We start from the raw sequence: 57,671 nt of genomic DNA, 5'->3' as shown, positions 1-57,671 counted from the left end.
TCGAGATCCGTTATTCGGGAATGTCCCTTCATGTCCATTGTGTATTGTAACCAATACTATCCCGATTACGCAAATGAATCTTCGGCCCTTGCGCGAAAAACCCTCCCGGGGGTACTCTGAAGGGCGAAAAGAATTTCACAGACCGAAAGGATGTAATCGTCAGAACCATGACTGACCCGAATCACTCTCTCCAGGAAGAAGCCGCTCTCGAACCGATCCCGTCCTCCGCTCCCCAGCAGGAGTCGGCGGCCCCCCTGGCCGAGGAACTCCCCCGCTTCCAGTTCGAATCTCTGCGCGAGCCCCTGCGCCGGGCCATTTCCGAGATCGGCTGGCGCGAGCCGATGCCGGTCCAGGCGAAGATCATTCCCTATATGCTGCGCGACGACGACGTCATCGTCCAGTCGCATACCGGCAGCGGCAAGACCGGTGCGTTTCTCCTGCCGATCTGCGAAAAGCTCGACCCGGCCGTCGGCGGCTGCCAAGCCCTGATCATGGCCCCGACCCGCGAACTGGCTCTCCAAGTCAAGACCGAGCTCGACCGCATCAACGTCCATCTCGGCCTCCGGAGCGTCGCCGTCTACGGCGGCGTCGGATACGGTCCCCAGCTCGAAGCGTTCCGCCAGGGCGCCCACATCGTCGTGGGAACCCCCGGCCGCCTGCTCGACCATCTGGGCCGCGGCTCGCTGGTCCTCAAAGACCTGCGTTACCTCGTGATCGACGAGGCCGACGAACTGCTGTCGATGGGTTTTTACCCCGACATGACCCGCATCCGCCAGTATCTCCCGCGGAAACGCGTCTCCGCGATGTTCTCGGCGACCATGCCGGCGAGCGTGAAACGCCTCTCGAACGAGTTTCTTACCGAACCCCTGTTCATCGGTCTCTCCGGTGACTCGCAGCACGTTCCCGAAATGGATCATCTGTATTACGTCGTCGATCCGATGCAGAAAGATCGAGTGTTGATGCGGATCATCGAGATGGAGAACCCCGAGAGCGGCATTATTTTCTGCAATACGAAAAGCGAGGTGGAGTATCTGGCCGCCTTCATGCGCAGGTTCGGCTACGACGTCGACCAGATGAGCGGCGACCTCGGCCAGCGCGACCGCGAAACCGTCATGGCCAAGCTCAAGAACCATAAGCTCCGGTTTCTCGTCGCGACCGACATCGCCGCGCGCGGCATCGACGTGAGCCATCTCGAATACGTGTTCGTCTACGACTGGCACAAAGATTTCGAACAGTATATCCACCGCGCCGGCCGCACCGGCCGCGCCGGCAACCGCGGCGTGGCGGTCAGCCTCGTCTCCGTGATGGAGGAACCTGACCTGAAGCGCTACGCGAAGCGGTTCGGCATCCCCTTCATGTCGAAGCCGACCCCGACCGAGGAGGACGTCCAGCAGCGCATGACCGAGCGCCTGCTGGCCCGTCTGGAAGCGCGCCAGCGCGACATGAACTCCGCCCAGCGCGAACGGTCGCGCCGATTCGGCCGCCTGCTCGACCAGATGCTGGAGCACGAGCACGGAAGGGAGCTCCAGCTGATGCTGCTCGACGAGATCGGCGGGCGGATGCTGGCCGAGGGCCGGCCGAGTCCCGCCGACATCGATGCCGCGAATCTCTCCGCACCGGTCGCCGAAGACCGCCGTCCGGCGCAGAACGGCGGCGAGAAGCGGTCGATGCACCGGCATGGCGGCAGGCGCGGCGGCGGCAGGGGCCGCAGGTTCTGAGTCGCGGCCCGCGAGCCCCCGGAAACGGGTGGCGTGTGGGCTGCGCCGATGACTTCGGTCGGGGCCTTTTCGGGCCGATATTTCTGTTACAGAGATATCGGTTCGAAAGGACCCGCACATGGAACCCGGAGGCATCACCCTTCCCATTCCCGAACCATCCGTCCGTTTCGGAACCTTTCGTGATGGACAGCCTCTTCCCGCTCCGACGGAGATTCGCGATGCGGCGCGACTCGCGAATCTGCAACGACAGGACGCATATATCCGGCGATATGCCGGCGCCCGCGCGCTGGCGACCGGGAGCAGCGCGACCTATCAGACCGTCCTCGGCCCCGACGGAAAGCGGTATGTGGTGAACGGTACCGTCGACCTCGAGGTGACCAGGACTTCCGGCGATCCCCGTGCGGTCCAGCGCGAAGCCGCCTATGTCCGCCGGATCGTCGAAACCGGGCCGCTGCTTTCCCCCACCGACCGGGCCGTTGCCCTGGAGGCCCGCCTCATCGAGCGCGAAGCCGAACGCGAGCTGGCCGATGCCGCTCCCCCAAGTCGCGGCATGTACACCGCCGACGGCCGCCTCGCCGAACCCCCAGCCGACAACCCCGGTGTGATGCTCACCGCGTAGACCCTCGGTTCCCGATCGCGATATTGGGAATGTTTCACCGCTGAGACACTCCGTTGAAAAAATCTCGGTTTTCAGGACCGAATCCGCAGATGAAGGGCAGATGAAACCCTGATGAAGAGCAGATAAGAACGAACGTCTGATACGAGCTGTTTTCGTGAGGAATCGGAAACTCCAAGGGAATAAGGTTTTCAGAATTTCATCTGCGAAATCTGCTTCATCAGCGTCATCTGCGGATTGGCTCTCAACGTGAAACAGACATACCAGCCGCCGAGGCGCAGAGGGTTTTCTCGCGCGCCTCCGCAAAATGGGCCGCAGGGGCGGATCGTGACCCGCCCGATCCTCGCACACGGTCTGTAGGGGCTGATTTCAAACCCGTCCCTGCGTGGCGATGTCGAAAGATTCTTTCTCGCAACGATCTCCGGGATGCGTCAGCAAGAACGGCGTGGTAACATTTCTTGGGCGTGTGTGCGCCCGAAAGGTAGAAATCGAAACCGGGAGGAACCCATGGATTTTTTCGCTCTTGCCGCAAAACGGCGCACCGTTCGCCAGTTTACCGCCGACCCCGTTGCCAGAGGTGATATCGAGAAGATCATCCAGGCCGGCCTCATGGCGCCGTCGCCAAACAATTCTCAGCCCTGGAGGATCGCCGTCATCACTGACAGGAAGCTGCTCGAGCGCATGAAGGACGCCGTCGAGAGGAAACTCGCCGGAATGTTCCCGAACGTTTCGGCCGAAGCGAAAGCCCGCCTCGACAAGGTTCGCACGTTCTCGACGATGTTCGTCGACGCCCCGGTCGTGCTCGCCGTCATGGCGAAGCCCTACAAGGCCATGATCGACAAGGTGCTCGAGGAAACGACCGTCACCCACGAGGAGATGAACGTGCTGCGCATGCATCCGGACATCCAGTCCGTCGGCGCGCTCGTCGAGAATATGCTGCTCGCCGCGACCGAGATCGGCCTGGGCGGATGTTGGGTTTCCGGCGCGCTTGTGGCCTCCGAGGCAATCGACGAGATGCTGAAGGACAAAGAATACAAGGTCCAGACGCTCGTCGCGATCGGAAAACCAGCCGCGAAGCCGGCCCCCAAGGAACCCCTGCCTCTCGCCGACCACGTAACATGGATGGCGTGAAACGTCCATAATCTTTTTCAGGGGCGGGTTACAAACCCGCCCCTGCGTCGTCGATGGCAAATATAATATAAAATATTATATGTCGCGGCGGAGGACGACGAGGGTGACGTCGTCTCCCAGGGGGCCGGGTGCGCGGCGGATGTTGAGTTCCATCAGCAGGCCGTCGAGAATGCCGCGTGCGTCTTTTCCCGAGCCGGCGAGGGAATCGACGATGTCGCGCAGAGTGTCGTCGCCGAGTTGATTGCCGTTCGGGAGCAGACATTCGGTATACCCATCGGTATACATTACGAATGCATCCCCCGGCTCGAGGGAAATCTCGATCGTGTCGCGCTTCGTCTTCTGTCTTGCGCCGAGGGGAAAGCCCGTCATGGGCAGGAATTCGGTCTGTTTCGATGCGGCGCGGTAATGCAGGGGATAATTGTGGCCGGCGCTTTCGACGGTCAGGAGATGGGCCGATGCGACGAGACGCGCCGTCAGCATGGTCATGAACTTCCGCTGTCCGCGGAGTTCCTGGAAGAACACATCGTTGAGCGAGGTCATCAGGGGGCCGGGGCCGGTCTCCCCGTCGGCGAGCCGGTAGGCGACGGTTGCCTTGGCCATCGCCATTGCAAGGGCCGCCGATGCCCCGTGGCCCGTCACGTCGCCGATCACCATCAGGAATGAGCCGTCGGGACACCGCATCAGGTCGTAATAATCGCCGCTCAGGTCCGTGGCGGGGAGGTTGACGGCGGCCAGACTGAACCCCTCGATCAATGGAGTCGATGCCGGAAGCAGGCTCGTCTGCACGACCCGGGCGAGTTCGAGGTCCTTCAGATCACCGAGCGCGCGATTGAAGATCTTCGCCAGATGACCGAACTCGTCGTCACGCCGGCAGGGGATGACGATGTCAGACCGACGCCGTCGGATCGCGTCGATGCCGTCCTGAAGATCGGCGATGGGGATCAGCACGAGAGCGCTCAACAGGTGGCCGGCGGCGAATGAGGTCAGCAGGGATGCCAGCAGTCCGATCAGAAGAGCCAGCTTCATGCCGTTCAGGCTTGAAAGCTCCTGCTCGGCATCGAGGACGGCGGCCGTGACGTATTTTCCCAGAACGGCTTCCGGTGCGGCGACGACCCAGGCGGTGCCGGAGGCGAGCCGGAGTTCCCGCTCCATCACCTTATTCGTCAGGTGGCAGACCTGCATCATGTGCATCAATTTCTCCCGGTCGGGGGTTCCGGGCTGAGGCCACAGGCGGCTGCCGTCGAGAGAGGCCGTTTCAGACCGGGGCGGCGCGGCCGACAGCCTGGGGGTGCGCATGACGGCCGATAGGGTCGAGAAGTTCTGTATGCCGAGGACCGGCGGCATGTCCATGTGGGAGGCGTCGAGCAGGAGAAGACGTATGGCGTCGGCGCCGGTCAGAACGGCATAGGAAAGATGGAGGCGTATCTGGTCGTCTGAATCGGACATTCCCATCAGGAACGCCGGCCCCGTCGCGAGATCCGGGAAGACGTTCCAGATGACGTCGGCGGGCGAAAAGCCTGCCTGCAGCCGGTGAACCGCGTTGGGGGTCTCGATGAGGGTTGACCAGCCGAACTCGGGATTCGTTGTCACCTCCTCGACTAGCAGGTCCGTCGGCTGGATTTTGCTCCCGTCGCCCGTGCCGAGGCGTTCCGGAATGTATCGTCGGATGGCCGCGCGCGACAGCAGGGTGCTCATTTCGACGATATCGTTCCGGTCGGGGTCGACCCGTTGCAGAATGGCGCGGCTGTCCGCGTCGAACAGCATCAGCAGGCGGCACATGCGCGCTTCTTCAAGAGGCGCGAGCCTGCGGCTGAAGCCCTCGAGGTCGAACGGCGTCCTGTTCGCGAGCTTCCATAGTTCGAGAAATTTTTCCCGGAAGATCGCCATCGTGCGCGAAAAGCCCGCATTGACGGTGTGAAGTTTGGTGACGCCCTTCGCGAAGGCTGCGTTGCGGAGGCGCTCTTCCTGGTATCCCAGGCTCATCCAGCCGACGCCGAAAGTCGAAAGCATCGGCAGGAGGGTGGCGGCGACGAACAGCAGGCTCATTTGAGACCGCAGGGACGAGGACGACGGGTTGATGCCCTTCCTGTATCCCTGATACAGTAGCAGGGGAGCGATGATCGCGATCGAGAGAAGGGCGGTCCGGAAAAGCGCGAGATCGTGCGAGGCGGGGAGGGGGGCCGCGATGGCCGTGACGACGCCCATGCGGTCCCGGTCGAACATCCACAGCGTCCGGTTCCGCTCGACGACGTCCTTCTTCTCCGCGTTCGCCTTTTCCCATGCCATGCGGATCGAAGCTGCGGAGCGATTTCGTGGCGGGGCCCAGAAATCGATGTCGGGAATCGCCCGGCCGATGTTTCGAACGATCTTCCGATATCTCGCCCGATGCCGGAGAAAATCCTCCATGTGACGCGGGGGAACGTTCTCGATCAGCAGGACCGCCGCCAGACCGGAGCCGTGGAACGCGAAATACCCGACGCCCCGTCTGCCGGACGTGTCGAGGACAATATACTCACCGTTATTATATCTCAGGTTCTCGACGGTTGCCTCTCGCCCCCAGAGGGCGGTCGCCTTTTCGTCGACAGACGGGGCCAGCCGAGCCCGGCTGCGGGCGGGGGCCTGCATCGCCGAAAGCATCTCGGAGACGAGGGCCTTATGGGAGGCGTTCTCGGGGTAGATCAGGGTGCTGCGGCCGTTCTGGAACAGGAAAAGGCTGCATGTTTGGCCGAAATCCCGGTTCATCCGGTCGATGGCGTTCTTGAAGGTCAGGAACCTGCCGAAGCCCGAGCGAAGCGCTTCATGGATGGGCCAGGCCGCGTCGAGCAGGACGCAGCCGTTTCCCCGCCAGGCGATGGCCCGGTCGAGTTCGAGCCGCAGGTGCCGCTTCAGAGACTCCGTTCTTCGCATCTGCCATGCGTCGAATAGGTCGAACATCCCGAAAACCCCGTAGAGAAGAATGACGAGAGCCGCTCCGATGAGCAGAGTACGTCGGAGCCTCTTTCCGGGAGCGGTGTCGGGTGGGCGGTTCACGGCAGGGCCTCCCTTCGGGGGAGTCTCGAGAGAACCAGCATCGTCACGTCGTCGCTCCACTCGTCGGTGATGGCGGCGCGGCGTTCGAGCAGACTGTCGACAATGCTTCGGGCGCGTTCCGCGTCGGCGGATGCGGTGTCGCACGCCGCGCGGGCCATTGCCGTCATGCGCTCGTAACCGACGGGAGCGCCTGAGCGGTCGAGCGCTTCGACGAAGCCGTCGGTGTAGAAAAACAGGGTGTCGCCAGGTTCGAGCCTCAGCGTGCCGGCCGGGGAAGCCTGCCGCCGGCGCCGGATGCCCAGCGGATACCCGGGGGCGCCGACGAACCGTGCCTTCGCTTCGGGACGCACGAGGAGGGGATACGGGTGGCCGCCGGAAAGCCATTCGACCGTGTGCGTCACTGGGTCGAGCAGGCAGCCGAAGAAGGCGAGAAACCGCCTTGGGCCGGGGAAGGATCGCAGGAGAGCGTCGATGCGGTTCGCGAGCAGGGGCAGATCGGTTCGACCCGATCTGCTCCAGAGGGTCACCGTGGCTTTGATGAACGCCATGAGCAGGGCGGAGGCCGCGCCGTGGCCGCTCACATCGCCGATCAGCAACAGGATGCGGCCGTCGGCCAGAGGACGACAGTCGAGGCAGTCGCCTCCGAGGTTGCCGGCGAAGAGACATCTGCCGTGAATCGCGTAGCCCTCCGGAGCCGGATACGCGGCGGGAAGGAGGCTCCCCTGGACCGCCTTGGCCACGTCGAGGTCCTTCAGCTCGGCCATCATCTCGTTGAATGCGGCCGAGAGACGGGCGAGTTCGTCCTGGCCGTCGATCCGGACGGGCCTGTTGAACTCCTTCCGCTGCAGGTTGGAGACCCCCTCGGCCAGCGCCGAGACGGGGCGCGTCAGCCTTCGGGAGAGCAGGGCGCCGAGCCCGGCGGCGAGAAGGATCATGACGGCCATTCCCGCATACGCCTTCGCCCGAAGCTCGCCGAGGGCCTCTTCGATCCTGTCGTCGGGATACAGGGCGATAAAACCATAGCGATCGATATTCGTTCCGACGATGGCGGCGTACCACCAGTCGCGCCGGCCGAACCGTACCGTTCCGAAGACGGGTTTGTTCAGAACGCGACTGCGCTGGATGGCGGGGGTCAGTTTCCTCCAGGCCGCTGCGTTTCCGGGAAAGGCCTCGGGCCTGTCGATATGATGCGCGCCGATGCGGATTTTCGTGCCCCAGAGAGCGCCGGACTCGAGAATGCGTGAGGCCGTGTAGTCGCGCATCAGATTCTCGCGGTCGAACACGAAAACGGCGAACGACGCCTTTCTTCCGGTTGTTCGGGGGTAGTCCCAGTAGAACATCGGCCTACTCGTGCCTGTGTTCATCGGATTCAGGCGGCGAGGGCGGATCGCAAGGGCCGTGAACCCGAACTGGCCTTCGCGGATCATCCGGTTCGTCCCCGCATCGATACGGACGGAGGGCGCGGCGATGAGATTTGGGGCGAGAACCTCGAGAGCCATACGCTGGATGATCGGCAGGAGCGGCGTGAATGCGGTATCCGTGTCGGGAAACCTGGCGATGGCGCGGCTGTCCGGCGCCAGCAGGTCGAGGTGGCCGTTGAGTGGTGTGGCGGTGAAGGAGGCGGCGGTGCGGGTGGAGCCGAGGTCGTAAAAGGTGGGCTGTGAGGTCAGCGCGACCAGTCTGCGTCTGAAGCGGTCGAGGTGATCGTCGAATCGCTCGTCGAACAGTCGCAGGGCATCGACCTGCGCGCGCTGGACCTCGCTGCGGAGAACCTCCCGGCGGTCAGACAGGGCGCGGAATCCCGCGAGGGCGGCGCAGGCGGTCGGGACGGCCGCGGCGACGACGAACAGCAGCACCGACAATCGGGTGATCGGCCCAAGCAGATCTGGGCCGCAGACGAGCATCCGCGCCGAGGCGAAACACGCCGTTGCGATCAACCCCCACCAGAAGACCAGGGGCGGCCGGGCGGCGGAAGGCGAGGGAACGGCCAGGAAGAGCACGTTTCCCCCGCTCGTTAGGCGAAATTCCCAATGTCGCCGGTTCGTGTCGATCTCTTGGCGGCCCTGTTTTTCGAGACGATTCCAGAACCGGGTGGGAAGCTCGGGCCGCACGGGACCGAGAAAACGCCAGGTGTCCGAATCGCACGTTTTCCAGCCGAGCGCCGTCCCCGGTGCGGATTCATCGGTCCAGAGGGCGGCGAGGCGGCTTCCGACGTCGGGTTCCGAGGTGATGACGAGAAGAAAGCCGCCTGCGGGGCCGATGTCCCAGAAAACGGAAATGGGTTTCTTCATTCGCTGCATCCGCATGCGAAGCCCGCGGTTTTGCCGGAACGACTGAAGGCTTCTGCTGTTGCCGAACACCGCCTTCAGCCGGCGATCAAGATCGGCCGTTGCGGATGTGTCCGTCGGCCCCTCGGAGGCAAGTCCCGCGAGCAGTCGCCGCATCAGCCAGAGATTCGGGGGAGAGGCGGGGTCGGTTCCCGTGAGCGCGCCGCGCCGATCGAATGTGAAAAGCTCGAATCCGTATCCGGGAAGGGCGGTGCGAACCCGTTCCGCGAGACGCCGAGTTTCGGGGGCATTCGATGCGCGCTTCACGGGCCGGGCGAGCTCGGGGAGAACTTGGGCAAGCGCCAAATCCGGGTCCGAGCGTACGGCGATCCGCTCGATCCGATCGGACACCTCTCCTGCGAATGCCGCCCGCTTTTGGCCGGCATGACTCCGCATGGCTGCATCGCCCAGCACCCCGAGCGCCGCGAGCGGCACGAGCACCAGCAGCAGCCGCGCCCACCCGAGCCGAACGGCGGGAAGTGCAGTTGCCGCTCCCGTGACCGCGCTCGTGCCGGAACCTCTCATACGACGATTCTATCAGAGTCGGTCCCCGCCTGCATGAAGGACCAGGGCGAGCGCATCCGTTTACGCATCAGTTGTTGCAGAATCACGTATCCGCTCACCCTGAGCTTGTCGAAGGGCAAACGGAACTCGTGCTTCGACAGGCTCAGCACGAACGGAAAACAGTCGCGAAGAGAACCGGCCGATTCCTCCCGGTTGGAATTCGGGGCGGGAAGACGTATACTCGGGGGGAGTCAAGAGACCTGAAAAGGAAGGTTAAGTCGGCCTTCGCCGCGGCGATGGCGACCTGAGGAGCATACGGACCATGAGACTGTTATCACGCATCGCGATGCGACTCGTCGAGACCGGCTTCATGCCGGATTTCCTCATACGGCTCGGGCTGCGGGCCCTCAACTGGGCCAGGCTGTATTCCGAGCACCGGGGCGACCTGGAATCCCGCGGAGACGCGTTCCGAACGCTGCTGGCGCGACTCAGGCTCAGTCCGATCACCGTCGCCGAGGAGCAGGGCGCGCGCAGCCATTACGAGGTTCCGCAGGAGTTTTTCAGCCGCGTGCTGGGGCCGCGCCTCCGGTACACCTGCTGCTACTACCCCTTCGGCTCGGAAAGCCTCGAAGACGCCGAAGAGTCGATGCTGCGGCTGACGGCCGAGCGCGCGCGGCTCGAGAACGGCTTGAAGATCCTCGACCTCTCCTGCGGCTGGGGCGACCTGACGCTGTGGATGGCGGAGCGGTTTCCCGAGGCGCGCATCACGGCGGTCACCCGGTCCGTCGTCCAGTGCCAGCATGTGACGCGGCTCGCCCGCCAGCGCGACCTGAAAAACGTCGAGGTCGTCGTCTCGGACCTCGCCCATTTCTTCGCGGCAAAAAAGTACGATCGTATTATAGCGATAGAAACACTCGAACGGTGCCGCAACTACCAGGAGTTGATGCGGCGCATCGCCGGCTGGCTCGAGGACGGCGGCCTGTTCTTCGCGCACATGTTCATGCATCGCGAGCTCGCCTACGTCTACGAATCGATCAGCGACGACGACTGGATGGGAAAGCGGTTCTTCACAGGCGGCCTGATGCCCTCCGACGACCTGTTGCTGCATTTCCAGGACGAGATGTCGATCGTCGACCACTGGCGGCTCAGCGGCCTGCACTACGCGATGACCGCGGAGCATTGGCTGCAGCGGCTCGACGCCTCCCGCGCCGACCTCCTGCCGATTCTCGAGGAAATCTACGGCAAGACCCGGGGGACCCTCTGGTTCCACCGCTGGCGCGCCTTCTTTCTCTCCATCGCCGAGATGTTCGGCTGCTGGGGCGGGGAAGAGTGGGGCGTTTCGCACTACCTCTTCCGCAAGCGGCGACTCTGAGCTGAATCTCGCTCTTCATGGCGGATGCGGCGATGAACGGAAGGCCGGAGAGTCCGGGGGCGGGCTCCCTGCGATCCGGCCTCCTGCTCGTCGTGCTGACGTTCGTCGGCGTTCCCTGGCTTGCCGGTCTGTGGCTGATCGGCATGTGGCGGGAATCCTCCGTGCTCTCCGCCGCAGAAACCGATCTTTTGAACCGGCGCGACGTTCTCATGCGTCTGACGGTTCTCGGAAACCCGGAAAAGCGCTATAACGAGCTGATTTCTCAGCTTGCGCGCACGCCTCTGACGCCGAAGGCCCTTGCCCGCAGGGCGGCCGCTCTTGTGAAGAAGGAGCAGGGTGCGCTCGATCTGACCGTCTTCGACGCCGACAGACGCCTCGTGCCCCTCCCCGGCCGGACCCCGCCGCCGAGGCGCGCTTCCGAGCGGTTCATGGGGGCTCTGGTCTCGGGCGGGGAAGACGCGCAGCCGAAGTTGCTGGCCGCATTCGGCGGCGATCCCGAGTCGGCGCGCCTGATGGCCGAATCCCCGGGGGCGCTGGTGAAGCTCGAGAACGCGTTCGTCCGTTCGTGGGGCGGCTGGTGGACCGTGCGAACCCGTTCGGGCAGAGTGCTGGGACATCTGGTCGCGTTCGTGCACAGGGGTACGATAGAGCCCGATCGGCTGATGGACAGAGCCGTATCTGAAGCCCAAAAGCTCGTCGGAAGGGATATGACCGTCGGTTGGGTTCATCCGTACGAGCCGTCCCGCCTGAGACCCGGGTATGTTTCCTGGCCTGACGGTCTCGGGAAGCGCATCGCCTCCGCCCCGCCGGATGTGGCCGAGCTTCCCTGGAACGGTCATTCCGTCCTTCTCGCCGATGGAGCACGCGGGGAGCGGTTGTTCGCGCTGTCGAACGCCTTGCCGCCGGCAGGCTTCCGTGCGACGGAGGCGATTGTCCTGTATTCCGTTCTCTGCGCGATGCTTGCGCTGGCCGTTCTGATGTTCGGACCTGCGGTTTCGCGCCGGACGGGGCTGCGCGGCACGTTGACGATTCTGTTCGTGACCGGCGGCGGCCTGCTGCTGGGCGGTTTGATGATGACGGTTCTGTTCGACCGGGCCGACCGGGAACGTGTTTTCATCGAGGAGTGCAAAAAACGCCATCTCCGCCTTCTCGCGCGCATAGATCAGGATTTCCTGTCGGAACTGTTTCCCGCGTTGCGGGAGTATGACGTGGCGCTGAAGAAGGCGGGTGGGTTTCCGAAGGCCGATCCGGTCGATGTTCTCATTCGTCACGTCAAACCTCAGGTCGGGAAGGTCAAATCTATACTGAATGGTATAGTAATAGTCGATGGCGTTCCGAATGTCAGGTTTTTCGACAGCGGCATCAGTTCGCCTCGGCAACTCGAACAAAACAGGACCTTCATGATGGAGATTGGACTGGCCCTGATGCTCGAATACCTGGGCAAAGCCCGCCCGCTGTCGGGGGATCGGCAGGATGGAAAAATCATCACGGATGCGATCGCCAATACCCTGTATTTTGGCATTCGCTCCGGCAAGCATATACAATTCCAGAATCTGCTGAACAGGAGCACTATCATGTATGCCGGGGTCGCGAAAAAGGCTTCCGGCCGTCCCCGGGCCGTTTTACTGGCCATGCACGATTCGAGCCGGGCTCAGCAGAAATATCTCGGCCGGGTTGCCGCGCAGTGGCCGTGGAAGGAAGACGGTCCGCGTTTCGCGGCCGTTCCGCTCTCGCCCGATCCGTCCTGGCGGTCGTTTCCGAAACGATCGACCGGCGAGGATCTCGAATTGAGACGATGGCGTGACAGGGTCGCCGGCGGTCGGCTTCCGGTGCACGGAACAACGCGCATCCATGGGCGGGATTACCTGCTTACGGCGTTCCCCGGCATCCGGGTCGAAGGATACGTGCTGATGATCGCCGAGCCGATGAATCGCATCCGCGAATGGACGGGAATTCTCAACAGGCGGATGGCAGGCCTGTCGCTGGCGATTCTGGCCCTTGTTGTCGGAGTGACCGTCGCTGTCGCCACTCGGATCCTGCGGCCTCTGAAACAACTGGAAAACGGTCTCGAATCGATACGACAGCGCGTCTTTTCCTCCAATGTGAAATATGGTGGAGTATATGAACTCGACCGGCTCGGGGAACGAGTCAATCTGGTTGCGGAAAACCTCCGCGATCTGCAGATCGCTCGCTCCGTCCAGGAACAACTCTGGCCCGAAGAGGACCTCAACGGCCGCGACTGGCGGGTTTCCGGCCGATGCGTGCCGACGGCGGACCTGGGCGGCGATTATCACGACTGGGCGGCGCTGCCCGACGGCAAGATCATGATCGCCGTCGGCGACGTCGTCGGACACGGCATTCCGGCCGCCCTCGTCACGGCCGCGGCGAAGGTCGAACTGGGGATGCAGCTCAGGCGCCAATGCGGGCCGGCCGAAACCTTGCTGAAAATGAATGAAACGTTCGGCGAGCAGGCGGGCCGCCTTCGGCCGATGTCGCTCTGGCTGGGAATCTTCGATCCTTCCACCGGAGAACTCGCCGCCGCCGCCGCCGGCCACCCCTATGGGATCCTGGCGCATCCCGGGGGAGTGACGGAACTGATCGGGACGACTGGCTATCCCCTCGGCTCCCGCCGCACGGCCTCGTTTACCGAAACCCGGGTCGCAATTCCGCCCGGAGGCTGCCTGGTGCTGTATTCTGATGGACTTCCCGAGGCGCTCGACCGGACAGGCGCCCCCTTCGGCTATGATCGATTGCGCGCGGCCATTGCACGACTCAGGAACTTGCCGCCCGGCGAAATGGCGGAAGCACTGCTCGGATTGGTTGCTGAATGGTCCGGAAGAACGGTTCCGGCGGATGACCAGACTCTGTTGATCCTTTCACGCTCCTCTGGCGCAACGGAAGGGGGAGAGACCGCGTGAGGCTCGCTTGGGTGTGCCTGCTGCTGGCCCTGCACTTCGTCGGAGCGTATGCCATTGGCGTTCGCATGGCAGACGAGACGCAGGAGAGAAAACTGGCCGCCGCGCACGCTCTGCTGAGGCGCATCGGGCAGGCATCGAACGACGCGAAATACCTCGGACATCTCTGCGTAAGTCTCAAAAAGCGCATCATCGGTTCGAACGCCGCCACGGCGCCATTCGAACCGAGATATCGTCAGATCGTTTCCCGGCTGGCGGCGGTGAACGGGAAGATCTGGCTGTTCGACGGTTCCGGACGCCTGGTCAGCGGCGTTGCCTCCGATCCGGTCTTGATGGAGAGAATGTTCGCGGCCCTGCGCACTCCCTGGATGAAAAGTTACGACATGAACGAAAGCATGTTTCCAGGGGGCAGAAAGATGCTCGACGACGTTTCCTGGATCGATCTGACGGCTCGTCCCGACCGTATCGTCCAGCTCAACAAGCGATCGATGGCATGCTGGGGATACTGGTTTTGGCGTGATGCCGTCGCTCCCGCATCAATAGCCGGCATGCTTGCTATCGCTGAAATGAAATCGATCGAGAACGATGCCGTTCTCGGGTGGATCGACGCGGATCTGCGACGGGCGGGCATCCGCATCGGATGGTTCGATCGGTTGAAGCCGGAACGGAGCCGCCTCCTGAGCGGCCTCTCCGTAAAGACGGTGAAGCGGTTCGAGCGCGATTTCTTTTCCCGGGGCGAAGACGCGTTCCGTGCGAACGGGAGATACGTCGCCGTGGGTTCATTCCGTGAGCGGATGCTTCTTTTGCGGGTCGTTCCCGTGATCGTGCCGCGGTTGCCGCCCGTGTCGTGGGTGATCCTGATGCTGTGGATCGTGCCCTGCATCCGATGGCTTTGTTTCGCGACGGGAAGGGCTCCCGCTCTGTCGAGTCTGCTCCTGGTGGTCATCGGCGTTGCCGGGGTCCTTCCCTTCTGCCTGTCGGTCGTTTTCTGGCGGCATTTTTCCGAAAGCAGAACCCGCGCGGTCACGGCCTCGATACGCCAGGAACTGGAGCAGCGACTGGTGAGAATCGACCAGAAACTTCCCGCGCTGATGGAACGTCTCGCAACCAGATACAGGCTGTGGCGGGCCCGATTCGAGGCCGAGTTCGCCAGGGATGATCGTGGCCCGATGGTTCCCGTTTCGAGCAACCATGGCATCGAAATCCGCCGGTTTGCGACGGACACGCCGAAATTCAGGCTCCTGGAAGAAACGAAAGACTGGGAAGAAAACGGCACCGTGGATACCGTCTTTCTCGTCGACCGAAACGGTCTGTACTGGCGCGAAAACTCCGACAGCCGGATGCTGTTGCGAAGAATGGCCCGATGGCCGAAACAGCGCATGCTGCACACCCTCGAAAGCCTGTACCGACGGCACGGAGACAGTCCCCAGGGGGAATTCCACTGGCTTCTTTCGTTGCCCGAAACGGGATGTCCCCGCGAAAAATATCTCGGCGACTACATATTTGGGCGGGGAACGGCCGCCCGGCTCGCTTCACAGCTTATCCGGGCGGCGATTGGGCAGTATAATATCTGGAAAAATATACCGTCCGGTCCGGACGGCCGGGAGGACTTGACGACCCTCGTCACGACAGGTATGTCCGGTTCGACCTTCGGCGGCGGGGTCGTGTCGCTGATGTTGAGCAATCTTGGGAATTTCACCGTCACGTCGAACGAGGACGGCGCTCTCATCACCTACCTCGACGTCATCCGAGGCATTTCGGGGGCGGCCGTGGCGGGCTTCGGGGTGTATCATCATTCCTGCAGCCTTGCTGCGCAGTTTTTCGATGAACTCCTGTCGGCCTGGCCTGATCAGAAAGACGGAATGCGATTGTACGCCGTGTCGGATCGTTCGTTCACCCTCGCATATCCGGGCCTCGACGACGACCTGAAGTTTTCGAAGCTGTTTCGCCGCCTCGAGCCGCCGAATGTTCTTCGCAGCGACATCGTCAGATTCGAGGGAAAGCCCGCGATCATGGCGGCCCTCAACTGCCGGCAGGTATGGAGCTATTATCTGGTCGGCGTTCTTCCCTGGGATCTCGTGCAGGAACGGGTTCGCTCGCTTCACGTCCGACTGATTGCCGTGGCGGCCGGCATGAGTCTGATTCTCATCGTTCTTTGCCTTCGCGTCTGGCAGGGGGTCATCCGCCCGGTTTCGCTGCTGATGGCGGGCGTCGACGCCATGGAAGCTCGACGGCTCGATCACCGCATCTCGATCGCGACCGGCGACGAACTCGAGCACCTTGCCGACACGTTCAACGACACCCTCGCCGGCATGGAGGAGTTGGAAGTCGCAAAGATCGTCCAGCAGAAGCTGCTGCCTGCGGGCGAGGTGTCGACGGCGGCGTGGGCGTACCGAGGCGTCAGCGAGATGTCGAGCGAGGTCGGCGGCGATTATCACGACGCCCGGGTGTGCGCCGACGGAAGCGTCGTCTTCATGCTCGGGGACGTTTCCGGCCATGGGGTTTCCGCGGCGCTCGTCGTCGCGATGGCAAAGGCGGCGTTCGGAAATCTCGTCAGATCGGGCACGACCGAGCCGGGGGCCCTGCTGGAGCAGATGAACGCCGTTCTTCTCTCGACCACGCGGAAACTCAAAATGATGACCGCCCTCGCCGGCCTGATGAAGCCTGACGGAACGCTGCTGCTGGCCAACGCAGGCCACTGTTATCCGGCGATCCTCCGGCGAAAAGGCGGAGTCGAGTATATCCTGCGAGAGGGAAGCTTTCCCCTTGGCGTGAGAAAGCGCGGAATATGGCCCGCGATGAGCGTCGCGCTCGAGCCGGGCGACCGTCTTCTGCTGTATACGGACGGCATTCCCGAGGCCGTCGACCGGAACGGACAGCAGCTTGATTATGAACGGTGGCATCGTATCATGGACGAGGAGGCCGTTGAGGTGGATGCGATGGGACTGATCTCGCGTCTGCATCGCCGGCTCCGGGATTTCACACATCCGGTGAGGTGGGGGGACGATGTGACGATCGCGGTCATCACCCGCCTCGAACCGCAGAAGCAGAAAGGAAACACATGAACGACAGTGCATCTGGCGGAAGCGCCGTAGTTCGCCTCAGACTCGAGATTACCGGCCTCTCTCCATCCGTGTGGCGGCTTGTTGATATCCAGGGGAATATCCTGTTGCCTGAGCTTCACAAGGTGATCCAGGCCGCGATGGGATGGCGAAACGAGTATCCGGCGTGTTTCGTGACGCCGGCCGGAATCCACCCGATCGGCGAATGGCCCGAGGCCGCGAGCGGACCTGCTTCCCGGACTCTCGCCGAGTTGCTCGACAACCCGAAGCGAGAGTTCGCCTACGACTACGAGCCGGACGAGCCCTGGCGCGTGATATGCCGTCTGGAGTCGGAACGCCCGCGGGAGGCCGGCGACGGGCCATTCCCGTGCTGCGTCGACGGGGCCCGGTCCGCTCCGCCGGACGGTGTCGGCGGGCGTGAGGGGTATGCCGATTTCCTGCGCATGCTCGACGACCCCGATGCCGACGAGGACGAGCTCGACGACATGCTTGAGTGGGCCGGAGGGGATTTCGATCCCGCCGCGTTCGATTGCGCTGCGGTGAATCGCCGCCTGAAAAAGTTCGCCGTTTGAAGCCGCTTCCTTGCCCATGACGAGTTCCGGGGTCGCTCGAGATGCCGGCCGAAGGGTGCTCACCCCGGCCTTCCCCTCGGCCGCCCTGATTGCAGCGGCCTGGCTGTTCCTCCTGATATTTCCCCTCCTGTTTCTGCTCGTGAGGGTCGACGAGTGGCTCGACGGCGAGGAGCGCTGGCGCGAGCTGGCGGTCAGGCGCGAGATGCTGGATGTCATGCGCGAGCTGCAGCCCATGCTCACGCCGGCGAAACGGCTCGAGGAGGGGCTGAGCGAGATCGAGCGCCGGATCGGCTTTCCCGATACGGGCAGCGGCCGCACCTGGGTGGCGGCCGACGACCATCCCGGCCTCGATCCGGCGAAGCTGAGCGACCGACTCGACGCGGAGTGCCGCCGGACGATCGGATGCAAGCCGGTGTTCCTCCTCGCGGCGGGTGCGGACGGCTCTGCCCCCTGCCTTCGGATCGATCCCTCCCTGATGGAGGGCGCGCCTCCCCGTGCCGGAACGATGCAGCCCGTCTGGCTGTCGGCTGCAGGCTGGCTGGAGCGCAGGATCTGGCGGCATACCGCGGAAACCGACACGCTCAAACGCCGCTGGAGCGGCCCATCCGCAGCCAGGGAACTGCAGATCAGACGGACCGGCCTGCTCGAGCGCGTGTTCGGGAACGATCCATTCGATGGTCTGAGATGGGGCCTGGCCCAGCCGTTCATGCGCATGCGCCCCGGCGGAGGCCGGTATCTCGCCTATGCGAATTTTCTTGCTTCCGGACCGAAGCCCGACGCACCGTTGCTTGGCGGATACCTGGCCGTGTTCCGCATCAGCGACATCCCCCGACGGTTTCTCCTGGCTCCCGTGCTCTCGCGGCCGGACGGAGGAATCACGCCCCGCCTTGCCGTGATCCCTCGTGAAAGCCGCTCGGCCGACGCGCTGACCCTTGAATGCGCGCCTCCGAGAGAACTCCTGCAGGACTGGTGCCTTGGCAAACGCACCCAGCCGTTCAGCCTGATGCTCCGGTGGAAACGGGCCGCCGTCCGCCATCCGTTCCGATCCTGGCAGCCATGGCTCCTGGCCGGATTTTATCTGATCGTTTTCGGAACCGGCGCCTACGTTTTCCTCAGGATCGGCGGCTTCTTCCTGCCGTTACGGCTTCGCGGCCAGATCGCCGTTGCCGTGGGGGTCGCGACCGTACTCCCGCTCATCGCATACAGCGGGGTCATGGTTTCCTACCTCGATTATCGGAAGGATATCGACCGCGATAGACAGGGAAAGATGATCGCGGAGCGTCTCGAGATGCTCGAAAACGGGTTGCTGGGGTATTTCGAGTCCGTCAAACACCGCCTGTGGCAAATGAAGGAAGGCCTGTCGCAGCGGACCGAGGCCGGGCCGGCTTCGGTGACCCGGTATCTGGAACACCTGCGGCAGCGGATTCACGCCCCGGTCGTGTTCATGATCACGCAGAGAGGCGAGGAATTCTTCGTTGCCGGGTCCGGCATTTCGGACAAAACACGGATGATGGCCGATCGGCTTGGCGAAGTGGTGCGCGCGATGACCGTGCGCATGTTCCTGCTGAGCGGTTGTTTTGGGAAGGCCGATCTCGAACTGCCGCCGCGCTCGAACCTGTGGACGAGGCGCCGTCGTGCGATCGCCGAGAATCTCAGCCTCGTCGATGTCGGTTCGATGATGTATCTGGATGGGCGGGAAATCGACCCCAAATTTGCCGGAATCGGTGACAGCATCGTGCTTCAATATATGATCAAATATCCGAAAGAACAGGGAGGACGCCTGCACGGGCTGTTGTATGCCATGTTCAGGCGTTCCGACATCCTCGGCATGTATCTGCAGAGCCTCGAACGGCGCAGAGAACCGTTTTCGGACGTCGGGAACGGGACGTGCGTCGATTTCGCCATGTTCGCGACGTCCGGCATGGATCGCGCATCGCTCGATCCCGCGACGGTGTGGCCGCGGGCGGCGGCCGTCGACCGGCGCATGCACGAACTCGCCCGGCGGGCGCTCTCCGTGCCGGCCGGCGCGACGCAGAACATGCCCGAAGATTCCGGCGGCGTCTCGTTCGTGCGCGCGTTCCTGGAATTTCCCGGGGTCGCGGTCGGCAGCGTGCGGCCGGTTCTGCCTGCCCAGGACGCCTGGAATGACCGTCTGCTGATCGGCGGATGGAGCCTGTATGCGCTCTTTCTCGTCGCCTTCGTCACGTATGTTCTCACCAAAAATTTTGCGCTGCCGCTCGAATGCGTCGGCGCCGCGGGCCGGGAAGTCGCCGCGGGCCGTTTCGACGTGGCCCTGCGTCTGAAGACCGGCGACGAGTTCGAACGGCTGGCGGCCGAGTTCAACGTGATGACGGCCGGCCTCCGCGAGCGTGAGCGACTGGCCCGGTTCGTTTCCGACGAAGTTCTCACGACGGTCCGCGGAAACGATGCCGCGGGCCTGCATCCGGGCGGCGAACGGCGCTGCGTCGGCGTCCTGTTTGCGCACATCGTCGATTTCGAACGGATCACGGCGAACACGTCGGTCGAAGGGATCTTCACACTGCTGGATAATATACTGCCACGTATGGAATTGGCGATCCGCGGCAACGGAGGCAGTCTCGACAAGATCATCGGCGACGGCGTCATGGGCGTGTTCCATCCTTCGGAACTCCCGGCAGCCGTCCGGGCCGGGCATGCCGCGCTTGCGATGAAACGGATCATCGCCGAGGCGAATCGGGAAAGGACGGGCGGAGAGATGGAACCGTTGCGCGTTTCCATCGGCTTCGTCACAGGAACCGCCATCTGCGGGAAGATCGGTTCGCGCAGTGGACGTCTGGATTTCACGGTGATCGGCGATACCGTCAATCTTGCGGCGAGGCTCGAAGCCGAGAGCCGCCGGAGAAGCGGTTCGCCGATCCTGGTCGATGAGGAAACGATCGTGACGACGGGGACGGCGTTCCGATACGCCCTGCTCGGTACCGTTTTCGTGAAGGGACGTTCCAGGCCCGTCCAGATGTATGAGCTCGCAGCGCCGGAGGAGAACGCATGAGCCTGCGGCATTTCGAACCTGTCGAAAACCGCCGGTTGTGGGCGGGTGTGATCGCTCTCGTCTGGCTCCTGTTCGTGGCGCTGCCCGCGCTCGGCCTTCGAAGCGCCGTCAGGCTCTGGCTCGAAGACGAGGAAAAGGGAATGCGCACGGTTCTGAGACGACAACTGATCGATGAGATGCGGGAATTCAAGAATGAGATCGAAACCGGTCCTGCCCTCGAACGCGCGTTTCTGGCCGCGATCGATGATTTCGGGTTCAGGGAGAACCTTTCGCCTGCCTCGGCCGCCGCCCTGCGCGCCTGCGATGAGGCAGGCTTCAAACGGATCTGTGCCTCGGTCACCGCCCGGGTCGGCTCGAAGCCGGCGGTTGCCGCCATGCTCATTCCCTCGAGCCGGAACATGCTGATCGATGCCGATATGTCGTATTTTCCCGGGTATACCAGGAGCGAGGTTGAAAAGAACATCGCCCTGATCCTCGAACCGCTCATGTATTCTCGGGCGGATATTTCGAAGAAAATCGACACCAGGGATGCCGTCTATTATACGTCTAGAAATATATCTGAAAAGCTGTTCGGAGGGGACTTCCATTTCGCGGATCTGAAATATGGCGTCAATATCGATGTCGTGCATTTCGGCGGAACGGCGATCGGATACAAAGCTGCGGGATGGGCTTGCATCGGCCCCCGCGGCAATGCGTATTCCTCGACGGACTGCACCGCTCTGCTGGTGATGCTTTTCCATGGGAATGCGATTTCGCGAGGGGCTTTGCTCCGGGCTCCGCTCGGAACGTCCCTGAATCCGTCGATACGGCGGAGGATCGTGGGGGTAGGGCGATGCGATCTGCCGCGGTTCATCGACAGGCCCCGATGTCTCGCTCTGCTCCAGGCTCCGCCTCTGGAATGCCCTGACGAGGCGCTCTGGCAGGGAAGCCGCTCCGGCCCCCGCCCGGGTCTCCGCCCCGTGCCTGCCGTCGTCGCCGAACCTTCGGCGTTGTCCCATCCCTGGCGGAAGACATTGCCATGGTTCGATGTCGGGTTGCTGCTCGTTTCCGCCGGAACGAGCCTCGTCTGCCTGAGGCTGGCGTTGTTCGAATACGCCGTCGGAAAAAGCCTGCGAACCAGGGTCGGCTGGGGGTTCGCCTTCGGAGCGATGATCCCGTGCTGCGGATGCGCCATGATGGCGATGGCTTCGGCGAAGGCCGGCGAAGACCGTCTTCCGCGGATCGCTCTCACGCACATGTCCCGACAACTCGAACGTCTGGATGAAGGACTGCGGTCCGCTCAGACCATTCGCGCAAAAACCCTCCAGACCTGGAGTGAGCGGATCATCTCCGCGGCGGATCGCGAGGGGGGCGTCGAAACAGCCATGCAGGAGGTCCTTGCGCGCAGCCTCTCCAGAGCCATTCTCGTGTTTCTCGCCAACGGGAAGGACTGGGGAGCGTCGTCCTATGAAGATCAGTCGTCGGTAACCCCCATACAACGCCTCATGAAAGGATTCTCGCAGGATGCCCTCGTTCGTCTGGGGTCCTCCGACGGTGGGGGCGGGAGTGGGGCGGCGACGTCCATGCAGGTCACGATCGATCTGGCTCATGCCATCACATCCGAATATATCGACGAATCCTATATCAAAAAAATCATCACATGTTCCCCGCTTTCCGCCGGAAATCCCTTCGGAAATCCCGACCAGTTCATGAGCGTGCAGATCTCGCCTGTTCCATGTGCCGCGACGCGTCCGAAGGGGATAATCATGACCTACGGCGGGTTGCACATGGTCATCGGGCAGTATTTTCTTCGCCTTCTGAGGAAAAGCCCTCCCGAATTTACCGAGAGGGTCGCTTCGTGGAATATAAAGTATATGGTATATACTATCAACTCGTATAACCCGCCGCTCCTTTCGGACTTGAATATCGGGTTCGATGACAGGCTCTGGAAAAAATGGAGGTATCTCGCGGAATCCTGTCTGAATCAACGGATGGGGCGAAAGCACGACATGCTGCCGCGCCAACGGGATACGCTGGCCGTCACCCGGTATTTCTCGAATGGAAATCTGATCGGCGTTGCCGTCGCCGAAAAAAAACATCGGGAACCCGAGGCGGGCTGGGTTGGTGCGGCGCTCGCCATTGCCGTCGCCTGGTCGGCCGTCACGGTTGCCGCGGCGTTCTTCCTGACGCTGCCGTTCCCCATGTTTCTCGAGGCGACGCGGCTGACGACCGGGGGAGAATTCGGCTGGCGGATCGATCTCGACCGACCTGACGAGTTCGGCGATCTGGCCCGCGTTTTCAACGGCATGGCCCGCGGCCTGACGGAGCGGGCCGGGATGGCGCGGTTCGTTTCGGACGGCGTTCTGGCCGCCGTGCGAAACGCGGATTCCGGCGCTTCCAAGATGGCGGCGGGCGGTGAGAGAATCCCGGCGGCCATTCTGTTTTCGGATATCCGCGGCTTCACGACGCTGTCCGAAATCAACGATCCGGAGGACGTCGTCACCCTGTTGAACGACTACTTCACCCTGATGGAGGAGCCGATCAGAGCCGCGGGTGGGACGATCGAGACATACCTGGGCGACGCGATTCTCGCCGTTTTCCCCCCGGACTCCGCCGGGGAGGAGCCTGAACTCCGCGCGGTGAAAGCCGCTTTCGGCATGCGGGAGGCGCTCGCCCGGTTCAACGATATGCGGCGGCGCAACGGCCGTTTCACGATCGAGACGGGCATCGGCGTGGCGGCCGGAACGATCCTCTGGGGCCGACTCGGCGGCGAAGGCGGGCGACTGCTTCCCACCCTGATCGGCGCTCCCGCCGACCGGGCCGCCCGATGCGAGGCCGCCACGAAGGGACGAGGCGGCATCATCGTCGACGCGAACGTCTGGAACGGCCTCGCAGGCCGATTCCACGCCGAACCGCTGTCGGTCGACGGCGAGGAACTCTATTTGCTGTCCTGAGGACCCCGGAATTTCTCGAAAGAGCCTTCCGCGTCGTTCGTGCTGAGCCTGTCGAAGCATGAACGACCTCACGCCCCTTCGGCAGGCCCGGAACGACCGGCGAGGCTGAACTTCGCAACCATCGTTTTCCCCCGGTGCAAGAACGTGAAATTCTATTTCTGGCAAAATAAAACGCCCCGCTTTCGCGGGGCGTTTGCGTGGCGAGGGTCAGTAATTTTCGGTCCAGACCTGGAAGTATTCCTGTGGATGCTCGCAGACCGGACACTGCTTGGGGGCGCCCTCGCCTTCGTGGATGTGGCCGCAGTTGCGGCAGATCCAGGAGGTCTTGGCGTCCTTCTTGAACACCTTCTGGTTCTTCAGGTTCTCGAGGAGCTTGCGATACCGGGCCTCGTGGTGCTTTTCGACCTTGGCGACCATGCGGAACGCCGTCGCGACGTCCTTGTATCCTTCCTGCTCGGCGACATCGGCGAACGACTGATACAGCGACGTCCACTCTTCCTTCTCGCCGTCGGCGGCATACTGGAGGTTCTTGACCGTGTCGGCGAGGGCGACGGGGTAGCCGGCCTCGTGGATGGTCACGACCTGCTCGTTCATGCCGTGGTGCAGAAGCCGCTTCAGGAAAATCTTGGCATGCTCCTTCTCGTTCTCGGCCGTCTCGATGAAAAAGTCGGAAATCTGCAGAAGGCCTTCCTTGCGGGCGACCGACGCGTAGTAGGAGTATCTGTTCCTCGCCTGGGACTCGCCGGCGAACGCTTTCAGCAGGTTTTCACACGTCTTGGAGTTTTTGAAATCGGACATCGATGCTCTCCTTGCTCTTGAGGTGTCCGGGACTGCCCCGGAGTTTTCCTGAACGGAAACAAGGACACTCTACCCGAAGAAAATGGGGAAGGCAAGTCCCTTCGAAAAAACAATATCATATAATATATATGATGCTATCTTGAAGGTGCGGGGAGCACTCCGGCGTCGTTCAGAAACTGAAGGACGATCGGCTCGAAGGGCGCGGGCGGCGGCCGATGCGCCTGAACGTGGCCCGCGTCCGGCACGAGCATCTCCTTCGCCCCGGGAACGGCGGCCTTGAGCCTGTCGTGGTCCTCCCGCGTCGCCCGGGGATCGAGGCCGTCGTGAATCAGGAGCAAGGGGCGGCCGCCGACCCCCTTGATGCCCTCGACGGGACGGTTCGACGCGTAGTCGATGCCGCTTCTCATGCGCGCCAGGGAAAACAGCCAGTCGAGCAGAAAAACGTCGGGAATCCCGCTGACCCGCCGGACATCGCGACCTGCGATCTTCCGGAGCTCGGCGAAGCTGGACTCGAGGATGAACGCCCCGATCCGTCCGAGTCTGGCCGAACCGTTGGCGAGCGTGGCGGCCCCCATCGAGCGCCCGTAGGCCGCAAGCCGCATGGTCGGCGGCAGGAAGCCGTTCGCCTCCGCGGCCTCGAGCACCGCGGCGATGTCTTCCCATTCGTGAAGGCCGATCGTCGTGTAACGTCCTTCGCTGAGCCCGTGCGCCCGGAAATCGAGCGCCAGGATATTGTATCCTGCATCGTGAAGAAATCCGGCCATGTCGAGAATATGAAGATGGTTCACGCAGTGCCCGTGGCAGAGCAGAACGGCGCCTGCCGCCGGGTCGCCCGGATACCACCATGCCGCGATCTTCTGCCCCGCCGCGTTCCGGGCGACGAAAGGAGTTCCCGGGATGGCCGGCACCTTGTCGGGCAGACCGACGCGAACGGGAAACATCAGGATGTTCGACAGCGCGAACGCGAGAACCCCGCCGCCCGTGCCGAGCAGCGCAACGGCAAGAAACAGCCGGAAAAAGGGAGAGGGTTTCATGAGGTTTGCCGGGGTTCCGGGCGGACGCCGGATTCCTTTCGAAGTTTTGCCTGGAGGGCCTGAAGCTCCCTGACGAAGGAACGCAGCAGCGGGGCGAAGGCTGTCAGAGCCTCGGCGGCCTCGGCGGGGTTTCCCGAACGTGCCGCGGCTTCAACCGCGCCGATCGCTTTGAAAACCTTTTCCGAGGCGTACGTTCCGATTGCACCCTTCAACGAGTGCGCCCTGGCCGCCGTTTCGGTCATGTCACCGGCCGCCGATGCGCGTTCGAGGGCGGCGACCTGATCGGGGTATTTGGCGAGGAAGATGTCGATCATCTTGTGAAGCACGCCGGTATCCCCGCAGACGCGTTTCATCAGGTGCTCGACGTCGATGGTGGCGGAAACGCCGCCGCGAAGCCTGTCAAGCGTGTCGGCGATGACGTCGAACAACTGCTGCCTGGTGAAAGGCTTCTGCAGATACCCGTCGAAGCCGGCTTCGGCAAAGAGGCCGGCATTTTCGGACGCATCGTTCCCCGTCAGGGCGATCAACGGAAGATGGCCGCCCGTCCTCGCTTCCCGTGCCCGAACGGCCCGGGCGGCTTCCAGCCCGTTCATGTCGGGCATCTGGATATCGGCAAGAACGGCATCGAATGTCGAGGCGGCCGTCCGCTCGACGAGCTCGCGCCCCGTGGCGACCGACGCCACCCTCCAGCCGCCCGATTCCAGGAGCGCTTCGGCGAGTTTGCGGTTGATATCGTTGTCTTCGGCAACCAGGATCGTTCCGGAAACGCCCTTGCTCTCCGCTGTCACCGCGGGCGTCTCCTGCCCGGCCGACGCTTCAGAAGCCTCGGGAAGCCGGAACGTTGCGGTGAATCGGAAGGTCGAGCCCTTTCCCGGTTCGGATGTCACCGAGATCTCGCCTTTCATCAGGCGAACGAGTTGTCTGCAGATCGTCAGGCCGAGGCCTGTGCCTTCCTTGCGTGAGACGCCGTTTGAACGAATCTGGGAGAAGGATTCGAACAGCCTGGAGATCTGATCTGCCGGGATGCCGATGCCGGAGTCGCGGATTTCCACGGCGATGACGACGGCATCGGCATCCGTCGAGGGAAGCCGGACGGCCGAGAGCCGGACGCTGCCCTCGTCGGTGAACTTGATTGCGTTGTTGAGCAGGTTCAAAAGAACCTGTCGTAGCCTGAACTGGTCGCCGATGACCAGGCGGGGAAGCTGCGGGTCGATCTCTCCCGTCAGGTCGATCCGCTTTGCGGCCGCTTTGCCGGAAAGAAGATCGAGCGTGGCCTGGAGGAGCGCCGGCAGGTCAAAGCGCGATTCCTCGAGCTCCATCCGTCCCGCGCCGATTTTCGAAAAGTCGAGGATGTCGTTCAGAAGCGCCAGGAGCGACTCGCCTGCGCTTCTGATGAGGGAGAGGTAATGCTGCTGGCGCGGCGCCGTGACTTCGGCGTGAAGAACGTCGATGAGCCCGAGAAGCGCGTTCATGGGCGTGCGGATCTCGTGGCTCATATGAGCGATGAACCGGCCCTTCTCGAGACTCGCCGCCTCCGCGGCCTCTTTCGCCCGCGAAAGCGCCAACTCCATTTCCTTGCGCTGGCGGATGTCGATGAAATTTTCGAGCAGATGCGGAACGCCGCCCAGGTCGAGCTTGATCACCTGCTTGATGATGGGAACACGCTCCCCGTCGTGACCGATAAGAACGCGTTCCGAGTGGTCGATCGTCTGGTGCAGGTTCGATATCGGGCATTTCCCTTTCTCGACAGGGCAGATGAACTGGTGGCAGACCCGTCCGATCACTTCTTCGTACGGTCTGCCGAGCATCTCGAGAGCAGCCGAGTTCACCTCGACGATCGTGTGATCTTCTTCCCGGATGAGGATGAACCCGTTCGGAGCAGCGGCGAACAGCTTTTTGAACCGTTCCTCGCTCTCGTTCCGCATTTTTTCGAGGAGCCGGCGGCTGGTCAGGTCCCGGATGAAGAGCAGGAAGACGTTTCGTTCCCGGGTTTTCAGGAAGGAACCGGTGATCTCCCCCTGGAAGGCATGCCCGGATGAATACTGGAGGCGATGTTCGAACGCCGCCGGTTCGCCTTTCGCGAGTTGCTGGAAGAACGCCGCCGCATCGCCCGCTCCGTCCGGGCAGATGTCGTCGTATCGGAGCTGCTTCATCCGCTCTGGATCAGGGATGCCCAGCGCGCGATGCAGGAACGGATTGGCCGCCAGGATGGCGTGCGTGTCGGCATCGACGATCAGGATGCCTTCCGGGGCGTTCTCGAACACGCTCTTGAACTGCTGTTCGAACTGCACGGCCTGCTGGGCCTTCTCGGCGACACGCGCCGTGCCGATCTGGAAGGCCAGCGTCAGGATGACCATCGAGAGGCTCAGGGCAAGGGGAAGATGCCGGGAAAGCGCAACACGGCTCATGTCGTTCATGAGGAAAACATGCCAGTCCTGCGTGTTCAGCTGCGCCTGCGAACAGAGCATTTCCCGGTCGAAGGCCCGCACGAAACCGCTTTTCGGGAGAGGAAAGCCGAACAGCGACTCCGAGGCTATCGCCCCGAACTGGCCCGATCTTTCCAGTTCTGTCTTGCGCTCGAGCGGAAGCGGAAACAAGGGTTTGAGATCCCACTCCCGGCGACTGCCGAGAAAGATGATTCCCTCGGGGCTGAGGAGCATGGCGTGCGGATGGCGTCCGAACGACGCTGACAACGTGCTCATCGGTCGTTTGAGGACGATGGCGCCCGCGATGCGCCCGCTGGAGTCCCGCACGGGTTGGGACGTATAATGCCCGGTTGATTTCACGATTGCACCCAGGGCGAAATACCGTCCGGTCTTTCCCGAGAGGGCGTCGGAAAGATACGGGCGTCTGGAAACGACGTTGGCGGAAGCGGTGGCATACAATTCCCGGGCCGAAGCGGAAACGATGAGGCCCTGGCCATTGGTGACGAACCAATGGAAGCCGGGCGTCAACGAGGCGCACTCTTGAAGGAACGCATCGCACGCCTGAGCGGGGCTTCCGGACGCGGCGGAAGCGACCGCCGGGTGGCGGGAAGCCAGGAACGTGAGCCGCTCATCCTCGCGGAGATTGTCTTCCACCGATTCGGCGAGGTTCCTGGCCTGGTTGATCGTCTCGGCTTCGATCGCGGCGAGCGATTGGACTTCGAGATGCCGCGCCAGGAGCGTCCCCGACACGGCGAGCAGCAAAACGGCCACGACGACGCGATACCCGGGTTTCACCGGAGTGATGGCTCCCGTGCCGGTCGCGATGCTTGACGCCCATCGCAGCATGCAGAGAGAGGTTCCGAACTGTAGGAGAATATAGATGGAATCGAGAGAAAGGAGCGAATCCCTGGTCTGGAACGTCGTGAGAAACGATACCGGATCTCCATAGTATGTAGTATAGGACGCGGTGACGGCGGCGCCGAACAGGGCGAACGACGGCAGAACGCAGCCGGGAAAAGGCGCGCCCTGGACGGCGGCCCTGCCGAGCCTGTACAGCTGGAGGCCGATTCCCGCTACGCCCAGTCCGAAAACGAAATGCGCGGCCGCATGAAGAATGTCGCGCGGAAGGGCGGCGAGGAACGCCGTTCCCGCGATGCAGACGACGCCGAATCCCGCCTGAGCGTGCTGACTGGAAAAGGTCGCTTTGCCGTGAAATTCGGCGAGCAGAAGACCGCATACCAGCATCAGGAACGAATGGACATCGACGTTCTCGGCGACGAGGAACTCCGAGTTCGTGAAGGCGCCGGTCAGGTTATTGACGCCTGCGAGGACGAAGGCCGGCCAGAGAGTGTTGAGGAACAGTCTGCCCCGAAGCGGCGTCGGCATGCCGAGCAGAATGGCGGCAAGAAGCCACCAGCCGCATCCCTGGATGAGCGCCAGAGAATGCGGCTTTGCCAGCGATTCCATCAGAAAATCGAGAATAGGAAGAACCTCCCCGACCACTTCTCTCTCTCCGTATTGTATCCTGTTTTCCGTCATTCGTCAGCCGCAATGTTGACGATGGGGTATTCTCTTGGTATCTCTCTTCCGGCGGGCGGTCTCGAAAATCGCTGAATCAGGGGGAAATGCTGCATGCCGAGGCTTTGTCATTCCGGCCGGCCGGTTCGCCGGCCGCCGATGGTTCCCGTCACGATCCGTGTCAGCCTTGACACGCCCCTGCCGCGGGGAAGTGCCGTCTTTCTCGCAGGCAACATCCCTGCGCTGGGCGACTGGAAGCCCGATCGGGTGAAGCTCGAGCGCGTCGGCCGGATGCGATACGAGTGCCGGTTCTCCGCTCCGGCCGGGACCGTCGCCGAGTTCAAGGTGACCCGAGGCAGCTGGAAAACCCAGGCGGTCTATGCGGAAACGCCCGGCAACATTCCGCCTGACAACCGGGCGTTCCGGATCGACGGGCCGGAGTGCGCGTTCGAGACCCACGTCGCCGACTGGATGGACAGGCTTCCCGCCGAACTCGACCCGGTGAGGGGCGATCTGCGGCTCCATCCCGGCATGTCCGGCGACGGCCTCGAGTATCCGCGGGACATCCTCGTCTGGCTTCCGCCCTCTTACCGCAGCGGTCGGAAACGGTATCCGGTGCTGTACATGCACGACGGGCAGAATCTCTTCGACCCCGCCACCTCGTTCTGCGGCCAGGACTGGAAGCTCGACGAGACCGCCATGCGCCTCATGACCGACGGCGCGATCGAGGAGTTCATCATCGTCGGCGTCGCGAACACGCCCGACCGGATGGAGGAATACAACCTCTTCAGGCCGAAGGGCGAGGCCTACGCGCGGTTCCTGACCGGGGTCGTCAAGCCCTTCGTCGACGCCGCCTACCGGACGAAGCCTGGCCGCGAACACACGGCCGTGGGCGGTTCTTCCATGGGCGGCCTCTTCTCGTTTCAGTTGGGATGGCTTCGTTCGGACGTTTTCTCGATGGCGGCCTGCCTGTCGCCCGCCTTCTGGTTCAGCCGGGGCCGGATGTTCAAGCTGGCCGCCGAAGGGGAACTGCCGTCGGCCCCCGTCCGATTTTACCTCGACGCCGGCGATCTTGAACCTCCCATCTGGCGCGGCTTTCACCGGATGACCAGGATCCTGGAACGGCGCGGATTCAGAAAGGGAAAGGATCTTCTCTCATACCCCGACGTCGGGGCCGTTCATTCGGAAGCGGCGTGGGCGGCCCGGCTCGACCGGCCCCTGACGTTCCTGTTCGGCAGGCCGCGGCGGGGTGCGAAATGAGAAGGACGGGAACCGGAAACGCAGTCTATATAATCATTGCTATTCTCCTGCGGGCCTCTCTTGCTGCCGTCGCCTTCGGGGGCGATCTCCTGCTCGTGCCCATGGACAACGCCCAGACGGATTTCTGCCGAAGTTACGGCCTCGTCTGGCAGGCCCTCGACCGAAAGGCGAGCGACGTGTTCTGGGCTCTCAACTACCGCGGCGGCAGCTTCATCTTGCCCGACGACCCCGCGATCCGGCGCCAGGCGGCCGCAGCGAAGGTCCGCGTCGAACCGCTCCCAAAGACCGATTTCGACGCGCTCCTGACCATGGCGCAGGACGAGAACATGGACGTCGTTCCTCTCGAGACGGCCCCCCGCATCGGCATCTACCTCGCCTCGGAAGGAGAAAAGGGAAGCGACGTCGTCGCAATGCTGCTGGACCACGTCGGTATAAGATATCAATCAATATACGATGACGGCATTCTCGACGGAAAACTGGCGGACATCGACTGGCTGCACATCCATCACAAGGACTTCACGGGCCAGGGTCACAAGCGGGGATACGACGCCCAGGACGCGCACCTGGCGGGCTCCCGCGGATACGCGAAGGTCTGGCAGCTGAAGCAGGCCGTCTCGACCGGGATCCGCGATTTCGTCCATGGCGGGGGGTTTCTCTTCGCAATGTGCTCCGCCGCCGAGACGCTCGACATCTCGCTGGCGGCGGACGGAACAGACATCGTCGACACCCCCTTCGACGGCGATCCTCCCGTCGACAACCCGACCGGGGCGCTCAACTACGCGCGCAGTCTTGCGTTTGGCGGTTTCACCGTGTTCGCCGACTCGTCGAACGAATACTCGGACGTCGACGTGCCGGAAGCGGGCGCCGGAACGAGCTTTCGCCTGTTCGACTTCTCGGCGCAGGTCGATGCGATCCCCTGCCTGCTCAACCAGAACCATGAACGCGAGATCCGCGGCTTCAGCGGCGAAACCTCGTCGTTCCGCAAGTCGCTCGTGAAGAAGGACGTCACGATCCTGGCCGAGAACAACGACGGCGTTTCGGTGCGGTATCTCATGGGCACGCTCGGCAAGGGCGTGTTCTGCTACTACGGCGGCCATACGCCGGGCGAGAATTTCGGCGATTACCAGACGAACGCCTCGGGATTCAGGCTCATCCTGAACAACGTCCTGTTCCCATCGGCAAAGACCCGCCGCAGGAAGACGTGAAGACGCATTCATATCCGCCCCGCGAAGTTGTATACTGAAATCCGCGAAGGTGCTCGACCACACGAAGGAGGAACCCGGAAGATGACGACGAACGGACAGGTGACGGTGGTGATCGGGAACGGCGTGGCCGGCGCCGCCGCAGCGATTGCGATGCGCGACTCGGGATACGCCGGAAAGATCGTCGCCGTGACCGGCGAGGCGTGGCCCGTCTACTACCGGACGCGACTTCCCGAACTCATTTCCGGCGTCGTGACGATCGAGAAGATCGTGATGACGCCCGTGCAGAAGTTCGCCGAGCGGAACATCGAGGTCAGGCTGGGCGTGAAAGCCGAGTCGGTCGATGCGAAAGCCCGCACGGTCCGGCTCGACAACGGCGAGACGATCGGCTGGGACACCCTGCTCCTCGCGACCGGCTGCGACGCCTTCATGCCGCCGATCCAGGGGCGCGAGCGGTGCGGAAACCTGTTCGTGCTCCGCGAAGCCGCCGACGCCGAGGCCATCCGCGCCGCGGCGACGGGAAAGCGGCGCGCCGTCTGCATCGGCGGCGGCGTTCTCGGCCTCGAGGCCGCCTACCATCTCACGAAGCTGGGTCTGGCCGTCGAACTTGTCGAGCTCGCTCCGCGACTGATGCCCCGCCAGCTCGATGCGGCGGGCGCCACGGTCCTGCAGGGGCTCCTCGAGAAACAGGGCTTCCGGTTCCATCTCGGGGCGAAGCTTGACTGCTTGGGCGACGGGCATCTCAAACTCCAGGGCGGCGATGCGCTCGACGGCGATGTCTACGTCGTCTCCGCCGGCGTCGCACCCCGTCTCGGCCTTGCGAAACAGCTCGGCGTCGAATGCGGCCGGGGAATTCGGGTCGATGCGGCTTGCCGGACGAACGTCGACGGCGTTTTCGCCGCGGGAGACAACATCGAGCATGAGGGAAGGATGTGGGGCACCTGGCTCGCCGCTCGTCACTGGGGAAACCGCGCCGGGCAGAGCATGGCGGGGAAGACCGCTTCCATGGGCATGCCGCCTGAAAGCTTCCGTCTGAAACTGACGGGAGTCGATCTGCTCAGCATCGGCGAGGCCGATCTCGAGGGGGCGCTCGCGGCGCAAGGCCGGGCGGAAGCCCATGTCATCGCGACCAGACCCGACGAGGGGGTATACCACAAGATCGTCGTCAGGGAGGGAGCCGTGTGCGGAGCGATCCTCCTCGGCGCCTGCCCCGCCGGCCGGACGATCGAGAAGGCTGTCGCGGAAAACCGCCCTTGGAAAGACGTTGCGGCCGAAATCGGGGTTTCCCGCTGAACCGCCTTCAGCGATCCGCGATTCCTGCCGATAGGGGTTTCGCCGGAGTCACGAGGAGGTGGTTGCGCATGAGAGTGCTGGCTACCATCCTGGTACTCATAACCAGTGTTGTCGGGTTCATCTTCAGTTACGAAATGGCCTATCAGAACGTCGTGCGACTCATGAACGCCCCCGCCGGACAGGCACAGGCGAACGGCGGGATCGCGAAATAAGCGGCTCCGGCACAAGGCTGCGGCGGCTTCCCACACCGGGAGGCCGCCGCCGTCCTGTGCCGGCGGGAAAATACGGTTTGCCTTGACGGGGGGGAGGGGGGTTGCTATAATCGCCGGACCTCAAATTCCCTCATCATGGAGGCTTCCCGTGAGCGACCGGTTCTTCTTCACGTCCGAATCCGTTACCGAAGGGCATCCCGATAAGGTTGCCGATCAAATTTCCGACGCCGTTCTCGATGCGATTCTCGCCCAGGACCCCCGGGGTCGCGTCGCCTGCGAAACCGCCGTCACCACCGGCCTCGCCATCATCATGGGCGAGATCACGACCAAGTGCTACGTCGACGTGCAGTCGATCGTCCGCAAGACGATCTGCGACATCGGCTACACCAACTCCGACTGGGGCATCGACGGCAAGAGCTGCGGCGTCATGGTCGCGCTCGACGAACAGTCGCCCGACATCGCCCAGGGCGTCAACAAGGCTGCCGACGGCACCGACAAGGATGCTGACCTGAACATTGGCGCCGGCGACCAGGGCATGATGGTCGGCTTTGCGGTCCGCGAGACTCCCGAGCTGATGCCCGCTCCGCTGTATTACTCTCACCTGATCTGCCGCCGCGCCGCCGAACTCCGCAAGAATGGCAAGCTGCCCTACCTGCGCCCGGACGGCAAGGGCCAGGTTACCGTCGAATACGTCGACGGCAAGCCCGTCCGCGTCGACGCGGTCGTTCTCTCGGTCCAGCACAACCCCGATGTCACCCATGCCCAGCTGTCCGAGGACGTCGTGACGCAGATCATCAAACCTTGCTTCCCGGCCGAACTGCTCGATGCGAATACCAAATACTATGTGAACCCCACCGGCCGCTTCGTGGTCGGCGGCCCTCACGGCGATTCCGGTCTCACCGGCCGCAAGATCATCGTCGATACCTACGGCGGCATGGCTGCGCACGGCGGCGGCGCCTTCTCCGGCAAGGACCCGACCAAGGTCGACCGCTCGGGCGCCTATATGGGTCGCTATATTGCGAAGAATCTCGTCGCCGCCGGCGTCGCCGATAGCATCGAGATCCAGATCGCCTACGCCATCGGCGTCGCGAAGCCCCTTTCGGTCCACGTCACCACGAACGGCACCGAGAAGATCGATCCGCGCAAGATCGAGAAGCTGATCTGGGACATCTTCGACCTGCGCCCCGGCGCCATCATCAAGAACCTCGACCTGCGCCGCCCGATCTTCAGACAGACCGCCGCCTACGGCCACTTCGGCCGCTCCGATCTGGACCTGTCCTGGGAAAAGCTCGACAAGGTCGATGCGATCCGCAAGGCCGCTGGACTCTGATTCTCCCGTGCAAAGCGCGGGCGCTCCTCCGCGGGGAGCGCCCGTGCTAACTTTTCTGGCCGTTCTGGCCGCCGTCGCCGTCATCATCGTCCTCGGAACGACGATTGCCAGTCCGTCCGAAAAACTGGCCGTGCTCGTCTATCACCACATCGAAGACCCGGCGACGTCGGACGTGTCCTGCACGCCGGAGCAGTTCGAGGCACAGATGTCCGCCCTTCTGGCGAATGGGTTCACGCCGGTCAGGCTCGACGAGGCGCGGGCTTTTCTCGAAGGCAGGCGCGGAAGGGTCAAAAAGCCCGTTCTGATCACCTTCGACGATGGATACGAGAGCCTGCACCGGCATGCCCTGCCCGTTGCACGGAAACTCGGCGTGCCCATGACCGTGTTCGTCGTCACGTCGCGGATCGGCCTGAAGCCCCAGTTCGCGCGGTATCTCTCGCGGGACCAGATCCGGGAAATGGCCGCCTCCGGCCTCTTCGAGTTCGGTTCGCACACCGACGACCTGCATACAGATGTGATGCGCATCTGGAACGCGTTCGACCCGGCGCCGGTGTCGCTCGCATCGGCGGTCGCTTCCGACCTCGAACGTTCGCGGAAGACGCTCGCGGAGATCGTCGGAACCCCGCCGTTCACGATCGCCTGGCCCTACGGAAAATTCAACCGCGACACGACGCGGATAGCTCTGGATGCGGGGATGAACCTGCATTTCACGAGCCGCTCCGGATTCAGTTCCCCCGGCGACAACCTCCTGGAGATCAAGCGCGTGCCGGTCACCCGTCGGGATACCCCCCAGACGGTGGTGCGTAAGGCCCGGGGCGGGTGGCTGTGACGAGGACTATATATTGAATAATATTGAGCGACACTCCACCGACGTCGCGATCATCGGTTCGGGCCTCGCCGGGTTGTTCGCCGCCCTGACGACGGCCGAATCGGCATCCGTGACCGTCCTGACCCGACAGGACATCAAGGCGTCCAACTCCTGGTTCGCCCAGGGCGGGATTGCCGCCGTCTGGGACCACGCCGACTCGGCCGATGACCACGCCGCCGACACCTTCGTCGCCGGCGCCGGCTTGTGCGATCCCGCGGCGGTGCGGGTGCTCGTGACCGAAGGCCCCGATCGCGTCCGCGATCTCATCGAATTCGGCGCACGGTTCGACGCGGCCGACAGCGGGCAGCTGCTGCTGACCCGCGAGGGAGCGCACGGCCGCCGGCGGATCCTTCACGCCCACGGCGACGCCACGGGCAGGGAGCTCGAGCGGACCCTGATCGACCGCGTGAAAACGCATCCTCGCATCCGGTGTCTCGAGAATTTTCACGCTGCGGACCTCGTCCTGAACGCCGACGGAACGCGGGTGACCGGCATCCGGGGCTTCGACGGTCCGCAGCGAACGCCGGTCGAATTCCAGGCCCGAAGCGTCATTCTCGCCTGCGGCGGCCTCGGCCGCCTGTATCCCGAGACGACGAACGCCGAGCAGGCGACCGGCGACGGCGTCGCCATCGCCTGGGCGGCGGGCGCTCGTCTGGCCGACATGGAGTTCGTCCAGTTCCACCCGACCGTGTTCGCCGCCCCCGGGCATCCGCGCTTCCTCGTCTCCGAAGCGGTCCGCGGAGAGGGCGCGGTTCTGGTCAACAAGGCCGGCGAGCGCTTCATGAAGCGGTACCACCCGATGGCCGACCTCGCCCCGCGAGATATCGTCGCCCGGGCCGTCATCGCCGAGATGCTCGCCGCCGGTGCGGAGCACGTGTTCCTCGACGCGCGCCACCTCGGTGCCGAACTCCTCGCCACGCGCTTCCCCGGCATCGAGGCCGAACTGGGCAAGGCGGGGTATTCCCTCGCGAACGATCTGATCCCGATTGCTCCGGCGGCCCATTACGCGATGGGCGGCGTCTGGACCGACGTCGATGGCCGGACGAGCCTGGGCGGCCTGTATGCCGCGGGCGAGGTCGCTTCGACGGGCGTTCACGGGGCGAACCGGCTTGCGTCCAACAGCCTTCTCGAATGCCTGGTCTTCGGCAAACGCGCCGGCCAGGCCTGTCTGACCGACATCGCACGGTCGATAACGGCCCCGACCACGGCGACCGAGGCGGGCTGGGACCTCGGCGAAGCACCCGCGTTTCCGGAGACCCAGCGGATTCTCGGTCGGTATCTCGGCGTCCTTCGGACTCCGGAAGGGCTCGCCGCTGCGGCCGAAAGCCTCGGCGCCCGTCTGGGCCGGCGAAGACCCGCGAACTGGTGGGAGATGTCGGACGAAGATCTGTCGCGCCGAAACGCGGCGACGGTCGGCGGGATCATGGCCGTCTTCGCGGCGGCCCGCACGGAGAGCCGCGGGGCCCACTTCCGGACGGACCTGCCCCAGCCCGATCCCGCCTGGATGTGTCGGCAGTTTCTGACCGGCCTTACGTTGACCAGGTCGCCGGTCGGGGCGCCCGCTTCAATAAAATAATCTATCGAATACAAAATCGGCGCCCCGCGGGGCGCCGATTCGGTTGAGGACGAAGTCCGTGGTCAGGCGGTCTCTTCGGCGTCTTTTTCTTTCTTCGAAGCGGACGCGGCATCGATCATTTCGCGTTCGAGAACGAAACCCTTGCAACAGGTCTCGATGAGCGCGGCGGCATCGATGATCTCCGGGTCGACCTTTCCCGAACTCTTCATGCGGTTGATGCCGTTCTGGAGCTTCTGGGACGCGTCGCGGATATTGGTGACGCGCGTGCGCAACCCCATCGTCATCTCGTTCATCGCATCGGCCAGATCCTTCAGCTCGTCCTTGGGGCGGAGCTTGATGAAGTTGGTCAGGTCGCCTTCGCCGATGCTGCGCGAGACGCGCTCCATACGATAGACCGGCCCGGCGATCGTGTGCGTCACGAATATACAGATGAACGCCGTCACGAGAATGCTCACGAGCTCCGCGATGACGACCCCCGGCAGGAGAGCCTGCCCGAGTTGCGACGTGTCGATCGGGAGCTTCGACTCAACGACGAGCTTGTTCTCGAGCTTCTCGATCGAGAATCCGTACACGAGCGCCCCGACGATGTTTGCCACGATGATGACGATCAGAATGAAAATGGCCGTCAGCCGGCTCTGAAAGCCCGGCTTGATGAAATACCGCTTGCGGCGGCGGATTTGATTCATGTGAGATGCTCCCTCCCCCAGATTTTTCCTTCTCCCGGCCGCATGCGGCCGTTGTTCTACCTGTCGTCTTCCTGCCCGCCGGCGTCGCCGCCGGGATCATCCACGAGATCGAGATAATCCGCTTCGGGCACGACGGAGTCCTGGTCTCCGGACGGGTCTTCCGCGTCCTTCCAGGTGATCGGCTCGTCAGACGCGGGTGTGTCCCACTCGTCGAGCATCCGGTTCAGCGATTCCGTTCCGGATGCCGCATCGGAGCGATCTTTCGGGCCGACCGATTCCGCCGCCGGAGTCTTGGCTCCGCCAACCAGCATCTCGATCGCCGGGCCATCCAGGAATTCACCCGAACTCTGAACGGCCGGTCCAGCGGTACGATAATCCGCGGTCGATACGCCCAACGCCGGCGTGTGATTGCCGCTCCAGGCAAGACACATCCCCGTCGCGACGGCCAGAAGCCGCCCGTACCGACCGAGATCTATTCTAATGGAACGCCAGAAGGGTGTCAAGAACGTTAGACCCATGCCAAGCTCTCCTATTGCGCCCGTCAGTGGTATGACTTATACTCACCATCGGCCTGTTCGCGCCGATTCTTGAAGGGAATCCTGCCTGATCGCCGGTGCAAAACGAATGAGTTCCATTGTTGAAGATATCCGCGTTCTCGTCCGACGCCGTTCCCGGCATGCCTGCTCGCGTCCCGAGCCGTGCATGAGCCGTCGGAACCCCCTGGCCGTCGTCGTGTGGTGCATCTTATTCATCGGAGGAACGTTCATGAGCCTTGAAGCGGCACCGCAGACATTCAGATACGACTGGGTCAAGGGCCAGCGCCTGTTTTATCGGGTCACCGTCCATGGCGGGGTGGAGGTCGAAACTCCGATGGGCATTCAAAACAATCCGATCCACATCGAGATGGACATCCGCCAGACCGTGGATGAAGCGGGCCCCGACCTGGCGACGATGTCGATGTTCATCGTGCTCGCCCGCATGTTCCAGGACGGCGAGGCCGCTGCGCTCCCGGAAGAAGGCCAGACGAGCGTTCTCTGGCTCGACCGGCGCGGAAAGGTCGAGATCGTTTCGGGAACCGGCGCCTGGCAGGGTTCCGAAATCGCCCAGATGCACTTTCCCGAAGGTCCGCTGAACCCCGGCGACTCGTGGGACCAGACGACGCGCACTCCCGGCCCGCCTGCGACCGAGACCCGGACCCGCTACACCTTCACGGGAATGGCAGAGCGCGGCGGAATGAGCCTTGCCGAGTTCTCGTCGGAAATGCTGCTCGAGCCCGGCGCCACGACGCAGGTCGGCGACCCGAACGCCGTCAGTCGCGGCCGCACCTGGTTCGACCCGGTTCTCGGCCAGGTCGTCGAGACGATCGCCGACTCGAAGTTCACCTTCTTCGTGCCGGTGCCCGACCAGCCCAACAAACTCGCCCGTTCGACGACCACGATTCACACCGAGATGAAGCTGATGAAACGCGAGCCCTGAGCATTGGCCGATCAGCGCAGCATCCCGCGCTCGATCATCCGCCGGGGGTTCGTGAAGCGGCCCATGGCCGTCGGCATCGGCCGAAATCCGAGGCCTTCGTAGAAACCTTCCCTGCCCGGGTTCGCGTAAAGAATGACGTTGCAGCCGGCGAGTCGCTCGAGAAGATGGTTCATCAGCCGCTTTCCGAGACCTTTTCCCTGGTATTCCGGCAGGACGACGATTTCGTAGATGGCCGCCTGGATGACGCCGTCCGAGATCGCGCGGCCGAAGCCTATCATCCGGTCGTCGTCGAACAAAAACGCCCGGCAGTAGCTTCCCTCGAACGCCCGTCGGTGGGTCTCGGGATCCCGGAAGGCCATGCCGACGCGCTCGAGGGCTGCCCGAACCTGTTCCCAGTCGATATTTTCACACGTTTCGCGTATCGTGATATTCATTGTCCTACATCCCTTTCGAGAGTGTTGCATTTGTACGAGAGGTGTGGTATCTTAGATCTCAAGCAACCGGTTCGCAAGGCCGGTTTGTCGCCCGGGTGGTGAAATTGGCAAACACGTAAGATTCAGGATCTTATGCCTATTACTGGCTTGCGGGTTCAAGTCCCGCCCTGGGCACCGGAAACCGGAGAGTCGCTTCGAAAGCGATTCTCCGGTTTTGTCTTCCGGGCGTTTCGATCGGCCCGGGTCTTTCTGTAACCTGGGGCGACGATCGGGGAAGATAAGGACTGGAAGACACATTCGATCGGGGAGGAAGCCATGAACATCCATGTTCGTCAGCCGCTGCGTTCCGGCATCGCGGTTCTGCTGATGATCGCCGTGTGCTCGTGTTCGCTCGCGCAGTCCGATTTGATGTCGATCCTCGAGAACCATCAGCCCGAGAAGCAGGGGGCTCAGGTAGGGGGCGGAGCGGGCGGCGACGCTTCGCGGAATCCGGCTGTGGCGACAACGGTTTCGGGGAGCGTCTTCGCGAACTTTCTGGACCGTGTAAACAGGCTGTTCGCGAAGCTCAATGTGCTGGCATCCCGCGTGAACCGGCTCATTGAACGCCTCGCGACGGCCAAAACCCCGAAAAGCACTTCCGGCGGCAGTCCGGGCGGTTCCAAACCGAAGGCCTCCGCTCCCGGAAACGGCGAATCTTCGTCGCTGAATGCCTGGAAAGGCGGCAAGCTTTCGCCGGCGAAGTTCTGCGAACTGCTCGGCCCGGTCGCGGCGGCCACGTTCGCCGCCACCGGCGTGCCGGCATCGGTCACGCTGGCCCAGGCGGCCCTCGAGACGGGGTGGGGCGCCTCGACGATCGGCAGCGCCAAGAACCTGTTCGGGATCAAGGGAACCGGCCCCGCCGGCTCGGTGACGGTGCCGACAAGGGAATGGTCGGGCGGCAGGTTCATCACGATCAACGCCAAGTTCAGGAAATACAATACCTGGAAGGAATCCGTCGATGACCACGCCCGTTTGATCAGTCAGGTTTCCAGATACAAAAACTGCATGAAATACAGGAACGACCCCGACCGGTTCGCCCGCGAGGTGCAGAAGGCCGGATATGCAACGGACCCGAATTATGCTAATAAATTGATCGGCATCATGAAAGCCAATAATCTGTACAAGTGGGACAAATGACCCCTTCTGATATCAGGAGAAACAGCATGAAACTTCTGCGAACAGGCGTGTGCATTCTCGGTTTCCTCGCCCTGCTTCCGATCGCATCGTTCGGTCTCGAGCTCGCCAGCGCATCAGGAGCGCTGATTCCAGGTTCGCCCGACGTCCAGGTGATCAAAATTCAGGAAGGCGAGTCGATCAGGCTCGTCATCCGTGATGCCGCGGGCGCGAAGCTGTTCGAAAGCGAAGAACTGGGCTCGGAAGACCGGCTCTTCACGCTCGACGGGAAGCCGACTTCTCTCGCTCTTCGCGATTTGACCGGCGACGGCGTTCCGGAGGCGATGACGGCCGCGTTCTACGGCCCGCGTGCCAGCGGCCTCTTCGTTTTCACCTACGATGCGTCGGCGAAGACGTTCGTGCCGGTTCGGTGCACGTATCCGAAACATGACTTGACCCGCGACATGCTCGTCTCGGATCTTCAGCAGGGCGACGGTTCCGACATGATCGTCGGCGCCGACGGCACCGTGACGATGCTGGGCCTGCAGTATCCCGAAAATGACGGTGCAGAGCCGGTCCCGGCCGCGTATACCTTCATCTTCAAAGACGGGATGTTCGTTCACCAGAAAACCGAGCCTCTCCCGGCAAAATGACTCCCTGAGCCCGCCCCCCGGGGTCGGCAAGCGGCTTGTTTCAGGTCGGGTCCTCGTTCGGCCACATGCGTGCGGTGCGTTCACGGACATACTCCCAGGCGGAAAACGGGATGCGGTTGTCGTCGGGATCGACGATGAACGGGTCCTCGCCGAACGCGCAATATTCCTTGTACAGAAGGTCGCCGGGCTTTCCGGGCTTGCGATTGGCCTCGATCCACTCGTCCAGCAGGAGAACGGCCGCTTCCCGGGCCCGATCAAGCGACTCGAACTCGCCGAGCTTGTATCGATACTCCTCGTCCTGGTAATGGAAGTTGTCGTCGACGAACACCGTGTACGGCATAAAAACAATCCTCGCTATCTGCAGGTGTGTGTCCTGTTCATGAAGGCTTCATTCGGTTCGCGATAACGCATCGCAGAAGCTGTTCTCGAGGCGTCTCTGCTGATTTATATCTAAAGAATTATATACTTCGGAGGAAAAGAACTTCTTTGCGCATGCGTCTGTGGCGAATCGAACCTGGGACCGGCCCGATGAGCATTTGAAACAGGGAGTCGGGTTCGACGGGCTCATTCGCTCAGGTGATCGAAAAGAACCGTGGACAGATACCGCTCGCCCGAATCGGGCAGGATGACCACGATCGTTTTTCCGGCGAATGCGTCCTCTCGGGCGAGACGGAGGGCCGCGGCGACGGCGGCTCCGCAGGAGATGCCGCTGAGGATGCCTTCCTCGCGGGCGAGGCGGCGGGCCATTTCGACGGCTTCGCCGCTCTCGACCCTCTCGACCCGGTCGACGAGAGACAGGTCGAGCGTTTCCGGAATGAAACCCGCCCCGATGCCCTGAATCTTGTGCGGAGACGGCTTCAGGGGTTCGCCGGCGAGATGCTGCGTGATGACCGGGCTTTCGGCCGGTTCGACGGCGACGGAGGTCAGTTCGCAGTTCATGCGCTTCTTGAGATATCTCGAAACGCCGGTGATGGTTCCGCCGGTTCCGACCCCGCAGACGAGCGCATCGACGACGCCGTCGGTGTCGTCCCATATTTCGGGGCCGGTCGTCTTCTCATGGATGGCTGGATTCGCGGGGTTCTTGAACTGTTGGGGCAGATACCAGCGGCCGGGTTCGGATGCGGCGATCTCCTCCGCTTTTCGTACCGCCCCGGCCATGCCATCCGCGCCGGGCGTCAGCACGATCGACGCTCCGAACGCCGCCAGCACTTTCCGGCGCTCGACGCTCATCGTGTCCGGCATGGTCAGCGTCAGCCGATACCCGCGCGATGCGGCCGTGAAGGCCAGAGCGATGCCCGTGTTTCCGCTCGTCGGTTCGATGATGCCGATGCCGGGCTGGAGAAGCCCTCTTTTCTCTGCGTCCAGCACGAGGGCGGATCCGACGCGGCATTTCACCGAGTAGGCGGGGTTTCGGCCCTCGATCTTCGCGAGTACCGTGGCCCGACAGCCTGCGGTTACACGATTCAACCGCACCAGCGGCGTGTTTCCGATCGACTGGGTATTTTCAAGATAAATGCGCGGCATCCCTCCGTCTCCTCTCGCGGGCATTCGTTCAGCGCCCTGGCTATCTTCTGGCTGGCCCGGGCTGGATAATCCCTGATCATAGTATATAACCTCTTCACCAATCCTGCTCAACCGGTCGTTTCGTATCGCCCTCTTGCCTGTCCGCGGGTTCCTGCGTATGATGCCTGATGCCCGGGTTCCGACGTCCGGGCGGGAAGGGCGGAACGTGAGACTCGACCAGTGCATGGTGGCCCGCGGCCTGTGCGAATCGCGGGCGAAGGCGCAGGACCTGATTCGTTCCGGCGCCGTATCGGTCGCCGGCAAGGTCGTCACACGGCCCGCGCACGAGACGGGCGGGGAAGAGGCGATCGCGATTTCCGCCGACGTGCCCGCATACGTGGGCCGCGCCGCGCTGAAACTGAAGCCGGTTCTGGCCGGCGGGCTCATCGACGTTCGCGGGAAGCGGTGCCTCGACGTGGGCGCCAGCACGGGCGGCTTCACTCAGGTGATGCTCGAGTTCGGCGCCGCCGCCGTCGTGGCGCTCGACGTCGGAAGCGGGCAGCTCCATCCGTCGCTTCGGGCCGATCCCCGCGTCATCAGTCGCGAAAACTGCGATCTGCGGCGATTCGACGATGCCGACGGTTTCGACGTGGTGACGGCCGACGTCTCGTTCATCAGTCTCGTGCGACTGCTGCCCGACCTGGATCGCCTGGCGCGCGGAGCGTTGGTGCTCCTGTTCAAGCCGCAGTTCGAAGTCGGTCCCGATGCCCGCCGAAACCGGGCCGGCGTCGTGAGGGACGCCGCCGCCGTCGCCTCCGCGCGCCGGGCATTCGAGGCCGAGGCCGCCCGGATCGGCTGGCGTCTCGTGTCCGCGAAACCGAGCGACCTTCCGGGCCGCGACGGGAACCTCGAATACGTCTACGTGTTCGACAAACGGGCCGGCCTTTCCGCCGCGCCTGCCGCATCCGCCCTCGACGTCCCCCTGCGCATGGGACGACGTCGATGTAATAATAACGAGTAATATAACGTATGGATATACAACATGCCGACCTGATTTTCGTGAATGCGCTCCTCTGGAGAGGCCGCGAAGACGTCGTCCCGAGGCCGGAAATGGCCCTGGCCGTCGCCGGAGATCGCATCGTCCGCATCGGCACCGCGTCTGACGTCCTCGAACGGCGCGGTCCCGCGACAGAGGTGGTCGATCTGCGCGGCTCGCTTCTGATCCCGGGCTTCCGCGACGCGCACCTGCATCCGATGATCGGGGCCGTCGACCTCGTCGAATGCCGCCTCTCCGGCCCTGCCGACGCCGATGCGTATCTGGCGCAGCTGCGCGAATACGCCGGAAGACACGCCGATCGCCCGTTCATCCGTGGCAGCGGCTGGATCTACGCCGCGTTTCCGAAAACTGGCCCGCGCCGGGAGCGGCTCGATGAGGTCGTTCCCGATCGGCCGGTGTTCCTCAAGGCCATCGACGGCCATACGGGCTGGGTGAACACCGCCGCCCTGCGGCTGGCCGGCATCACGCGCGATACGCCCGACCCGGCCGGCGGCGCGATCGAGCGCGATCCCGTCACGGGCGAGCCGACCGGATTTCTCCGGGAATGGCCCGCCATGGGCATGGTCACCGGAAAACTGCCAAAACCCGCCATCGACGAGTATCTCGAAGGGGCCCGCCTCTTCCTCGCGCAGGCCGCGAAATTCGGGATCACCGCCGTCCATGATGCGGTGGGCAAGCCCCCGTTCGTCGCCGCCTGGGAACGCCTCGACGAACTCGGCGAGCTGACCCTGCACGTGACGGCCTCCCAGTTCGGAAATCCCGAAGCGGGGCCCGAGCACCTCGAGGAACTGCTCGAGATTCGGAATCGGTGGAAATCCCCCCGCCGGAAGATCGGCGCCGCGAAGATCTCCCTCGACGGCGTCGTCGAAGGCCGCACGGCCCTGCTGCTTGAGCCGTATGCCGACGCCCCCGACTGCTTCGGCGAAGCCATGTGGGAGGCGGCCGACGTGCGGCGCTTCGTCGCCGATCTTGACGCCGCGGGCTTCCAGACGCACTTCCACGCCGTCGGCGATGCCGCGGTGCGATTGGCCCTCGATGCCCTCGACGCGGCGCGGAAGGTAAACGGGCCGCGCGACGGCCGGCACATGATCGCCCACGCCGATCTCGTCCACCCGGTCGACGTGCCCCGGTTCGCCGAACTCGGCGTCATCGCCAACCTCCAGCCTGCCTGGTACTATCACGACTCGAACTTCGACGGAGTTGCCCTGCCGTGCCTCGGCCCCGAGCGGGCCTTCCGCCATTTCGCCCTGCGCACTCTTCGCGATGCCGGCACCCGCTTCGCGTTTTCCAGCGACTGGCCGTTCGGCGGCGACGCGCTGACCTTCAACCCCCTCGACGGCATCGAGACTGCGATCACGCGGTGCGGCACCGGCAAAACGGATACCCCGCCGTTCGTTCCCGATCAGGCCGTGGACCTCGTGACGATGCTCGACGGGTTCACTCGCGGCCCCGCGTTCGCCGATTTCGAAGACGATGCGGGCACGATCGCCGTCGGCAACCGGGCCGACCTCGCAGTGCTCGATCGCGATCTCTTCTCGATTCCGCCGGCGGAAATCCATGATGTCCGCGTCAGGCTCACCGTGGCGGCCGGCCGCGTCACCTGGCGGGACCCTCAGATATGATACAGACTAATAATATATTTGATGCTGTAGAATTCGTTTTCATTCGGCATGGGGAGACCGCCTGGAACCTCGAAAACCGCATGCAGGGCCACCGGGACAGTCCGCTCACGCAGAAGGGGCTGATGCAGGCCGAGGCTCTCGCGGAGCGCCTTTCCCGTGAAAAACCGGATGTCCTGTACTGCAGCGACCTCGGCCGGGCCTTCAATACTGCGGTGCCGATCGCGGCGAGAACGGGACTCGAGGCGATTTCCTCACGAGATTGGCGTGAGCGCAACCTCGGAATCTTCGAGGGAATCGAGATAACCGGTTTGCCGGAGAGGTATCCGGAGGAGTGGGCTCGGTTCATGACCTGGGATCCCGCTTGGCGCGTTCCGAATGGGGAGAGCAGCATCGACCTCCGCGAACGGATCCGGGGTGCGGCAGACGAGCTCGGGCGTCGGCATCCGGGAAAGCGGATCGGCGTCGTCACGCACGGCGGCGTGCTCGATATGCTCATGCGCATCGCGCTCGATATCCCTCTCGATCGCAAACGCACCTGGTCGCTCTTCAACGCGAGCCTGAATACCTTCACCTGGCACGCCGGCGCCTGGCGCCTGAACACCTGGGGAGACATCCGCCACCTCGAAACCGCTGGCACCCGCGACAACGGCGCCGTCACCCCCCGAAGCCTGTAACCACCCCTTTCGTCACACCCGTGCTGTCGCCGTGTATAATGTACAAATATCCAGTCGATTGGTGCCCTCATCTTTACCGAGGTGACTGACATGAAGAGAGTCTGCGGTTCGATCGTTGCCCTGATGCTCGCCGCGGCGCCGGCATTCGCCGGAGCGCCGACCTCCCCCGCCGGGAGTCAGCCGGGAAAGCCCGTCAGCCAGGTTCCTGCCGGCCAGCCGCTTCCAGCCCCCGTTCTTGATCTGACCGCGGTCGGCCGTGACAGGCTCGCCCTGCCCGGCGTCTCTGACGCGCTGCTCGGGGCGCTCGCGTATCTCGAGAACACGCAGATCCGCAATCGCCCCGGGAAGGGGCACTGCGCCGTCGACGCCTCGGATGAAGGCGACGGCTGCCTCAACGAGATCATGCTCAACCTGCCGTTCGCGGAACTGCAGGTGTTCGACGCGCCGCCGGTGATCAAAGCCCGCAACAGGGCGGGGGAGTGGGCGAGTTACGTTCACTTCCTGCCGAAGAAGACCGGCCTGCTCGGTCGCACGCTCGTCTCGGTCCAGGACTCGAACCTGTTCATGACGGCGTTCATCGGGTATCCGCTGTTCCTGTTCGACGAGAGCTTCCTGCCGGCCGAGCGACGCTCGATTGAGCCGATGCTCGATCTGGCGCTCAAGAACGTCCTGAGTTTCAAACGGGGTGACGCCTACAACTTCTGGGCCGTCCTGCCCGGCGTCGACGGGGCCGCCCCGCGCACGGGGCCGTTCAATATACCTGTCGCTATAGTGCGGACGATGGGGAAGATGTTCCTCAACCCGAAATACGCGAACTTCTTCGCCATGCTCACGAAGGGACAGAAGGCGCCGCCGCCGCACTGGGTCGCGGCCTGCCTCGACCGGGCGCAGAACCCGACCGGCGCCGACGCGCTTTTCAACATTCCGAACGACGCCGACGACACCTCGGTTGCCGTCGCCTTCCAGGCCATGTATGCGAAACGGTATCCGGAAAAAGGCTTCCAGCCTGATTTCGAGGCGCTCGCCCGGATCGCCTCGTTTCGCGACTCCGGCCGGGACAAGGACGACGGCCGCGACGTCTGGCGCGGGAAGGAAACCGGCGCCTTCATGACCTGGCTGAAGGACGAGCGGGAGCCGACGTTTGCCACTCCCGAGACGGGCGTCATCCCCCTCGGCGTGAACAACGTCGACGCCGTCGTCAACTCGAACGCGGCCTTCGCCCTCGCCATGACGAAACATCGCCGCACCGCGGGCTATCGCGGCACGCTGAAGCTGCTGGCGAAGGCGATCGAGGCCAAGGCCTGGCCGGATGCAGGATTGTATTATCCCCAGAATATGATCTTCCCGTATGCCGTGACCCGCGCCTGGCGCGACGCGGGAGCTCGCGAGCCATCGCTCGACGCGGCGATGATCACGCTCCTTGGTCAGCTTCTCGACGAGCAGGATTCCTGGGCCCGCATGCAGCCGCTTCACCCGGGCGCTTTCCCGGGCGGCGAGGACCGCAGCTGCCAGCTGTCGACCGCGCTCGGCCTCACGGCGCTCCTCAACATCGGCCGTTCGACCGCCGAACAGGCAGGCCTGGCCGCCCGCTACGACGCGGCGGTCCTCAAGGCCGTCGCCTATCTCCTGCGCGAACGCAAAGAGGCTCCGCAGGTGTACCCGACCACCGCGGCCCGCTTCCCCGGCGTCGTCCCGAACTACTGGGAGTCCGGCCTCTTCTTCGCCGCCTCGTTCTGGGACCTCGCCCACTGGCGCTCCCAAGCCTTCACCGTGGCCATGGTCGCCGAGGCCCTGGCGAAATACGTCTTGGCCTACGACCTGCCCCAGGGCGGATTCGGCGCCCGGCAACTGTATCTTGACGACTCCTCCGGACGCATGCGCATCTCCCTGACCGAACCCCAGCCGGCTTCGACACCCCAGCCCGGCCAGTCCGGTCCGAAGAAAACCCCCGCCCAGGCGCCCGATGCCGGCGGTATCATTCCTCCCGCCGAGGCGTATTGACCTTGCTTCCGTCGGGGCGGGCTTCAAACCCGCCCGCGTCACGCTTACATGTATCATTGGAGATATGACATGACGAATCGCGAACCCGTCCTCCCGGTTTCCACCCCGGTCGATCTTGCCGGTTTCGTCGATTACGCCGGCGGATCGGTGGTCAGCAAGACCCTCGTCGACAAGAAAATCGGCACCGTGACCCTGTTCTCCTTCGACCAGGGCCAGGGACTGTCCGAGCACACCGCTCCCTTCGACGCCATCGTCCAGATCATCGACGGGGAAGCGATGATCGTGATCGACGGAAACCCCCACGCGGTGAAAGCCGGAGAAATGATACTCATGCCCGCGAATCACCCCCATTCCCTTCGCGCTGAGAAGCGCTTCAAGATGCTTCTGACGATGATCCGATCGAGCTAATATATAGTGAAAAATGTGAAACTCCCGGCCGAACGGCCGGGAGTTTCACGTTGGTCGGCATCGGCGCGGTTGCCTCGGGACTCGCGAACGCCCGGCGTATTTGACTTTTCCGCGACGGTTCCGTATCTTGTCGCATCCGGACTATTCCGGGGTCGCTCTTGACGTCCGCCAGGAGGGAAAAACAGGTGGTATATCTTAGGATATATATGAAGCTTGCGCGCCGGGGAACGATGTGTCTGCTCCTGTTTTTCTCGATGGCGACGGCGGCCCGGGCGCTCGACCTGGCGGGGCTCCTCGAGGATGCCTCCCGCCGGAATCTCGGACTTCGTATATCCCGTCTGGCGGCTGAAGAGCAGGCGTTCGACGAGAAGCGTGCCGACAATCTCCTGGTTCCGAATCTCACCGGGCGGATCACGCATCAGAGGCAGGTATACGTTGACTCGACCCCGAGCGCGTTTTTCGGCGCCCAGTACCACGCAAACCTGCTGTCGCTCCAGGCGGCACAGGCATACCCCGGCCTCGGAAAAATGCCCGCCATCCAGAAGGAGATCGCCGAACTGCGAACCCGGCTTCGCCGCATCGATGTCGAGCGGGCCGCATCCATGCTCCGCGGCAGAATCGTGACGCTGTTCTTCGATCTGCTCGAAGAGCAACAGCTCGCGCAGGTCGACGAGATCAACCTCTTCCTGCTCGGCAAGCTGCTCGAAGTCGCGCGCATCAACCAGGAGGTCGGGCTTGCCCTTCCGAACGACATCCTGCGTATCGAGACCCAGCGGGCGAACATCGGCTCGTCGCTGACCAGCCGAAAGGCGCAGCAGGAACGATACCGACTCGAACTCGCCTACCTGCTGGACTACCCGCCGGCTTCGCTCACGGTCGACCTGCCGCCCAGCATCGTCTTTCCTCTCGCGAGCCCGTCGCTGTCGCTGTTCGAACAGGCGATGATGACTTCGGACCCCGATCTCGAGCTGGCGCGCCGCGATGCCGACCTGTATCGCAGGCTCAGATCGGCTGCCGGCCTCGCGGAGAAGCCGACGATATCCGTCGGCGGGGCATACAACTTCACCAACTCCAGCGTCGGAACGGTCAACGTTGCCCGCGATTACTCGGTGCAGGTGGCCGTCGATTTCCCCGTATTCGACGGCGGAGACCTGAAGAACGAGTCCAGGCGCGCGTCGAAGGCCGTCGATCGGGCCGATCTCGCCCTTGCAGATATCACCGGGTCGAAGCAGACGGCTCTGCTGCAGGCGATGACGGAATACGGCGAGATGGCCCCGAAACTCGAATTTGCCGTGAAAGCTCTCGAGCAGAGCCGGGAGAACATGCGCATGGTCATGACCCGATACCAGCACGGAGACGCCACGATCGTCGAGTTGATCGACGCGCAGATCACCATGAGCGAAGCCGCTCAGAACTCGGTCCGGATCCACCGCGACGAGCGGGTCAGGCTCGCGGCCCTGTACGAGCTCTCGCACGAACTCGACCTTCAGAAGGGGCTCGACCGGGGAGCCTGGGCCGGCCGCGTTCTCGAACTTCCCGAAGGGATCGAACTCGACGATGCCGCTTCCGCTCTCTCGACTCCCGACGCGGGACGGATTGCGGAGGCGTTCCGGAGCGCCCTCGAACGCGTCCGGATGGGAATCCGATTCGACGAGGGCCTTCCCGGCGTGATCAGCAGTCTGAGCGATCTTGCCGCGATGCTGGAACGGCTTGGCGGAACCTCGCGTATGGAGTAGACGATGAGAATTAAATATATACTATTAGCTATTATATTTTCGGGGCTTCTTCCGGCGCATGCGCAGATGCCGGTGACGGTCGCCACCAGCCTGGTGAAGACCGGCTCCATTACCGAAAGCATATCGTTCTCAGGCCAGGTGAAGCCGTTCGAGGAGTCGTGGGTGACCCCGGACGTCACGGGACGGGTCGCGAAAATTCTCGTCGAGAACGGCCAGGCGGTCAAGGCCGGGGCTCCGGTCGTCCTGCTCGATGCCGAGCGCCTCTCCCTGGCCGTTCGCATGTCCGAAGCTGGCCTGAAGCGTGCCGAAGCCGAACTGAAGGAAAAGAAGAAAGACTACGACCGCCGAGCCATCCTGATGGAGAAAAAGGTGCTCAACGAGAAGGCGTTCGACGAGGCCGAAGCCGAGGCGTCGAAGGCGGAGATCGCCGTTCAGAGTCAGAAAACGGCGCTTGATCTCGACCGGCTCAACCTCGAGCGGGCGACGATCCGGGCGCCCATCGGCGGCTTCTTCACGAGCCGCAATGTATTTCTCAACCAGAGCGTCACGCCTGGCATGGTCTTGGGCAAGGTCATCGACATCGGCCGGGTTTACATCGACGCCCGCATCCCCGAAAACCAGATCAACAAAATCGCGATCGGGCAGAAGGCGGCCGTGAACTCGAGCCACGCCGGCACGGTCGCGTTCGTCGATCTCTACGGCGACGAGTCGCGCTCGTTCCTCGTTCGCATCCTCGTCGACAACGCCGACCTGAAGCTGAAGCCGAATATGTTCATCACCGGAACCATCGTGCTGAAGGAATTCCCGGAAGTGCCGCTGATTCCGATCACGGCCCTGAGCGGCCCGACGGATGCCCCGGTCGTCTATACCGTCGAGGGGACCAGGGCTCGCAGGATTCCCGTGACCGTGATCGCCCGCGACAAGGAACGATGCGCCGTTCGTGAGATCCGGGCAGGCGACACGATCGTGACGGTCGGCGCCGACAACCTGTCGGACGGAGCGGAAATCCGGATATCGGCCGGCCCGGAAGCCGCGGAGCCCGTCGCCGGTCCGGCTCCGACATCGGGTCGCAGATAGAAACGGGGGTCATTCATGGATCTGCCGCGAATCTCGGTTGAACGCCCGATCACGGTCAGCATGGTCATGGTTTGTGCCATGCTCCTCGGCCTGGGGGCGCTCTACGGACTCAGCGTGGACCTGTTCCCGAACATCGATTTTCCGCTTGCCTTCATCCAGACGCCGTATCCGGGCGTCGATCCGGCGCAGATGGAAAACATCGTCACCCGCAAGATCGAAGAGGAAGTGAACACGGTCGAGAACATCAAGCGCGTCACCTCCTACTCGTTCGAGGGCTACTCCTGGATCATGATCGAGTTCAACTGGGGAACCGGCATCGACCTGGCCGCCGTCGACCTGCGCGAGAAGGTCGACATCGCGAAGCGCAAGCTGCCGCGCGACATCGAGCAGGTGACCGTCGCGAAGCTCGATATCAACGCTCAGCCCGTGCTGAACGTGTCGATGGGCGGCGAGTTGGATCTGAAAACGCTGCGACGGATCGCGGACAAGGAAATCAAGCCCTCGTTCGAGCGCATCGGCGGCGTCGCAAACGTCGAAGTGCTCGGCGGCCTCGAGCGGGAGATCCGCGTCAAGGTCGATCCCAACCGGCTGAAAGCGTTCAAGCTCACGATCAACGACGTGATCGGCGCCGTCGCGAACGACAACCAGAATACCTCTGTCGGTAACATCACCGAGGGCAATTTCAAATACCTCGTCCGCTCCGAGGGCGAGGTGCGCACCCCGAAAGATCTGGGCGGCATCGTCGTGCGGAACATCGACGGCAGGCCGGTCTATCTGTCAGAACTGGCGCGTATCGAGGACGGATACAAGGAGATCGAGTCGGTGTCGCGCCTCAACGGCAAGCCCGCGGTCACCCTTTCCCTCAAGAAGGAGGCCGGCGCCAACCCCGTCGAGATTTCCGACGCCGTCAAAAAGGTACTTCCGAGGCTCGAAGAGGCCTACAAGAAGAAAATCACGCTGACCATCGGGAACGACAGCTCCGAGTTCATTCGCGACTCGATCCAGATGGTCAAGGACAACGCGACTATGGGCGCCGTCCTGGCGGTCATCGTGCTGTTCCTGTTCCTCAAGAACGTGCGTTCGACGGTCATCATCGGTGTCGGCATCCCGCTGGCCGTCGTCAGCACCTTCGCGATGATGTTCCTCAAGAAGGGCATGACGCTGAACCTGATGACCCTGGGCGGGCTCGCTCTCGGCATCGGCATGATCGTCGACAACTCCGTCGTCGTTCTCGAGAACATCTACCGCCTGCTCGTCGAACGGGGCGAGAAGGACCGCCGCGAGATCGCGATCGAGGGCGGGAACGAGATGTACGTCGCCATCATGGGCTCCACCCTCACGACCATCGTCGTGTTCCTGCCGATCGCATTCGTTCCGGGCGTCGTCGGCGAAATCTTCCTCAACATGTCGGCCACGATCGTCTTTTCCCTGCTTGCGTCGCTCGTCGTCGCCGTCACGGTCGTGCCGCTGATGTGCGCCTACGGCCTCAAGATCGGGAAGAAGCCGCGTGAGCCGCTGATGAACGCGATCAAACGGGTGTATTCCGTCGTTCTCGGGTGGCTGCTTGCGAAGCCGTGGCGGCGCTGGGCCTATTTTTTCCTGATGATCGGCGTGTTCTGGAAGTCGTTCGCATTCATGCCCGCACTCGAGTTCTTTCCGAAAATGGATCGTGGCACGTTCGTGCTGCATTTCGAAGCCCCCGAGGGAACGTCCGTCGAGAAGGTCGATGCAATAGCGAAAGCTATGGAAGAAAAACTCAGGCTGGTTCCCGAGATCGAGAAGATCATCACGAACCTCAAGCTCGGCGAAGGCGACATCACGGTCGTGTTGCGGCCCAAGGAGGAGCGGACGAAAACGACCAACGACGTCGTTCGCGAGCTTAGACCTGCCATCGCCGCCGTTCCGGGGTATCGAACGGTCGCCTATAACGAGCCCAAAATGGGCGGTCCCGAGGGTGGAAAGCCGATTCAGATCGAAGTGAGCGGCGACGACTTCGCCGTAATCGAGCCGATCTGCCTCCAGATTGCTGAAAAGATTAAATCCGTTCCGGGTCTCAAGGATATCGACAGCGGCGTGAAGACCGGCCGGCCGGAGATCAAGGTCGAGTTCGACCGCACGCGCCTGGGCGACCTGAAGATGGACCTTGGCACGGTCGCCGGAATGGTTCGTTCCTATGTGTACGGCACGATTGCGGGGCAGTACAAGGAGGACAACGAGGAATACGACATCCGGGTCGAGGCCGCCGACAGCGTCAAGGACCGGGTCGACGCATTCCGCCGCCTCGAACTGAACCTCGACGCGACGACGAACATCAACCTGGCCCAGGTTGCGAACGTGTTCGAAGGCCGCGGCTACACGCGCATCGAGCGCAAGAACCTCAAGCGCCTCGTGAAGGTCGAGGCCGATATCGAAAACAGGCCCATCCAGGCCGTCGTCCAGGATATCCAAGGGGTCCTGAAGGATATCCGGCTGCCGGTCGGGTACGAGATCAACTTCGGCGGTGACGAGGAAGAGCGCGTCGAGGCGTTCCGGAACCTGTCGATTGCCCTGCTCGCCTCGGTTCTGCTGGTCTACATGATCATGGCGAGCCAGTTCGAGTCGCTCGCGTACCCGTTCATCATCATGTTCACGATCCCGCTGTCGATCATCGGCGTCATCGCGTTCCTGCGCCTGTACGGCTTCGCCTTCTCGATCACCGCGATGATCGGCGTCATCATGCTCGCGGGCATCGCCGTGAACAACGGCATCATCCTGATCGACAACATCATCGAACGCCGCAAGGCGAGTGGTATCAGCCGGGAACAGGCGGCGCTGGAGTCGGGCATCGTGCGGACCCGGCCCATCCTGATGACGATGCTCACGACGATTTTGGGCATGCTGCCCCTCTCGTTCGGCATCGGCGCCGGCGCCGACTTTTACCAGCCGCTGGCGATCACCGTCATCGGCGGCTTCCTCGTTTCGACGGTGCTGACGCTCACCTATATCCCGGTCGTCTACGTCATCGTCGACGGCATCGTGACGAGCATCCGGGGCTTCCTGGCACGCTTCATCTGACGTCGCATTGTCCCCGGCGGCACTCCGTTGTGCTTGCGCGGCCCGAATTTCATCACCCGGCTGCTTGGTTTTCGTCATGCGCGAATCACAATACGCGAATGACAGGTCGGGGATTTGCGCCGATCAAGCCCATCGAGAGAAATGTTTCTGTTGGCATGAGGCTTGCAGTAGTGCTTCCCGTAAGCCGAGAACAGGATACAAATAAAAATAGTTGAGGAAATATGAAAAAGCTCGTTTCGATGGTGCTCATGATTTGTGCTCTGCTGAGTGGCGGCGTGGCCTGGTCCTCTCCGGATGCGACCGATCGGTATCTCACCGAATTGCAGGGCTCGGTCCAGGGGATCGACCTGAAGATGGTGAAGAAGGCCCCGGCGACCGTTTCCTTCGATGAGCGTACGCTTCGCCTTTCCGCCACGATCTGGGCCGATCTGAAGACCCCCTATGATTTCGACCGCCCCGCCAAAGTTGACTTGGTTGTCTCTGAAACCACGAAGCAGTCACTGCCCGAGGGTGCAAGCCTCGACTACCTGTGGCTGGTGGGCAGCAAAGACGTCTGGTTCCGCGATCTGCGCCAGGTTTCCGAACGCCCCGACACCAAACGCTGGTATACCATTGAAAAATCGATCGAAGATGCCCCGTTGACCTTCGGCCAGGCGAAGGGGACCAAGTGGACCCAGGCGATCGTCGGGATCCGCACCGCCTCTGGAAAGCTGCTCTTCATCCGCGCCAACCTGCTGCAGTGGGCCGTTTTCTGAGAATAAACCTGGGCCGGGCTTCAACGGGATGATCCCGAGCCCGACCAAAAGGAATCCCCATTCACAAGACCGGGTCTGCCGACAGGCAGGCCCGGTTTTTCGGTGCGCCCGGCAGGGCGGGATGGACCCTGTGTCGCAGGAAGGGGAGGATACTTCTCGGATTCAATGTTCATCGGCTTCTTGCAAAGAGTGACATGGGTAGGATATACTCCCGGCATCATGCACATACCTGATGGATTTCTCGATCTGAAAACAGCCGTTGCCGCTGGCGGTCTTACGGGAATTGGACTGTATGCTGGCCGATTCGCCGATACGGCGTGCGGTGCCGAACGGGGCGTGCGGCGCGTTTCCCTGCTCGGCCTGGGGGCGGCGTTCGTATTCGCGGCCCAGATGATCAACTTTCCCGTCGCCGGCGGCACGAGCGGTCACCTGATCGGCGGGGTGCTGATGGCGATTCTGCTCGGTCCGGCGGCCGCCGTCACGGTCATGACGGCCGTCGTGACGGTCCAGTGTCTGCTGTTCGCCGACGGCGGCATCACGGCGCTGGGAGCCAACCTGTTCAACATGGCCCTTCTCGCCCCCCTCGGCGGATATCTTGTCTGGGCACTCCTGCAGCGCATCCGCAGGGTGAGGGAGAATGTAAACGCCTCGGCCGTCGCGGCCGGGATTGCCGGCTGGGCGGGAACGATGCTCGCCGCGCTCTCCTGCGCCGGCCAGCTGGCTCTCTCCGGCATGGCCCCGTGGAGCCTCGTCGTGCCGGCTATGGCAGGAATTCACGCGTTGATCGGGCTTGGCGAGGGGATCATCACGGCGCTGATCGTGCGCTCCGTCAGGCGGCGCGGTTCTCTGACGGCGGAACTGGAACTCCTCTCGCGGGCAGGACAGGCACCCGGGATGTCGTTGGTGCCGGTCGTGTTCGTGGCGGCGGCCGGGCTGGCGCTGTTCGCCTCGCCCTGGGCCTGCCCGTGGCCGGACGGCCTCGAAGCCGTTGCCGGAAACCTGGGTTTCGAGGGGCGCGCTGCTGAGCCGCTCGTCGCCGGTCTCTGTCCCGATTATGCGATTCCGGCCCTCGGCTCGACGTGGGGAACAATCCTTGCCGGTACATTTGGCGCCATCGTCACCGCCCTGCTCGTCCTCGCCGCCGGACGTCTAGCCGCCCGCCGCGAACGGGTGCCCGTCGCCGGCGACTGACCGGCGCTCCCTCCTGGCCGCGATGGCGTCTCATTCAATATCTGTCGGTGTAAAACTCGCCGTGACCCTCGCCGCGATCCTGCTCATGCTCGCACTGCCCGGCCCCGTTTCGGTCGGCCACGCGGCATACGCCGTTCTTCTGTTCGCCGGGTATCGGATCACCGATCCCGGCCTGGCGCGGCGGTCGAACGGCGGTCGGGTCGCTCTCGTGATCCTTGCCGGCGCCGTGGTCCGCGGCTGGGTTGCCGGGGATGCCGCAGCCGGCATCGGGCTTGCCGTCCGCGGTCTGCTCGCGCTGGGGACGCTTCTGCTTCTTTCCGCCCACCTGCCGCCCGCCGACCTCGCCCGCTGGCTGAGAGCGCGCGGCATCTCCGCCGATCTCGTCGGAACGATGCTCCTGCTGATCCGCTACGGCGGTCTCCTGCGCCAGGAGGCGTTCAGGCTCGAACGGGCGCGCCGCTCCCGCTGTTTTTCCCGGGCGGAGGAAACCTCCTGGGCGGCGAAAAGCGCCCTGCTCGGTGCCCTGTTCGCCCGGGCCGTCTCCCGCGCGGAGCGCGTCTACCGGGCGATGCTCGCGAGAGGCTGGCAATGAGCGGCGGAGCCCTCTCGGTCGAGAATCTCCGCTTCTCCTGGCCGTGCGGCAGGAACGTGCTCGAATCAATAACATTTTCTATAAAAAAAGGCGAGCGGGTTGCGCTGATCGGCCCGAACGGGGCCGGAAAATCGACCCTGCTTCTGCACCTGAACGGACTTCTGCCCGACGGCCGTCCGGCCGACGGGGCGATCCGCGTCGACGACCTGCCGGTTGCTGCTCCGCACCTGGCCGAGATCCGGCGACGGGTCGGCATCGTGTTCCAGGACCCCGACGACCAGTTGTTCTGCGAAACGGTCGGCGAGGACGTCGCCTACGGACCCCGGCAGTTGGCAGGCCCGGCCGGGGCCGACTTCGGTGCGGATGCCGTCGCCGCGGTCCTGGAGCGGTTCGGCCTGAAGGATTTAGCCGACCGGCCGGTCAGCGAGCTCAGCCGCGGTGAAAAGCGCCGGGTCGCGATCGCCGGCGTGCTTGCCTGCGAACCGTCCGTTCTCGCCCTCGACGAGCCGACCGGTGACCTCGACCCGCGCGGTCGCCGCCAGTTGTCCGAGATCCTGCAGGGGTTGCGCCAGACCCTGCTGATCGTCACCCACGACCTCGAGTGGGTGCGAAGCCTGTGCGCTCGCGCCATCCTCATCGACGGCGGCCGCCTCGTCGCCGACGGCCCGATCGACACCCTCCTTGCCGACGAGCCTCTGATGCTCACCCACGGCCTCGAAACACCTGCCTCACTCAAACGATAGCGTTCACGTTCAACTCCCTTTCATGTTCGGAAATTGAGGGACCACATGATTCACTACTACTCGTCTCATATGTTAGGCAACAGCTATCACGAGTAAAATATAATTCCTCCAGACCGACAAGGCACAGCCGTT

At 63.3% G+C, this 57,671-nt stretch carries 42 protein-coding genes and 1 tRNA gene (1 of these 43 running past the window's edge); 32 read left to right on the top strand and 11 right to left on the bottom strand.

Annotation, left to right across the window (positions count from 1 at the left end):
* Positions 1 to 32, bottom strand: partial view of a HAMP domain-containing sensor histidine kinase gene (locus PLU72_14945; protein HOT29475.1) — the start only. 1,849 nt of this gene lie to the left of the window's left edge; only the first 32 of its 1,881 coding nucleotides appear in the window; it begins with the start codon at positions 30 to 32; its stop codon lies beyond the left edge, outside the window.
* Between the two features lie 135 nt (positions 33 to 167).
* On the opposite strand from PLU72_14945, the gene PLU72_14940 reads away from it, so the two are divergent.
* The 3 genes from PLU72_14940 (at position 168) to PLU72_14930 (ending at position 3,465) form a co-directional block, all read left to right on the top strand.
* Complete coding sequence (locus PLU72_14940) at positions 168 to 1,718, top strand: DEAD/DEAH box helicase (GenBank protein ID HOT29474.1); 1,551 nt, start codon at positions 168 to 170, stop codon at positions 1,716 to 1,718.
* A gap of 118 nt (positions 1,719 to 1,836) precedes the next feature.
* Positions 1,837 to 2,337: a hypothetical protein gene (locus PLU72_14935; GenBank protein ID HOT29473.1), complete on the top strand. Its 501-nt coding sequence runs from the start codon at positions 1,837 to 1,839 to the stop codon at positions 2,335 to 2,337.
* Between the two features lie 504 nt (positions 2,338 to 2,841).
* On the top strand, positions 2,842 to 3,465 hold the full coding sequence (locus tag PLU72_14930) for a nitroreductase family protein (GenBank protein HOT29472.1): 624 nt from the start codon (positions 2,842 to 2,844) through the stop codon (positions 3,463 to 3,465).
* Positions 3,466 to 3,540: 75 nt separating this feature from the next.
* Here PLU72_14930 and PLU72_14925 read toward each other — a convergent pair whose 3' ends face one another.
* Together PLU72_14925 and PLU72_14920 are read right to left on the bottom strand one after the other, a co-directional pair.
* Positions 3,541 to 6,495 (bottom strand): SpoIIE family protein phosphatase, encoded by a 2,955-nt coding sequence (locus PLU72_14925; GenBank protein ID HOT29471.1) that lies wholly within the window; start codon positions 6,493 to 6,495, stop codon positions 3,541 to 3,543.
* The gene (locus PLU72_14920; GenBank protein HOT29470.1) at positions 6,492 to 9,347 is read right to left on the bottom strand and encodes a SpoIIE family protein phosphatase; all 2,856 of its coding nucleotides are present in this window, start codon (positions 9,345 to 9,347) and stop codon (positions 6,492 to 6,494) included. Before PLU72_14920 ends, PLU72_14925 begins: the two co-directional genes overlap by 4 nt.
* Positions 9,348 to 9,648: 301 nt before the next feature.
* On the opposite strand from PLU72_14920, the gene PLU72_14915 reads away from it, so the two are divergent.
* The 6 genes from PLU72_14915 to PLU72_14890 are packed head-to-tail and all read left to right on the top strand — an operon-like array spanning position 9,649 to position 23,208.
* A complete protein-coding gene (locus PLU72_14915; GenBank protein HOT29469.1) occupies positions 9,649 to 10,698 on the top strand; it encodes a class I SAM-dependent methyltransferase in 1,050 nt (349 codons plus the stop codon).
* Positions 10,699 to 10,730: 32 nt separating this feature from the next.
* Entirely contained in the window at positions 10,731 to 13,616 is a 2,886-nt protein-coding gene (locus PLU72_14910) for a SpoIIE family protein phosphatase (protein ID HOT29468.1), read from the top strand.
* On the top strand, positions 13,613 to 16,678 hold the full coding sequence (locus tag PLU72_14905) for a SpoIIE family protein phosphatase (protein HOT29467.1): 3,066 nt from the start codon (positions 13,613 to 13,615) through the stop codon (positions 16,676 to 16,678). The genes PLU72_14910 and PLU72_14905 overlap by 4 nt, the downstream gene beginning before the upstream one ends.
* Positions 16,675 to 17,247, top strand: coding sequence for a plasmid pRiA4b ORF-3 family protein (locus tag PLU72_14900; protein HOT29466.1), 573 nt, complete (start codon positions 16,675 to 16,677; stop codon positions 17,245 to 17,247). Before PLU72_14905 ends, PLU72_14900 begins: the two co-directional genes overlap by 4 nt.
* 16 nt (positions 17,248 to 17,263) lie before the next feature.
* Entirely contained in the window at positions 17,264 to 20,275 is a 3,012-nt protein-coding gene (locus PLU72_14895; GenBank protein ID HOT29465.1) for an adenylate/guanylate cyclase domain-containing protein, read from the top strand.
* Positions 20,272 to 23,208: an adenylate/guanylate cyclase domain-containing protein gene (locus PLU72_14890; GenBank protein ID HOT29464.1), complete on the top strand. Its 2,937-nt coding sequence runs from the start codon at positions 20,272 to 20,274 to the stop codon at positions 23,206 to 23,208. Before PLU72_14895 ends, PLU72_14890 begins: the two co-directional genes overlap by 4 nt.
* A 207-nt stretch (positions 23,209 to 23,415) precedes the next feature.
* Here PLU72_14890 and PLU72_14885 read toward each other — a convergent pair whose 3' ends face one another.
* The 3 genes from PLU72_14885 to PLU72_14875 form a co-directional block, all read right to left on the bottom strand.
* Positions 23,416 to 24,006 carry a rubrerythrin family protein gene (locus tag PLU72_14885; protein HOT29463.1) on the bottom strand — a complete coding sequence of 197 codons (591 nt, stop codon included), beginning with the start codon at positions 24,004 to 24,006 and terminating at the stop codon, positions 23,416 to 23,418.
* Positions 24,007 to 24,140: 134 nt separating this feature from the next.
* The gene (locus PLU72_14880; GenBank protein HOT29462.1) at positions 24,141 to 25,040 is read right to left on the bottom strand and encodes an alpha/beta hydrolase; all 900 of its coding nucleotides are present in this window, start codon (positions 25,038 to 25,040) and stop codon (positions 24,141 to 24,143) included.
* Complete coding sequence (locus PLU72_14875; protein HOT29461.1) at positions 25,037 to 28,969, bottom strand: ATP-binding protein; 3,933 nt, start codon at positions 28,967 to 28,969, stop codon at positions 25,037 to 25,039. Before PLU72_14875 ends, PLU72_14880 begins: the two co-directional genes overlap by 4 nt.
* A gap of 129 nt (positions 28,970 to 29,098) precedes the next feature.
* Between PLU72_14875 and PLU72_14870 the strand changes: the two genes are divergently transcribed.
* From PLU72_14870 to nadB, 7 genes are all read left to right on the top strand, one after another.
* Positions 29,099 to 30,244 (top strand): alpha/beta hydrolase-fold protein, encoded by a 1,146-nt coding sequence (locus PLU72_14870; protein ID HOT29460.1) that lies wholly within the window; start codon positions 29,099 to 29,101, stop codon positions 30,242 to 30,244.
* Complete coding sequence (locus PLU72_14865; GenBank protein ID HOT29459.1) at positions 30,241 to 31,449, top strand: asparagine synthetase B; 1,209 nt, start codon at positions 30,241 to 30,243, stop codon at positions 31,447 to 31,449. Before PLU72_14870 ends, PLU72_14865 begins: the two co-directional genes overlap by 4 nt.
* 81 nt (positions 31,450 to 31,530) lie before the next feature.
* On the top strand, positions 31,531 to 32,739 hold the full coding sequence (locus PLU72_14860; protein ID HOT29458.1) for an FAD-dependent oxidoreductase: 1,209 nt from the start codon (positions 31,531 to 31,533) through the stop codon (positions 32,737 to 32,739).
* 68 nt (positions 32,740 to 32,807) lie between these two features.
* Entirely contained in the window at positions 32,808 to 32,951 is a 144-nt protein-coding gene (locus PLU72_14855; protein HOT29457.1) for a hypothetical protein, read from the top strand.
* Positions 32,952 to 33,099: 148 nt separating this feature from the next.
* Positions 33,100 to 34,281, top strand: a complete 1,182-nt coding sequence (gene metK / locus PLU72_14850) for a methionine adenosyltransferase (GenBank protein HOT29456.1) — start codon at positions 33,100 to 33,102, stop codon at positions 34,279 to 34,281.
* A gap of 43 nt (positions 34,282 to 34,324) precedes the next feature.
* Positions 34,325 to 35,110, top strand: a complete 786-nt coding sequence (locus PLU72_14845; protein HOT29455.1) for a polysaccharide deacetylase family protein — start codon at positions 34,325 to 34,327, stop codon at positions 35,108 to 35,110.
* 13 nt (positions 35,111 to 35,123) lie between these two features.
* Positions 35,124 to 36,725 (top strand): L-aspartate oxidase, encoded by a 1,602-nt coding sequence (gene nadB, locus PLU72_14840; GenBank protein ID HOT29454.1) that lies wholly within the window; start codon positions 35,124 to 35,126, stop codon positions 36,723 to 36,725.
* Positions 36,726 to 36,787: 62 nt separating this feature from the next.
* Here the strand turns inward: nadB and PLU72_14835 are convergent, their stop codons facing one another.
* Positions 36,788 to 37,411, bottom strand: coding sequence for a methyl-accepting chemotaxis protein (locus tag PLU72_14835; GenBank protein ID HOT29453.1), 624 nt, complete (start codon positions 37,409 to 37,411; stop codon positions 36,788 to 36,790).
* 56 nt (positions 37,412 to 37,467) lie between these two features.
* A complete protein-coding gene (locus PLU72_14830) occupies positions 37,468 to 37,929 on the bottom strand; it encodes a hypothetical protein (protein ID HOT29452.1) in 462 nt (153 codons plus the stop codon).
* A gap of 247 nt (positions 37,930 to 38,176) precedes the next feature.
* On the opposite strand from PLU72_14830, the gene PLU72_14825 reads away from it, so the two are divergent.
* Entirely contained in the window at positions 38,177 to 38,887 is a 711-nt protein-coding gene (locus tag PLU72_14825; GenBank protein HOT29451.1) for a hypothetical protein, read from the top strand.
* A gap of 11 nt (positions 38,888 to 38,898) precedes the next feature.
* On the opposite strand, the gene PLU72_14820 is transcribed toward PLU72_14825, so the two are convergent.
* Positions 38,899 to 39,321, bottom strand: coding sequence for a GNAT family N-acetyltransferase (locus PLU72_14820; protein HOT29450.1), 423 nt, complete (start codon positions 39,319 to 39,321; stop codon positions 38,899 to 38,901).
* Between the two features lie 89 nt (positions 39,322 to 39,410).
* Here PLU72_14820 and PLU72_14815 point away from each other — a divergent pair.
* The 3 genes from PLU72_14815 (at position 39,411) to PLU72_14805 (ending at position 41,126) form a co-directional block, all read left to right on the top strand.
* Positions 39,411 to 39,495 (top strand) — tRNA-Leu (locus PLU72_14815).
* A 141-nt stretch (positions 39,496 to 39,636) separates the two neighbouring features.
* Complete coding sequence (locus tag PLU72_14810; protein ID HOT29449.1) at positions 39,637 to 40,497, top strand: glucosaminidase domain-containing protein; 861 nt, start codon at positions 39,637 to 39,639, stop codon at positions 40,495 to 40,497.
* Between the two features lie 26 nt (positions 40,498 to 40,523).
* The gene (locus tag PLU72_14805) at positions 40,524 to 41,126 is read left to right on the top strand and encodes a hypothetical protein (GenBank protein HOT29448.1); all 603 of its coding nucleotides are present in this window, start codon (positions 40,524 to 40,526) and stop codon (positions 41,124 to 41,126) included.
* Positions 41,127 to 41,166: 40 nt separating this feature from the next.
* On the opposite strand, the gene PLU72_14800 is transcribed toward PLU72_14805, so the two are convergent.
* The gene (locus PLU72_14800; protein HOT29447.1) at positions 41,167 to 41,466 is read right to left on the bottom strand and encodes a hypothetical protein; all 300 of its coding nucleotides are present in this window, start codon (positions 41,464 to 41,466) and stop codon (positions 41,167 to 41,169) included.
* A gap of 224 nt (positions 41,467 to 41,690) precedes the next feature.
* The gene (gene cysK, locus PLU72_14795; protein HOT29446.1) at positions 41,691 to 42,650 is read right to left on the bottom strand and encodes a cysteine synthase A; all 960 of its coding nucleotides are present in this window, start codon (positions 42,648 to 42,650) and stop codon (positions 41,691 to 41,693) included.
* Between the two features lie 205 nt (positions 42,651 to 42,855).
* Here cysK and PLU72_14790 point away from each other — a divergent pair, with 205 nt between their 5' ends.
* The 12 genes from PLU72_14790 to PLU72_14735 all read left to right on the top strand — a co-directional run bounded on the left by PLU72_14790 (position 42,856) and on the right by PLU72_14735 (position 57,539).
* The gene (locus tag PLU72_14790) at positions 42,856 to 43,650 is read left to right on the top strand and encodes a TlyA family RNA methyltransferase (protein HOT29445.1); all 795 of its coding nucleotides are present in this window, start codon (positions 42,856 to 42,858) and stop codon (positions 43,648 to 43,650) included.
* A gap of 8 nt (positions 43,651 to 43,658) precedes the next feature.
* Positions 43,659 to 45,308 (top strand): amidohydrolase, encoded by a 1,650-nt coding sequence (locus PLU72_14785; GenBank protein ID HOT29444.1) that lies wholly within the window; start codon positions 43,659 to 43,661, stop codon positions 45,306 to 45,308.
* A complete protein-coding gene (locus PLU72_14780; GenBank protein HOT29443.1) occupies positions 45,305 to 45,982 on the top strand; it encodes a histidine phosphatase family protein in 678 nt (225 codons plus the stop codon). Before PLU72_14785 ends, PLU72_14780 begins: the two co-directional genes overlap by 4 nt.
* Positions 45,983 to 46,072: 90 nt before the next feature.
* Positions 46,073 to 47,983 carry a hypothetical protein gene (locus PLU72_14775; GenBank protein HOT29442.1) on the top strand — a complete coding sequence of 637 codons (1,911 nt, stop codon included), beginning with the start codon at positions 46,073 to 46,075 and terminating at the stop codon, positions 47,981 to 47,983.
* Positions 47,984 to 48,052: 69 nt separating this feature from the next.
* Complete coding sequence (locus PLU72_14770; GenBank protein HOT29441.1) at positions 48,053 to 48,391, top strand: cupin domain-containing protein; 339 nt, start codon at positions 48,053 to 48,055, stop codon at positions 48,389 to 48,391.
* 206 nt (positions 48,392 to 48,597) lie between these two features.
* Positions 48,598 to 50,127 (top strand): TolC family protein, encoded by a 1,530-nt coding sequence (locus tag PLU72_14765; GenBank protein ID HOT29440.1) that lies wholly within the window; start codon positions 48,598 to 48,600, stop codon positions 50,125 to 50,127.
* A 3-nt stretch (positions 50,128 to 50,130) separates the two neighbouring features.
* On the top strand, positions 50,131 to 51,204 hold the full coding sequence (locus PLU72_14760) for an efflux RND transporter periplasmic adaptor subunit (protein ID HOT29439.1): 1,074 nt from the start codon (positions 50,131 to 50,133) through the stop codon (positions 51,202 to 51,204).
* Between the two features lie 15 nt (positions 51,205 to 51,219).
* On the top strand, positions 51,220 to 54,258 hold the full coding sequence (locus PLU72_14755) for an efflux RND transporter permease subunit (protein HOT29438.1): 3,039 nt from the start codon (positions 51,220 to 51,222) through the stop codon (positions 54,256 to 54,258).
* A 221-nt stretch (positions 54,259 to 54,479) separates the two neighbouring features.
* Positions 54,480 to 55,013: a hypothetical protein gene (locus PLU72_14750; protein ID HOT29437.1), complete on the top strand. Its 534-nt coding sequence runs from the start codon at positions 54,480 to 54,482 to the stop codon at positions 55,011 to 55,013.
* Positions 55,014 to 55,232: 219 nt separating this feature from the next.
* Positions 55,233 to 56,204, top strand: a complete 972-nt coding sequence (locus tag PLU72_14745; protein HOT29436.1) for an energy-coupling factor ABC transporter permease — start codon at positions 55,233 to 55,235, stop codon at positions 56,202 to 56,204.
* A 61-nt stretch (positions 56,205 to 56,265) separates the two neighbouring features.
* Positions 56,266 to 56,796 (top strand): CbiQ family ECF transporter T component, encoded by a 531-nt coding sequence (locus tag PLU72_14740; GenBank protein ID HOT29435.1) that lies wholly within the window; start codon positions 56,266 to 56,268, stop codon positions 56,794 to 56,796.
* Positions 56,793 to 57,539, top strand: a complete 747-nt coding sequence (locus tag PLU72_14735) for an ABC transporter ATP-binding protein (GenBank protein HOT29434.1) — start codon at positions 56,793 to 56,795, stop codon at positions 57,537 to 57,539. The genes PLU72_14740 and PLU72_14735 overlap by 4 nt, the downstream gene beginning before the upstream one ends.
* Positions 57,540 to 57,671 lie beyond the last annotated feature (132 nt).

Source organism: Candidatus Ozemobacteraceae bacterium (genome assembly GCA_035373905.1).
Taxonomy (GTDB): Bacteria; Muiribacteriota; Ozemobacteria; order Ozemobacterales; family Ozemobacteraceae; genus MWAR01.
Note: the sequence above shows the minus strand (reverse complement) of the source record. Positions and strands in the feature narration are given on the sequence as shown.

Excerpts from the sequence above, each read along its gene's own strand:
- PLU72_14895 (HOT29465.1), top strand. The coding sequence starts at position 17,264 with ATGACGAGTTCCGGGGTCGCTCGAGATGCCGGCCGAAGGGTGCTCACC.
- PLU72_14890 (HOT29464.1), top strand. The coding sequence starts at position 20,272 with ATGAGCCTGCGGCATTTCGAACCTGTCGAAAACCGCCGGTTGTGGGCG.
- PLU72_14760 (HOT29439.1), top strand. The coding sequence starts at position 50,131 with ATGAGAATTAAATATATACTATTAGCTATTATATTTTCGGGGCTTCTT.
- PLU72_14755 (HOT29438.1), top strand. The coding sequence starts at position 51,220 with ATGGATCTGCCGCGAATCTCGGTTGAACGCCCGATCACGGTCAGCATG.
- PLU72_14735 (HOT29434.1), top strand. The coding sequence starts at position 56,793 with ATGAGCGGCGGAGCCCTCTCGGTCGAGAATCTCCGCTTCTCCTGGCCG.
- PLU72_14780 (HOT29443.1), top strand. The coding sequence starts at position 45,305 with ATGATACAGACTAATAATATATTTGATGCTGTAGAATTCGTTTTCATT.
- PLU72_14775 (HOT29442.1), top strand. The coding sequence starts at position 46,073 with ATGAAGAGAGTCTGCGGTTCGATCGTTGCCCTGATGCTCGCCGCGGCG.
- PLU72_14885 (HOT29463.1), bottom strand. The coding sequence starts at position 24,006 with ATGTCCGATTTCAAAAACTCCAAGACGTGTGAAAACCTGCTGAAAGCG.
- PLU72_14750 (HOT29437.1), top strand. The coding sequence starts at position 54,480 with ATGAAAAAGCTCGTTTCGATGGTGCTCATGATTTGTGCTCTGCTGAGT.
- PLU72_14805 (HOT29448.1), top strand. The coding sequence starts at position 40,524 with ATGAAACTTCTGCGAACAGGCGTGTGCATTCTCGGTTTCCTCGCCCTG.
- PLU72_14930 (HOT29472.1), top strand. The coding sequence starts at position 2,842 with ATGGATTTTTTCGCTCTTGCCGCAAAACGGCGCACCGTTCGCCAGTTT.
- PLU72_14860 (HOT29458.1), top strand. The coding sequence starts at position 31,531 with ATGACGACGAACGGACAGGTGACGGTGGTGATCGGGAACGGCGTGGCC.
- PLU72_14910 (HOT29468.1), top strand. The coding sequence starts at position 10,731 with ATGAACGGAAGGCCGGAGAGTCCGGGGGCGGGCTCCCTGCGATCCGGC.
- PLU72_14865 (HOT29459.1), top strand. The coding sequence starts at position 30,241 with ATGAGAAGGACGGGAACCGGAAACGCAGTCTATATAATCATTGCTATT.
- PLU72_14765 (HOT29440.1), top strand. The coding sequence starts at position 48,598 with ATGAAGCTTGCGCGCCGGGGAACGATGTGTCTGCTCCTGTTTTTCTCG.
- PLU72_14880 (HOT29462.1), bottom strand. The coding sequence starts at position 25,040 with ATGAAACCCTCTCCCTTTTTCCGGCTGTTTCTTGCCGTTGCGCTGCTC.
- cysK (HOT29446.1), bottom strand. The coding sequence starts at position 42,650 with ATGCCGCGCATTTATCTTGAAAATACCCAGTCGATCGGAAACACGCCG.
- PLU72_14820 (HOT29450.1), bottom strand. The coding sequence starts at position 39,321 with ATGAATATCACGATACGCGAAACGTGTGAAAATATCGACTGGGAACAG.
- PLU72_14900 (HOT29466.1), top strand. The coding sequence starts at position 16,675 with ATGAACGACAGTGCATCTGGCGGAAGCGCCGTAGTTCGCCTCAGACTC.
- PLU72_14810 (HOT29449.1), top strand. The coding sequence starts at position 39,637 with ATGAACATCCATGTTCGTCAGCCGCTGCGTTCCGGCATCGCGGTTCTG.
- PLU72_14870 (HOT29460.1), top strand. The coding sequence starts at position 29,099 with ATGCCGAGGCTTTGTCATTCCGGCCGGCCGGTTCGCCGGCCGCCGATG.
- PLU72_14855 (HOT29457.1), top strand. The coding sequence starts at position 32,808 with ATGAGAGTGCTGGCTACCATCCTGGTACTCATAACCAGTGTTGTCGGG.
- PLU72_14935 (HOT29473.1), top strand. The coding sequence starts at position 1,837 with ATGGAACCCGGAGGCATCACCCTTCCCATTCCCGAACCATCCGTCCGT.
- PLU72_14920 (HOT29470.1), bottom strand. The coding sequence starts at position 9,347 with ATGAGAGGTTCCGGCACGAGCGCGGTCACGGGAGCGGCAACTGCACTT.
- PLU72_14825 (HOT29451.1), top strand. The coding sequence starts at position 38,177 with ATGAGCCTTGAAGCGGCACCGCAGACATTCAGATACGACTGGGTCAAG.
- PLU72_14745 (HOT29436.1), top strand. The coding sequence starts at position 55,233 with ATGCACATACCTGATGGATTTCTCGATCTGAAAACAGCCGTTGCCGCT.
- PLU72_14915 (HOT29469.1), top strand. The coding sequence starts at position 9,649 with ATGAGACTGTTATCACGCATCGCGATGCGACTCGTCGAGACCGGCTTC.
- PLU72_14940 (HOT29474.1), top strand. The coding sequence starts at position 168 with ATGACTGACCCGAATCACTCTCTCCAGGAAGAAGCCGCTCTCGAACCG.
- PLU72_14770 (HOT29441.1), top strand. The coding sequence starts at position 48,053 with ATGACGAATCGCGAACCCGTCCTCCCGGTTTCCACCCCGGTCGATCTT.
- PLU72_14785 (HOT29444.1), top strand. The coding sequence starts at position 43,659 with ATGGATATACAACATGCCGACCTGATTTTCGTGAATGCGCTCCTCTGG.
- PLU72_14830 (HOT29452.1), bottom strand. The coding sequence starts at position 37,929 with ATGGGTCTAACGTTCTTGACACCCTTCTGGCGTTCCATTAGAATAGAT.
- PLU72_14835 (HOT29453.1), bottom strand. The coding sequence starts at position 37,411 with ATGAATCAAATCCGCCGCCGCAAGCGGTATTTCATCAAGCCGGGCTTT.
- PLU72_14800 (HOT29447.1), bottom strand. The coding sequence starts at position 41,466 with ATGCCGTACACGGTGTTCGTCGACGACAACTTCCATTACCAGGACGAG.